Origin of the sequence: Helicobacter sp. MIT 21-1697 (assembly GCF_026241255.1) — a bacterium.
Classification (GTDB): Bacteria; Campylobacterota; Campylobacteria; order Campylobacterales; family Helicobacteraceae; genus Helicobacter_C.
Map to the genome: position 1 here is coordinate 1 of NZ_JAPHNC010000007.1, position 57,671 is coordinate 57,671.

Genomic DNA, 57,671 nt, shown 5'->3' on the forward strand with positions numbered 1-57,671 from the left:
TCTTGAGAAAAAAGGTGGTAAATACTTCTTTATTTCAAATAATTTTAGAATAAATTGTATATTTTAATAATAAAGAATTTGTGTTAGAATCTAAACAAGTCATAAGATAAAGGAATGTTATGGATTCGCATTTTGGCACTCAAAATACATCTAAAATCAAAGCTCCTCGTTTAAATGCGGGATTGTTAAAAAAGATTTTTATTGCTGCAAGTATTCGTCGCTGGAATGACCAAGCTACACCCGTAGAATTTGTGGAGCTTGATAAGCAAGCACATAAAATCGTCATTGCTTATATTTTGGCAAAATATGAGGAAAATTGCGGTAAAAGCGTGGATTGGGAATCTTTGATATTGCAGTTTTGTTTTGAGTTTTTTGAGCGCATTGTTTTGACAGATATTAAACCACCTGTGTTTCATAAACTAAGAGAGACACATAATAAAGAACTCGTTACATTTGTGTGTGAATGTTTAGAATCTGATTTACAAGAATATGAGTTTTTTTCTTCTATGAGGGAATATTTGCTTGGCTCAAAAGACAGCTTGGAGCGGCAGATTCTAAAAGCGTCTCATTATTATGCGTCTAAATGGGAGTTTGATATTATTTATCATTTTAATCCTTTGATGTATGATGTTCAAAATATCCGAAATATCATTAATAAGCAAGTTGAGGAGCATTATCACTTAGCAGGTATGCAGCAGATTATGCTGTATGAAAATGTGCGTGAGCTTGTTGCGATGTTTGGACAGCTTAGATTCCAAAAACGTTGGAGTCAAACGCCGAGAATCCCAGCTACTTCAGTGTTAGGACATACGCTCATTGTGGCTTTAAGCGCATATTTGGTGAGTTTTGATATAGGTTGTTGTAAGAAAATGCGAATTAATCATTTTTTATGTGGGCTTTTTCACGATTTGCCTGAAATTTTAACAAGAGATATTATTTCGCCTATCAAGCGCAGTGTCAAAGGGCTTGATAGATTGATTAAGGAGATTGAAGAAGAGGCTGTAAAAAAGAAGATTCTAGCGATTGTGCCACCTAATATTGCAGAAGATATTATTTATTTCACACACAATGAATTTGCTAATCGCTATATGATTGAGCATTTCCCTCATAATGCTGCAAGTGGCGAAGAGCTAATGGATAAGTTCAATCAAAATGAATACAATGGTGTATATGGCGAGTTTTTAAAAATCTTTGACAATTTAAGTGCTTATTTGGAAGCAAAAATTTCTATAAGCCACGGCATCTCAAGTGATGATTTGATAAATGGAGCGCAAGGTATTTATGAAAAATGCGCCCAAAAAGTAATAAGAGGTGTAGATGTAGGCAAACTATTTAGGGATTTTGCTTAAGGCAAATGAGTAGGGATTGATAGCTTGTAAGAATTTAAGTTTAAATAGTACTTATTTAATGGTGCGAGAAAAATCAAGGAGACACAATGTTATTTTACTCTATACAAATGTGGAGAGAAAATAAATAACTTGAATGCAAATCTTGCGAATTGCGGTTTTAGGAGCTTTAATTTTTCGCAACACTATATTCAAAGTATAGAAAGTAATGAACATTTTTTTATCTTAATCAATGATAGGTTTATAAAAGGAGAACTTACAAGAGGAGCAGTACAATGACCTTAAAACTTAGATTTAAGTTTAAGTCAAGCTCTATTATAATAGCATTTTGTTTTATATATTGATTTAAGGTCGTAAATATAATGAATTTTTGGCTTTCCTCTATTATTTCGCCCCCCCCCCCATATAATATTAATATATCTTATTTGCTTTGCGCAAATATTGTGTTGGAATAAGATTGTAGGATTGAGATATAAACAAGGGGAGAAACAATGATTCTCGCTCTTGTGATACCTTGCTATAATGAAAAGGACATACTCCCTCAAAGTTATGAGGCTCTTTGTTTGAAACTCAAAGCCTTGATTAGCTCTCAACAGATTTCGCCAAAAAGTTTTTTATGTTTTATAGATGATGGAAGCAAGGATAGCACTTGGGAGATTCTTAATAGTTTTACACAATCTCCTACTTACCCATTAACAACTGCTATTAAACTCTCAAGGAATTGCGGACATCAAAATGCACTTTTGGCAGGTTTAGAATATGTATCAGATAAATGTGATTGTGCTATGAGCATAGATTGTGATTTGCAAGATGATATTTCAGTGATTGATGAGTTTATACTCAAAGCAAAAACAGGTGCAGAAGTTATTTATGGTGTGCGTAAATCTCGTCATAAAGATAGCTTTTTTAAAAAATATAGTGCGCTTGGTTTTTATAAACTTATGGAGTTTATGGGTGTAAAGATAGTTTATAATCACGCTGATTATCGGCTGCTCTCTGCAAGGGCTATCAAATCACTTCTTAACTTTAGTGAAGTGAATCTATTTTTGCGTGGCATTGTGCCATTGCTTGGATTTAAAAGTGATGTGGTGGAATATGATAGGCTGGAGCGATTGGCGGGGGAGAGCAAATATCCTTTAAAGAAAATGCTCTCCTTTGCGTGGAATGGTATTACAAGCTTTAGTGTTGTTCCACTGCGGATTGTGAGTATGCTGGGCATATTGTTTTTTATCTTTTCATTTTTGCTTATTGGCTATGTATTATTTGTCAAAATTTTTACAGATGATGTTGTGCAAGGTTGGGCTTCGGTTATTATACCCCTTTGCTTTTTTAGTGGAATCCAACTTTTAAGTCTTGGTGTTGTTGGGGAATATATAGGTAAAATCTATGCTGAAACAAAGGCTCGTCCGCGATATTTTATAGAAGACATTGCAAATCCACGCAAAAATTTATAGCCAAACAAAATTCTAAGAATCTTTACATTATACTCACGCTTTCACATTTTGCAAAGACATTTTCATAAGGAGTAGTGATGAGTGTGTTGAAAATCAGTATCGGGGGGGGGCAACTTATTAGCTAAAGCCCCTTTATGGTGGCATATAGGCTTTTTTCTTTTTGTATGTTTGTATGCGTTTTTGATAATGTATCACTCGGCTTTTAGTGTCATAGATGACCACACACTTACACAAACACTTCTTATAGGGCAAAATATAGATTTTTTTATTCAGCCAAATATTGGCAGATTCTATCCGCTTGATGGGCAGGATTTGAATCTACTATCAGCAGCTTTTGGTGTAAAGGCAGCAGTATTTTATACTTTTAATGCCTTATGTGTGTTTGTGGTGATTTTTGCTTTGCGTTATGTAATGAGAGTTTTTATCGCACACATTTTAGAATCTACCTCACATTCACACAAAGTATATGCTATGCAGAAAATCCCCTATGTAGTGGATATACTTCTTGTACTTTTGCTTCTTTCTCCTAGTTTTATTGGTTCGTGGCTTAGGCTTTTTGTGCCAGAGCGTATGGAGTTTGTATTTTTAAGTCTTTTTCTTATGAGCTATGCTTTTGTATTAGAATCCAAAAATACACGCACTTCTAGCCTTATGCTTTTTGTTGGTTTAGTCTGTGCTAATGTGTCTTTGTATTATAAAGAAACGACTTTTGCAATGATAATAGCCTTTGCATTCGTGCATCTTTTTTGTGTGTATTTTTCGCATACAAAGTGTAAGATTCATATAAAACTTTTTGATATTGGACTTATTCTTAGCGCGATTGTATGGTTTGTTGTATATGTTTTTGTTGTTTTATTACAAAAAGATGATTCAGGATTCTATGGAGATACGCCTTATGGTGCGCTTCTTGTCTTTACTAAATCTCTTTTTACATATCTATGCAATGAACCTTTTTTGTGTGGGATAATCTTTAGTGCATTAATATATAGAATCTATGTAGTGCTTATAAAAAAGCAACCCTTTATTCCTTTGCTTGATGCGAGTATTTGGGGTAGTGCGATTTTGCTTTGTGAGTATGCAGTACTCAAACTTGCCTCTCATCATTATCTTTTACCCGCGTATGTATTTGCTCTTATCGTCATTGGCGCAAGTTTTCTTTTATGGTGGCAGCATAAATGGTATAAAGTGATTTTTACATTCTGCGCTTTTATGTTTGTGGGAAATACACTTTTTGTGTCTGCGTATGTATGGGCGCATTATAAATTTGTCCCACCAAATTTTCAAGCCACACTTAGCTTTGTGAGTGATTATACGCATATTCACCCGCACACTAGAATCTTCCTTGAGGGTGTGGATAGGGTAAGCAATGTAGAGGTTTATCATAGCTTTGGTAGGTGGCTTACATATTATGGGGCGCAAGATTTTGATTTGTATTCAAGCGATGCTGTCGATTCGCGCTTTGTGGATAGTTTCAATAGTAATGCGCATTGGAGTGTGTTTAAAAATAATGAGGCTATTGCTAAGCAAAGCGGAGATTTGGTGATTATAACCCCTTATAGTGCATATAATTTTGATTTAGAATCTTTAAGTGAAAAATATGAGTTGCTTTTTAGTGCAGAGCAGGGCTATAATGTGCCATTACTCGGTCTCAAAACCTTTTTGAAAGCTACATTGCAATTTTTAGGACTAGCACAAGGTGATATGATACTTTCACAAAATGTATATGGTTTGCCTCTGCATTTTTATGTATTGCGAGTGCGTTGATAATGTGTTATAATGCGCCTTATTTTGTCTAAAGGAAAAAGAGTGGCAAAGCTTTCTCTTATCGTGCCTTGCTATAATGAGGCAGATAACTTACTTTCATTTTGTAAGAATATTTTTGCAGTCTTTGAAGATATTTTAAAAACCTATCCTCAAAGTGTGTTTGAGCTCATTTTTGTAAATGACGGAAGTAGTGATAACACATTGCAAATACTTCACTCTTTACAAAATGCGCAAGAGGGCAGTTGCGATTCTGTCTTTTATTCTTTTGTTTCTATCCCCCCCCCCCGCTGAATGCAAAATAAAAATTATTGATTTTTCACGCAATTTTGGTAAAGAAAGTGCCATATATGCTGGATTACAAGCAAGTAAGGGTGATTGTGTAGCACTCATTGATGCAGATTTGCAAGACCCACCGACAATGTTGCTTAAAATGTATAAAAAATGGCAGGATAAAGAAGCAGATATTATATACGCAAGGCGAATCTCTCGTGCGGGAGAGAGCTTTATACGCGCAAAGCTAAGTGAGGGATTCTATGTATTGAGTAATCTCATCTCACAAGTGCATTTAGAATCTGGTGTGAGGGATTTTCGCCTTATGGATAGGCAAGTTGTTAATGCCCTTTTAAGTATGAGTGAATACCATCGTTTTTCAAAGGCAATGTTTGAATGGGTGGGCTTTAAAAAAATTGGTTTAGAATATGAGTATATCCCACGCACACAAGGCAGCAGTGGCTGGAGCTTTTGGAAGCTTTTTAAATATGCTATTGAGGGTTTTATTAGCTTTAGCACTATGCCTTTACGTGTCGCTTTTATTTTGGGATTTGTGATGAGTGTGCTAAGTTTGGGCTATGGGCTGTATGCAGTGGTAAGCACACTTATTTTTCACAATGCTGTGGCTGGTTGGACTTCACTTGTAGCTTGGATAGCCTTTTTGGGTGGGGTTCAGCTTGTTATACTTGGTGTTATTGGCGAGTATATTGCAAGAATCTATGAGCAAGTCAAAAACCGCCCTATTTATATACAAAGAGTGCAAGATAAGGAAAAAGATGCTTAAAAATCGCGCTATTGTTTTGGGTTCATTATTTATCTTACTTGTTGCGTGTGGATTGAGAATATATTATATGCAATTTAAAAGTGAAGCACATATGGACGAGATTCTCTCCATTGTTTTATCTGAATATAATGAATATGGTTGGACTAAGCCATTTGACACAAATAGAATCTGGAATGCAAAGCAAATGCAAGAAGCTACTTTGTGGAATGACTCTACGCTTCGTGGTGCATTAAGCGATGTGGGTAATTTGTGGCGCAACAATAGAGATGACCCACATACAAATTTATATTATTCGCTTTTTCGTTTATGGCATATTGGTTTTGTGCATACAGATTCGCAATCAACCTTTTATAGAGGTATGAGTTTAAATTTTGTATTTTTATTCTGTGCTTTTTATTTTGCATTTTTAATTGCAAGGCGAATATTTGGACAGAACTACTTTGTTTTATTCTTTTTAAGCCTAGCATTTTTGAATCCTGCAAGCATAAGTAATACTCTTTTTATGAGACCTTATGCGCTTCAAGAAGCTACTTTTTTAGGATTTTGCTATTGTCTGTTAAAAATTTTTGACTTCTTTGTAAAACGCTCTTTTCATAAACCTTTTTTTCTTGTTTCTTCCCATAGCATTAAAAAATACCTTGCTTTGTGGAGCGGATTTGTATTTATGCTTTTTGTAGGTTGTATAGTATTTTCTTTTTTTACCAAAGAAAGTAGAGAGGCGCAGCTTATTGCGCATTCTATTACATTACAAGAGGATAAAACTTATCTACTTGAGGGTAAAATGGTATTTGCCAATCATTTGTTTCGCTCCCACGAGCCCTATGTGATATTACAATCTGATGTAGATTCTTTGCATCTTACTTTCACACCCTTATCCATTGCCCAAGAGGAAAATGCGCGTTATATACGCTTTGTTACGCACGAAGTAATCCAAGTTGGTGAGAATATAGGGTCTCTTCTCTACACTTTGTCGGTATCTTATAAACTTTATTTTGCGCTTGCTATAATATATATTCTAGGCTGTATATGTATTTACTTTTTTGATTTTCTCTCTTACGAAGTACTTTTGCTCTCTGTTCCTACCGCTTTACTTCTTTTAAGTGGATATTTTGCTTCTATATTTGTAGTGATGATTTTTGCTGTGGCTACCCTATGGGCATATAAGATACACAAATCAAAGAGGCACACACTCTTTTTTATTGGCTCTTTAGTGTGGGCATTAATCTTGACTACCCTCTTGTATCCACGATATTTACTTGCTTTCAGAGGATATAGGAGTCAAGAAGTAGGTGATAAATTGAGTGTGGATTATTTGCTCTCACATTGTGTAGAGAATTTTAAAATCTTTTGTCATATACTTATCTCTAATCTTTCGTGGAGTATTATCATTGCAATTTTTATAGGCATTGTTATTACGATTTTTTATGCTTTGAAATATCGCACTCATCTTAAGCATTACCTTATTCAAGTGCCATTTGCATTGATATTTGGTATATGCGCTTCTTTATGGGCTTTTGGAGTGATTTATATTGCACCTTATAAGGATTTGCGCTATATTATGTCTGTTTTCCCCTTGCTTTGTCTTTTACCCACTTATACTGGTGTCATCATTTATAGAATCTTCACCCAATACACACATAAATATGCACCTCAATATGTCATCGGGGGGGGGCTAATTGTGATATACGCATTCGTATGTATATGGAGTGTGATACCTATGGACAATAAGAAAATCACTACATTGCAATATTCCAATCATATCGCCGAAAAATATCATCAGATTCCTCATATTCACACTTTTGCGTTTATGCAAAATGGAGTATTTTTCTCTTCATTGATTGTGCCCTACCTCCCTGATACTTACAATATGCAATTTGTCAATAGTTGTGATGACTTGACAAATTTTGTCGTTACTTATGGGGAGATTGAATGGATTACAGATGAGCAAAGCCATTGTCCTTTGCACTCTTATGAAGTTTCACCATTTTATCATATAGGGACAATACGCAGTATGATAGTGCGACTTAAAGGTAAGCCTTTGGTGGATAATCAGCATCGGATTTTAGAATCTAAAAATAAAAAGGAGTGAAAATGACAAATATTCATCGGGGGGGGGTCGCTACTAAAAGCACATATTGGTTCTTTGGTATTTTAGGAGGATTTTTATTTATTTTAAATTGTTTGTTTCCTACGCAAAGCGATGATTTAGGCGCGGTGGCAGGGGGCATAAATGGAATGTGGAGTAGCTACACAAACTGGAATGGCAGATTCTTTGAATTGCTAAGAACAGCTTTTGTTGGAGCTCTCGCACCGAGCATATATTTTGTTATTATCAATACCCTTGTGGGTGTTGGTTTTATTCTTAGCTTTTTTGTATTTATATTTGGACGATTACCTAAGTCGTTTGATGATGTAGTTATCTTAAGTCTATTAATGTTTATACTAATGTTTCAAAGTGCTTTTGGTTCAATTTTCTTATGGGCTGCTGGAAGTTTGAATTATCTTTGGGCTTATCTTGCACTTGTTTGTAGTTTTATCCCTTATCGTTTATTTTGGCGGAGATATTTTAGTCAAGATTCTAAAGATGTGCGCAAATCAAATATGTTAAAAGAGCTATGCAAAGCCTTTATCTTTATGATTTTATGCTTTATTGCTGGTATGAGCAGTGAGATGATAGGTATTGTGGCAATTATTGTGCATATAGGATTTTTTATATATGCTCTCTATAAAAGAGTGCATTTGCCTCTATGGTATTATGCTGGGATTGTGGCTTTTACCATTGGGTGGTTTGCACTTTATCTAAGTCCCGGACACGCTAAAAGAGTAGCAGTGTATTGGGAACTTTTTGGACAAGATTCTTTTTATACTTTATCTCAATTATGGGCTATGAGTTTTAGTGAGAAAATACAACATTTAAACCTTACTTATGCAAAGTTTGTTGGTTATTTACCTGTGATAATCATAGTGCCAGCACTCTTTGTATGCTATAAAGAAAAAGCTAACAAATTCATATCTTTGCTTATTATTTTTGTTGTGATTATATTTTTTGTAATGGCAAAGAATCATAAGCATTTTTTACCATTTGCAAGCAGTTTTATTGCCATCATTGCTTTTGTTAATGCTGGTTGTTTTTTAATGGGCTTTGCTTATTTTTATTACAAGAAGAATGACGAAGCAATGTGTAGGCTTTTTGTCAAATTACTCATTGCATTCTTGCTCTTTTGTCTGCTTGTGGGCACTACGATTCAGGTTAGTATTCCTTCACGAGCAAAGCTTGGCTATGTGCTTATTGAATTTGTAATGATTATTTTTGTCTATCGGCAGTTTATGCAATCCCTAAGTAGTGAGCGTATAGCAAAAATTATTAAAATATCAATTATTGCTTTGTGTTGTGCTTATGGGGGTTTTGTGCTAAGCGCATATATTGATGGGCGTGTAAAGTGGAACAATATGGCAGATTCTATTGAGGCACAAAAAGTTCAAGGCATAGAAGATGTGAGAGTGAGTGCCTCTACATTTCGTTCATTTTATAAAAATTATGGCGATTGGGGCAATCCCGGAGATAATCCTAACGAGTGGCCTAATACAACTTATGCTCATTATTTTGGAGTTAAACGCTTTGTGGTAGAATAGTCCTTTAAGATTTGTAGCTATTGGAGAGCCAAATGTCAAAGCCCTCGTGGCAAAAAGCAAGCATAATGTATCTTGGTATAGGCATAATAAACACCTGTGTGGGATATGGGGTAATTTTTGCACTTATATTCTATGGTATTATGCCTGAAGTGGCAAATGTTATTGGTTATGGAGTGGGCTTTGTATTATCTTATTTTTTGAATAAGACTTTTACCTTTGCTTCACCTTCTTCGCATAAACGCGACCTACCACGATTCGCATTTGCTATGGGTGTGGCATATTTAGGGCAATTTTTAGTAATGAGTTTTGCCTATCGTTTCTTAGCGCTTAATCCTTATTTTGCACAAATCATTGGTGGGGCAGTATATGTGTGCATAGGCTTTGTAATAAGCAAATGTTGGGTATTTAAGCAATAGATTTATAAAAATCCATAGAGGAGAGGCAATGATTATTATCCCTGCGCGTTTAGAATCTACGCGATTTCCACAAAAAGTATTATGTGATATAGGTGGATTACCTATGGTTGTGCGCACAGCACTGAATGCACAGCAAGTAGATTCTGTTGTGGTGGCGTGTGATGATGAAAAAATAGAATCTGTATGCAAGGCACATAAAATTCCTTGCGTGATGACGGCTAAAAGCCATAGTAGTGGCACAGATAGATGTGCAGAGGCAAGTAAAAAACTAGGCTTAAGTGATGATGAGATTGTTTTGAATATACAAGCTGATGAGCCATTTTTGGAAACCTCTGTGATACGCGCTTTGCAGGATTTGATGAAAAAAAATATGCCATTTATGGGAAGTTTAGCTAAAGTCATTGATGAGGCGCATATAATAGATTCTAATCTTGTAAAAGTCGTGCTTAATGCGCACAATGAAGCGATTTATTTTTCGCGCTCACCCATTCCATTTTGCAGAGATGGGCAGAGCGAGGAATTAAAAACTTATCCATATTTGGGGCATTTGGGGCTTTATGGATTTAGTGCAAAAAGTTTGCAAGCATTTTGCTCATTGCCAAAAAGCCCACTAGAGGAGATAGAAAAGCTTGAGCAGCTTCGCGCACTCTATCACAATAAAACTATTGCAATGGTAGTAGTGCAAACCAAAAGTGTAGGTATTGACACACCACAGGACTATCAGAGGGCAATAGAGCATTTCAACATTAATAAATAGGGTAAAAATGAGTGCAGTGAGTGTAAATGATAAAGTAGATATGAGAAAAGATTCTATCTACAAACTCTTTTTTTATTTTTTTATTCCTAATTTATGCGCAATGCTTGCACTCTCAACTTATTCAACGATTGATGGCATTTTTGTAGGAAAAAAGCTTGGCGAAAATGCACTTGCTGCTATTGGATTATGTTGGCCTGTGTTTCCCGCTCTTATTGCTTTTGAGTTGCTTTTTGGCTTAGGAGCTGCCTCTATTGCTTCATATTTTTTGGGTAAAGGGCAAGATAATCGTGCAAGATTAATGTTTAGCTCGGTATTTTATTTTGCAACGCTTACCTCTCTCATCATTGGCACAATCCTTTTTTTCTGTGTAGAAAAAGTTGCCCTCGCACTTGGGGCAAATGAATTGGTGCTACCTTATGTGGTGGAATATCTGCAAGTGATTTTCTTAAGTGCAGTGATTATGGTGCTCCACCCTTTGCTTGATATTTTTGTGATTAATGATAAACGCCCGATTTTGGCAATGATGGCGATGATTATTGGCTCTGCATCAAATATTGTGCTTAATTATATTTTTTTATTTGAGCTAGAACTTGGTATGTTTGGCTCTGCACTTGCTACGGCTATGGGGCACGGATTGGGTATGATGATACTTTTAAGCCATTTTGTGTGTAAAAGAGGACGTATTTATTTTGTATGGCGATTCTCCATAAATGCTGTGTTTGCTTCTGCGAAAAATGGTGTGCCCCAAAGCATTTCTGAACTAAGCGTAGCATTTGTAATGATTATGTTTAATCACACACTCAAGGCTTTGGCTGAAAGTGAAGAGATGAAAGTCAGCTATCTTGCTATTTATAGCATTGTGATGTATGTGGGTGTAGTGTGCTTTACGATTTTGCTCTCTTGTGCTCAAGGTGTGCAGCCCATAGCAAGTTATAATTATGGAGCGGGAGAGCAAAAGCGCGTGAGGAGAATCTATGCTTTTGGGATAGGCTTTGCTACTTTGATTGGCATTGTAGTATATGCAGTATTTATATCCATAGATTCTATGCTTGTCAAATTATTTTTAAAAAGTGGGCAAGAGATGATTTTACAACCGACACTTGAAGCAATGAGAGTGTATTTTATCGGTTATATATTTTTGGGATTTAATATTGTGAGTGCGATATTTTTCCAATCAATCCAACGTCCCAAAAGCTCTTTTATCATTACACTCTCTTATAATCTTATTTTTGTAAGTATTTTGCTTCTTGCGCTCTCATATTATTATGGCATTTTTGGCGTATGGCTTTCTTATCCGCTTTCTCTTGTGTGTTCAAGTGTGGTTGTCATAGGTGTAATTGCATATGAGTATCGCTATGGTGTACTCGGTAAAGAAAATAAACCATTAAGCTAAAGCTTTATAGCAATGTGATTTTGCCTTTATGGGTGGTTACGATACCTTTGTTTTTGAGTATTTTGAGGGTGCGAGAGAGCGATTCTGGAGAAACATTGAGACTTTGGGCGATTTGTTTTTGACTTTGTGTGCGGAGTGAATCTTTATGTGCCTTGAGATAGTTTAAAAGTCGCGTTTGGAGATTCTGATTATGCGCATTGATATGAGATTCTAAGATGTGTATCTTGTGGCATAAAGAAGTAATAAAAAGTGAGCACATTTGCGTATCTTGCAAAATATGTGTGTAAAAAGTATCAAAATGAATGCTTATTATTTCGCAAGGTTGCATACATTGTGCATTTGATGGATAGTTTAATCTCATAAAAAAGGGCATTTCAGCAATGAGAGAGGGTGCAGTGATGATATGCAGGGTGCATTCACTATCATCAATATCTGTTTTACTCTTATAAAGTCGCACTTTGCCTTGAGTAAGCAAAAGCAAAGAGGATACACACTCTCCTTCAAAAAAGAGTATCTCATTTGTATTATGATGCGATTTTCTGCCAATGCGCGAGAGTGTATCAAAGAGTGCTTGCATTTTTATCCTTTTAATAAATGTTGTATTCTATGTTAAAATCTTAACATACATCAATGTTTTTTATTCTTTTTTACTTTAATATTCATCACATTAATATAAAAATGATAACAATAAGCAGGAGGTAAAATGGAGATACTTTATCCATATTTTCTCACACTACATTTGCTGTGTGCGATAATATTTTTAGGCTATATTTTTACCGATGTGGTGCTACTCACTCCCTTAAGGAAGATTCTAGGTGATGAGATTGCTGATAAGGTATTTGGTGCAATAAGTAAAAGAGGTGTGAAGATAATGCCTTTATGCGTGGCTCTTTTAGTGATTACAGGTGGAGCGATGATAAGTCGTTATATCGGTAGTGTGCAGGGATATGTTCAAACACCATTGCAGATTCTTTTAGTCATAAAAATGTGCCTTGCATTGTGTATCGTAGTAATGGTAACTATCTCGCTAAGTTGTAAGTTTTTGAAACTTAAGAATCCTTTGGCAAAAGTGATTCACCCCATTGCCTTATTTCTTGGCTTATTGATTGTGCTATTAGCCAAGGCGGCATTTTATATATAAAAGGAGGGAATGATGAGTATTGAAGCAGTCAATATAGCGTTGTTGGTAGGTTTGGTGGTTTTTATTTTTGTAAAACTTGCATTTTTATTGAGGTAATTAAAATATCAGGAGGAGCAAATGGCTTTTGAGGAAATTAATGTGGATTCTATCCATCAGCTTATGGATATTTTTTATGCTAAGGTGCGTGCAGATAAGAATGGGCTTGGTGAAATTTTTAATACCAAAGTTGGCACGAGTGATGAGGTGTGGGAAGTGCATAAGGCAAAGATTGCAAATTTTTGGCAAGGAATGCTTTTAAATAGTGGCGATTATAATGGGCAACCGCTCAAAGCTCATCTTGATTTGCCACCTTTTCCACGCGAGCTTTTTAATGTGTGGCTTACTCTCTTTGAGGAGAGCTTAAGGGCAGTATATGCAAAAGAGGAGCATATCTCCCTTATTTTGCAACGCGCTCAAATGATAGCCCAAAGATTCCAATATATGATATATGAGAGTGGGATACAGCATTAATAGAGTGCTTAGAATGTGTAAAGAATAATATTAAGCGCACATATGTATAAAATTTTGCTCATAATATTTTTAGATTTTATCACGCAAAAAAATTCAACCATTTACCCATAAGCCATTTGGTATGCCTCATAAAGAGCTACTTTTTGGACATTCTTTTGGTGGGCTTTTTGTGCTATATACACTTTTGCATAAACCGCGAAGTTTTAACCATTATGTTTGTGCTTCACCTTCACTTTGGTGGGGCGAGGGGAAATTTATAGCCTTACCTCTTAAGATAATGCATTATCCGGATTCTATTATTTTTACAAGTGGCAGCTTAGAGGCAAATTTTCAAAGACAGGCAAAATCCAAGATTGAAGAGATTGTGCAAGATTTGCAAAAGAGCGCGCCTAATCCCAAAAGTATTGTATTTGTTGAGCTAATGGGGCAAAATTACGGCAGTTCTATTCCTTATGCTTTAAATTTAGGCTTAGATACCTTAATGCAATAGTGCTATTTTTTGCGTTTTTTACTCATAAGATGTGCCACAGAGCCAGAGTAAGCAATATTTTCGGCAGGAATATTATCATTATTAAGAAATTCACTAATGCTCCCATCTATGTTTTTAAGCTGTGCATTGATTTCGTCTTCTTGGTAAGTGTAATGCATATTTGCACTCATTACACCCGCAATAGATTCTATATGCTTGTTAATAGCCACTTCTTCCTCTGTGCTAGGGGCTTCTACTACTACAATAAGCTGATGTGTAGCCTCATCTTCAAGATAGATTTCACAGCCTTGTATCTGCATAATAGTATTTTTGACACAATTAAAAGAATCTTGCGTAGTTTTCACAACGATACTTGAGATATTCATTATTGCTCCTTAGATTTTGGCAGTTTCCAAATGATAAATGTTTTATCATCATTACCTGAAATAAGTGTATTTTCATCATAAAAAATAAGGCTATTAATAAGCGATGTAGAGCCTTTGAGTGTAAAATACTCTTTTTGTGTGGCAAGATGAATAATGCCAATATCATTTTGTTCATTTTTGCTAAAAGCTGCCCATATAGCATTAGGCGAGATACCAACCGCATAGATAAGAAATGCACTCTTAATGCTTGTAGCATTTGTAAGGGTAAATTTTGCTTTAGAGTTTGATGTAAAGGTGTAGATTCCCATTTGTCTATCTACACTTGCGGTAAGAATCTTATCACGTGCAGAGGTGATTTGGTAGTTATTGTCCTTATTAATTATATCAAGCTTTGAAAGCACTTTGCCATTTGAGCTATCAATCACACTTACACTACCAGATTCATCAGTGCTAAAGATAAAAGGTGCATTCACACATAAATCAGAGAATCCAGCAAGACTCGGGTGCGTCATATACACGAATTGAGCATTCTTCATATCAAAAAGCCCAATCTCATTGCTCAAAAATCCTATGACAAGCTTATTATCTCCAAAGGCAATAATGCGTTTTGGCGCGGCGGTAGTGTTAAAAATGACTTGAGGTGATTGCGTAGCAGAAAGCTTAAGGATTTGCTTTGTGCCACGAGAAGCTTCGCTAAGAACAAAAAGTGTTTTGCCATCAAAAGTAGTAATATCAAACACGCGTGGTGCGTGAGTGTTTCCAAAATAATCTTCAATGGGTGGCAAAGTTAAGCTATATATTTTGTGTGCTTTTTGCGTATTATCAAGTTTAAACACATCAATTTGACCTATTGCATTGCCCACAAAAATATGTTCCCCAAAGGTGCTAATATGTGTGATAATGCCATTTGTATGGATAACCTGTGCATTTTTGCTTTCAATCACAAGAGCTTTTGCACACAGGGGTAAGCATAAGACGAGAGAATACAAAAGCCAGTGCAATAGTTTTTGCGCACTAAGCTTTTGTATGTGTCTTTGTAGAGAATCCACTTTGTTTAACCTTAATTTACACCCTCATTGAGAACATCAAGAAGGTTTGATGATTTTTTGCCCTCTTGAGTGCGAAAATCTGGTGAGAAAGTGTTTGCAATAGCAGGTGCTACATTTGCTTGTGGAGTGTGGCATAGCACACAATTAAAACGCGCGTGAGAGACTTCACTTAAATTTTTATTTGTGCGCAAGTCATAAGTATGTGAAGCAGGAACAGCCACAGCGCCTACATCAGCTGCAACAGCAGGATCGTGGCAAGCCAAACATTGATTGTCATCTTTTGTGATAGGGAGCATACCCTCTGTGCTATGAGGAATCATAGGTGGAGCATTTTCAAATGAACGTTCAATAGGCGTGCTTTCACCCGCAGAAGCATTAGGATATGCGTATTGAAGCAATTTAACATCTTTTTCATCTTGCAAATCCACCTTTCTCAACCCAATCTCACTATCTTTAAGCATTTCACCGCTTTGCATCTCCACATTATCTCCTTTAGATTCTGTAGAATCTGAACACGCGAAAAATGCCAATCCAAGTAACCCAATTATTAAACTTTGAGCGTATTTTTTCATCTTTTCTCCTTATGTGTAAAATTTACAATACTAAAATTCAGTGCGTTATCATCGCACACCTCAATACATCTCCCACAGCGCAAACAAGTCATTGTTTTTAATGTGCCTTCTTGTTTGCCAATAGGCTTTAGGACTTCAGGTTCGGGGCAAATTTGCACACATTTCATACATTTTGTGCAATGTGAAAGCGTATGATAAACGCGCAAAAGTGCAAATTTCCCAATGAGTGAATACATCGCCCCAAGCGGACAAATATGCCCACAAAAGCCATTTTTAAGCACAAATAAATCAAAGCAAAACACAGCCACTATGGCAAAAATGCCAAATCCCATACCAAAAACTACGCCACGATGCACCATAGAGATAGGACTAATAAGCTCAAAAGCAGCTACACCAAATATTGCGCTTAAGCTTAATCCTAATCCTAAGATTACAAATCGTGTAGAACGCGGGAGAGAGAGTTTGCGTTGGGCATAATTGAATCCTAACTTTGCGCGCAAAAAGTTTGCAAAATCTGTTATAAGATTAATGGGACAAACAAAAGCGCAATAGGCTCTCCCTAAAAATATGCCATAAATTAGCACTACAAGCACAGCTCCAAGCAAAACATCAAATGCTAATCCACCACCTGCAAGAAAGATTTGCAAGACACTCAAAGGGTCAGTAAGGTTAAAAGCACCATCAAACCAGCGTGAATGACTTAGGTTTCCTTGTACAACAGAGCTTAATGCACTTGGTTGTTTTGCTACCACAGAGCTAGAATCTCCTATGAGAGATTCTATATTGCCACCAAAGACCACCAATTCTTCTTTGCTTTGCACATTTTTAAGTGTTGCAATAGAATAATTCCCCATTACAAAAAGCGTGAGAATCACACATTGAGACAAACGTCTAAGAAGCAGATATTTTATTTTTACAAACTTCATTCTACCTCTCCAAGCGAATTGTTGAGATACTCTAAACTATTGCTATGGCTAGGTTTTTTAGACTTGATGTTTTTTTGCTCTTTGAGTTCAAAAAGTCTATTTTCATCAGTCTTATCCCAGCCCTTGATATAGTTTGTCCCCATTTTGCCTAATGCAACACTACGAGGCAAGACAATGATTGTAGGAAGTTCTGTTACACACGCTTTTTCGCACATACCACAACCTGTGCAATAATCACTATCTACCACAGGCAATAAGAATCCGTGCTTTCCTGTGCGCTCATTGCGTTTATATTCAAGTTTGATAGCTTTATCAATAAGCGGACACGCGCGATAGCACGCATCGCATTGAATACCCGCATAAGCCACACAATGTTTAGAATCTACAATAGCTACTCCCATTGTAGCATTGTTAATGTTTGCTTGAGTATAGCTATGTTCACCTTCTTCGTGTTTTTTAGGTTGATACAAACGTTTTAAATCAAGCGCATCAGTAGGGCATATCGCCGCACAAGGAATATCCTTACACATATAGCAAGGCACTTTGCGCGCTTCAAAAAAAGGTGTGCCAAGCGTGGCATTATCATTTGGTGTAGCAAGCTTGAGCGTATAAAATGGACAAGATTCTACACAAAGCCCGCATTTAATGCAGCTTGCAACAAAATCAGCATCATTTTTGCTCGCACCCGGTGGGCGCAAAATATTGCTATTTCCAGCTTTAGCGACATTCACATACGCACCCCATACAAGCGCTCCAAATAAAGCAAAACCTGCATTTTGCCCTATTTTAAGTAGCGCTTCGCGTCTTTGGGGATTTGATGGCTTTGTTTTGTCTGACACATTTTATCCTTATGCTTTATACACTTTCACAGCGCATTTTTTAAAGTCTGTTTGCTTTGAAATTGGACAAGTTGCATCAAGACAAACCTTATTGATAAATACATTTTCATCAAACCAAGGCACATAAATAAGTCCTTTTGGTGGGCGGTTTCGTCCGCGCAAATCAAGTTTTGCCTTGACTTTGCCCCTTCTGGATTCTACCCATACGACTTGATTTTGCTCTAAATTTTGTGCGTTTGCATCATCAGGGTGCATATAGCAGAGTGCTTCAGGCACAGCACGATAAAGTTCAGGCACACGCATAGTCATTGTGCCAGAATGCCAATGTTCTAACACGCGCCCGGTGCAGAGCCACATAGGATATTCTTTATCAGGCATTTCGCAGGGGTCCATATAAGGGCGAAGGAAGATTTTTGCCTTATTATCAATACTGACTTTTTCTTCACTTGGCGCGTTAAGCGAACCAGCAGGCATATCTTTGCCTTTGTTTCCATAGAATGCAAATGCCTTGCCATTGCCAAGTTTTTGTGCATAGAAGTCATATTTGCTATTAAATCTCCATTGTGTTTCTTTGCCATTGACAACAGGCCAACGCAAGCCTCTTACACGATGATAAGTATCAAAATCAGCCAAATCGTGTGCGTGTCCTAGTCCAAACTGACGATATTCCTCCCAAAGATATTTTTGGATAAAAAATCCATATCCTTTAAATGCTTCTCCACTGCCATCTTGCACATTCCGTGAATCGCCCAAGACTTCTGTATTAAACTCATTTTTAAGCAGAGCATCTTGCGCACTAAAGTTTTTTGCATTTTTGTTCGCAAAAAGCACATCAAAGAGCGTATCATCTTCTTTGTAGCCCATAGCTTTAGCAGATTCTAAAACCGGCTTAATATCAAGGGCTTCATATCCTTTATTCCATACTTCACTGAGTTTAAAACGTTTAGCAAATTCAGCCATTTGCCAAATATCAGGCATAGCTTCACCGGGTGCTACGACTTGTTGTTTCCAATGTTGAGTGCGTCTTTCAGCATTGCCATATGCACCCCATTTTTCGTAAATCATTGCTGTTGGCAAAATTAAATCTGCTACTTTAGCACTTACGCCCGGATAACATTCACTTACAACGATGAAGTTATCTTGCTCCCTTGCTGCAGCAATCCAGTGATTAGCATTAGCTGTATTTTGCCACGGATTATTTACTTGCACCCACGCCCATTTGATATTGCCATCTTCTAAATCACGCATAATCTTTAAATAAGGCGCACCGATTTTGCTATTGAGTGTACCAGAGGGAAGATTCCATATTTTTTCTGTAATCTCACGATGCTTTGGATTTGCTACTACCATATCCGCAGGAAGTCTATGTGAAAATGTCCCTACTTCACGCGCAGTGCCACACGCACTAGGTTGTCCTGTGAGTGAAAACGCACCACTGCCGGGTTTAGCCTGTTTGCCAAGAAGCATATGCACCATATAGCTTTGTTCATTTACCCAAGTGCCTCTTTGGTGTTGATTCATACCCATAGTCCAAAAGCTTACAATTTTGCGATTTTTATCAATATAATAATCTGCTAGGCTTTGAAGCTTTTGTTTGAAAGATTCTATGCTTTCATCAGGATTGCCTTTAGCAAGATTGGCTACAAAATCAAGCGTGTAAGGCTCTAGTCCTTTTTTGAAATCTTCAAAACTAATGCCCCAGTGATTTCCTGCTGCACCAGCTTTGTCCATTTTCATTTCTTCCCCTGCTTTGATGCCTAGATATTGCAATGTGATGCCCTCATCATTGCTTACTATTTTTGATACTTCTTTGGCAACTATATCTCTTTCTTCAGGCTTGAATTTGGGGTGTTGAGGATTATTTCTCATACCATAACCAATATTAACAAAACCTGTGCTAAAAACGCAGTTTTCTTTCACAAATGCTTCATCTACGGCGTTGCGATTGATAATCTCGCGTGCAAGAAAATTCCAGATTGCCAAATCAGTATGTGGCTTAAAGATAATTTCAATATCTGCCAAATCCGAAGTGCGGTTAGTATAGGTAGAGAGATTAATCACTTTTACATTGCTGCTGCTTAATTTTCTATCGGTTACACGACTCCAAAGCACAGGGTGCATTTCAGCCATATTTGCGCCCCAAGTGATAATGGTGTCTGTAAGCTCAATGTCATCATAACACCCAGCAGGCTCATCAATACCAAAAGTTTCCATAAAGCCGACAACTGCACTTGCCATACAATGTCGCGCATTAGGGTCAATATTATTACTTCGGAATCCACCCTTAACAAGTTTTACGGCTGCATAACCCTCTTGAATTGTGTATTGTCCAGAGCCAAATACAGCTATACCTGTTGGTCCAAGCTCATTATAAGCTTTTTTGAATTGTTTTTCCATCTCATCAAAGGCTCTTTTCCAGCTCACAGGTGCAAATTTACCTTTTTTATCAAATTCTCCATTACTATTTACACGTAAAAGAGGTTTTGTAAGTCTATCTGCTCCATACATAATCTTGGCACAAAAATATCCTTTGATACAATTTAAGCCGCGATTTACAGGTGCTTCAGGGTCGCCTTTAACGGCTACAATCTTAGCCTGTCCTGAATTATCTTTTTGTGTTGCTACCATAATGCCACAGCCTGTTCCACAGAATCTACATACTGCTTTATCCCACTTCCAAAGCTTTTGAGCATTTTGTGCTTCTGCACTCATCACACTTGGAATGCTTAACCCTACACTTGCTGCTGCCGAAGCTGCTGCCGCACTTTTGATAAAGTCTCGGCGTGAAAGCGTGGGCTTTTTACCTTGTATTTTGCTTGTCATAAAACCTCCTTAAGTTTTGCTTACATTTGGAGAATCCAAATGCTTGAACGAATCTTACCCTTGATTTTTATTTTAACTGCTTGATAAAAATCAATTATATTAAAAAAATATTTTCCTTTTTAAACTTCTATATTTATACTTTAAAATATATTACGAATAGAAAAAAGCCTATTTTATTATTGCACCCTGTATTTTAATATAAGAAAAGATGAGATGGCATTAATCTTGAGCAAGTATAATCTAAGCCTTTATAGAATCGTTATTGTTGCTCAAATGAGTTATTAAATTATATTTATGGAAAAACAAATGCAAGAAATTATCCAAGAAAGCCTTGATTTTGCCGCAGATTTGCAAGAAAAAATCAGAACACTATTACCTATATTTCTATCAAAATGACCATATAAATAAGCCAACCATAGGAGCAATAGTGTTTTATCAGCCTTTTGGAGGAGTGAAAAAGTCTGCCATAGGTTTTGAGAGAAAAGTTGGTGTCTATAATTATATAATGCAACTTTTATTTATGGTACAGCAGATAAACACAATCCCAGTAAGTTTAATGAGCAAAGTGCGTCCCGGGACAAAAGCAGCGTATGAAACTATGCTTAAGAATCTTTAAATATTTTTTGAGGCGGTGTATTTAGCCCTTGTTTATTTTAGTTTAACTATAATTATAAGTTTTATAAAATATTGTGAAATATGGGGAGAAAAATGGCAACAGAACCAATGACAAATTATGGTTATGAAAAGCTTGTCGCAGAGCTTAAGAATCTCAAAGAGGTGGAGCGTCCGCGCATTGTGATTGAAATTGATATTGCGCGTTCTCACGGCGATTTGAAAGAAAATGCAGAATATCACGCTGCGAGGGAAAAACAAGCTTTTATTGAGGCTCGTATTAATGAGCTTGGACTTATGCTTGCAAATGCACAGGTGATTGACCCTGCAAGTTTGCCACATAATAAGGTAAGTTTTGGTTCAAGTGTGAAGATTCTCAATCTTGATACAGATAAAGAATTTGTCTATACACTTGTAGGTTCTATGGAAAGCAATCCTTCCAAAGGGCTTATTTCGGTTTCTTCGCCTATTGCCAAAGCGTTGATGGGTAAATCAAAAGGCGATGAAGTAAGTATCACATTGCCTAATGGAGAGAATGAATTTGAGATACTTGAGGTATTTTATAAAGACATTGTATTTGGGGAATAGCGATGAAGCAAGCACAAATTAAGATTAAAAAACTTCATTCGCACGCTCTCATACCAAGTTATCAAACGCCTCAAGCAGCAGGGTTTGATTTGCACGCAGTGGAAGATTGTTTCATAAAAGCTGGTGATAGAGGACTTATAAGCACAGGTTTGGCTTTTGAGATAGAATCTGGTTTTGAAGTGCAGGTGCGTCCAAGAAGCGGTTTAGCACTTCATAATGGAATAAGTGTGCTTAATACGCCCGGCACGATTGATAGCGATTATCGTGGAGAGATTAAAGTGATTCTCATCAATCATTCAAATGAGGATTTTCATATCCATAGAGGCGATAGAATCGCTCAAGCTGTGGTAAGTGAGGTAACTCAAGCAGTATTTACAGAGGTGCAGGAATTAGGGCAGAGTGTGCGAGGAGAGAGAGGGTTTGGCTCTTCTGGTATTATACACAAAGGGTATTATCAAGGTTAAGGTAAGTCATTGGTTTAAAGGAGATTCTATGAGTTTAAAAACAGATTTAAAAGATATAAAAGAAGAGTTTAATAAAGATGAGAAACTCTTGGAAAGTGCGTTTCGCTTGGAGATTTTGTGGCGTAGATACCGCAAGTATGTCATATTGCTCGTATTATGTGTATTTGGGATTGGCATAGGGTGGATTGTAAATGATTATATGGTATCTAAACGCGCACAGCAAGCGAGTTTAGCGTATGAGAAACTTGTTGAAGACGCGACAGATAAAGAGGCTTTGCAATCACTTAAAGAATCAAGTCCAGCTCTTTATGATTTGTATCGTTATAGCAATGCACACGGCGATATAGCAGTGTATGAAAGTTTAGTGGATTCACAAAATGAGTTTGTGCGTACTCTTGCGCGATATGAAGTTGCTTCTTATAAAGCAAGCGCGCTATTAGAAAAAGCAAATAATGAAGATTCTTACCAAGCTACCCTTGCCCAAAATATAGAATCTTTAGAAAAAACTACGAGTTCAAGTCTTAAGGATTTGGCAATTTTGCAAGAAGCATATCTTCTTTTTCGCGCAAATAAACCCCAAGAAGCACATCAAAAACTAATGCTTATTTCTGAAAATTCACCACTTTATAGAGAAGCTATGATGCTAAAACATTTTGCTTTGAGTGATAAGCCAGCTTCATAGGTAATAAAGCTAGTAAGGAAGGGATATTGTGATAAAGTCAAATTTGATGATAAAGAGATTCATATTTATGGCTTTTTTATGCTTGATGATAGGATTTTTTATTAATGGCTGCAGTTCCAAAAAGCATTTTGAGCCTCAAACCCTCAGCGGTAAAATACATTTTAATGGTAAATTAAGCGCAGCTATACAAAGTGTATCTAGAGAGGGTGCAGTGCTTAAAGACCATACTTTGCTCACTCTTGCACAAGGCATCACCCCTCTTTTGGTAAAAAAAGATTATAAATTCCTCACACAAAATAACAATATATTTGTATTGCAAAAACAATGTCAAGAGATTATGATAATAGAAACAAATGCAGCACAAAATACACCTAATATACATACAATCCCTTTTGATAAGTGCATACTTTCTGCAACATTTAAGGGCAATAAGCTTGCTATGGTGCTCTTAGATAATACTCTTGTGTATTATGATGCGAGTAAGCAAAAAGAGATTTTTTCTCAAAAATATCCCCCTGTGTTGGCGATAAACTCTTATCTTGCTGCGCCTAAGATAACATCTGAATATGTGATTTATCCGGATTTAGAGGGAAAGATTCTTATTTATAGCATTGCACAAAATAAAATTATCAAAGATATTCTTATCATAAGTGATAAGTTTTTTAATAATGTCATTTATTTGTATGCTAAGGATAAATACATTCTTGCTGCTACGGCTAAACGCGTAAGCGCGATTATTGACAATAAGAGCTTTAAATATGATGTGGATTTGCGTGATGTCTTATTTTTTGGTGATAAAGTATATGTTTTAAGCATTGAGGGTGAGATTTTAGAGCTTGATCATACATTGAAATTATTGCGCAAAGTGCGTTTGCCTTTTGCAGTATTAAGTGGCATTATAATCAAAAATAATACGCTTTATACACTTGAATCTGGAGGCTATCTGATAGCTCTTGACCTTAAAGATTTTGCCCCTATGATATACAAAAATAATCTTGCGAAGAAAAAAAGCCTTTTTTATAATCAAGATACCTTTTTTTATGACAAAGTGTATAAAAGGTTTGAGTAATGCTTCTTTGTGATATAGGCAATACTTTTTTACATTTTTATCATAAAGGTAGGATTTGGAAAGAAAAGCCTTATGCGCTGACGAAAAAAAAGGATAATCTTCCCATTTATTATATAAGCGTCAATGAACGCTTTGAGCGTTGTTTGCTCGCCTCTCACCCCTATTGTGTGAATGTAAATCAACATATAGGGCTACAAACGCAATATACAGGTTTGGGTGTGGATAGAAAAGCAGCGTGTAGCGCGATTGACAATGGAGTAATTATTGATGCAGGAAGCGCAATCACTGCAGATGTAATGCAAGAGGGTGTCCATATAGGCGGATATATTATGCCCGGACTTGAAGCATACAGGAGAATGTATGCTGATATTTCGCCTGTGTTAAATAGAGAGATTGAACCAAGTGTGAATCTCTCTATTTTGCCTCAAAATACTGCAGATGCTATTAGTTTTGGTGTGCTTAAAAGTATTATTTTAATGATAAAAAGCACCTCGCGCACTAAAAAGCTTTATTTTACGGGTGGTGATGGTAAGTTTTTTGCGCGTTTTTTTGAGAATGCTATTTATGATAATACCCTTGTGTTTAAAGGTATGCAAAAAGCCTTAGAAAAACAGATTTGAAAGGTATTAAGATTCTATAAACATTGTATAAGGAGGAGAAATGATAAAAGTAGCCTTACCTAAAGGGCGCATAGCACAAGAGAGTTTAGCATTATTTGAGCGATTATATGGGAGCAAGTTTGCTTTTGATGATAGAAAGCTGATTTTAGAGCATCAAGGTTTCACCTTTATGCTTGTCCGAAGCCAAGATGTGCCAACTTATGTTATTCATCAAGCTGCAGATGTGGGGATTGTAGGATTAGATGTGATTGAAGAGCAGGAGGCAGATGTAGTCAAGCTTTTGAATCTTGGCATTGGTAAATGCAAAGTTGTGGTAGGTTCGGAAGTGGGCAAAAGCCTTGATTACCGAAAGCCACAACTTAAAATTGCTACCAAAATGCCCCATATTACACGTAAGTATTTTTCTAACAAAGCCATTTCTATTGAAGCTTTAAAACTTTATGGCTCAATAGAGCTTGCACCGCTTGTGGGGTTAAGCGATGCGATTGTGGATATTGTGGAGACAGGAGCAACAATGGCACAAAACAATCTCAAAATTGATGAGGTTATTATGGAATCAAGTGCTTATTTGGTAGTAAATAAAAATAGTTTTTATGAGAAAAAAGAGCTGATTTTGGCACTCTATGAGCGACTGAAATCTACTTTAGAATCCTAAATAATAAAGGAGTCAAAATGAAAGTAGCGGTGATAACCTTGTGTCTTTGTGTAATGAGTGTGTGTGCGGGAGAATGGGTGATGTTTTCTGATGGGAAAGATACTTATATTTATTCAACTAACACGGGCGAAGTGTATGTGCGCCATAGTGTAGGGAAAAAGAATTATGAAGATATTTTTGTAAAAATGCCACGCGGTATGCAGCCTAATGAATTGCGTGATTCTAAAACACGTAGTGGTGCGTCAAGTTTGCCCTCTTTACCCACGCAAAATAACATTGAGAACGAGCGATTAAAAGATATACAATTCAATGCGCTTAAAAAATCCCAAGATATGCTTAATAGTGCCATTGATTAGCTAAGCACTAGAAGCTAAACTGCCCACCCACTCTCACACTCATATAATTTGAGAGATTTATATCATATAAAGTGATATTTTGCCCTAGCCCATATTGCACTGCTACATCAAGGAATCCTAAGAGATTTGCTCCTCCTGTAAGGATAAGCCCCTCTCCTGCATTGGAGCGAATATCTTGCATAGCTCCTAGCCTTAAATCTATGAATTTAAAATTTGCCATTACCCCACCGCCGAGAAATTGACTTTGCGGACTTTTAAGCGAGAGGGTATCGTTAGGTAAAATATCAGCATCAAAAGCAAATGTTAAAAAATTCAGCATTTCATAGCTCACTCCTGCACGCACTTGACGATGAAGCGTGAAATCTTGCACTTGATGAGTTTTATCAGTCATTTTTAGTGAGGGATTATTGATATTTTTTGCCACAAGCCCGATATGAAAGTTTTTCATTAATCGCGGTGTGTAAAGCACACCGACATCAAGCCCAAACCCATAGCCTGTAAGAATATTGTCTTTATTTATATCAAAATCTGGCACATTCCCTACGCTAAAGTTAAACTTATGAGAATAGTTCATTCCTTGGATAAATTTAGCAGCTGCGCCTATATTTATATCTCCCATAGGCGTAAAAAGTGTATGTCCATAGCCAAGTGGGACTTCTATAAGGGCTAGAGCTTGCGCATTGAGGGTATGCTTTGCAGTATCATTCATAATTGAGCCATTGAGGTCAGTTCTATTTTGGTCAAATGTAAGTGTAATATTATCGCCACTCACATTTGCCTCATAATACTTTCCTCCAAGGTCAAAAATAAGTTTGTTATTGCTAGGGTCAAGGCTCAAAGACGCATTAGAAAACGCAGAAGCAAACACGCCAAAGCCCACTGCACCGCGCCCAGAATCTACTTCTTGTATCTCAATGTTTCCTACCTTATCGCTTTCTATGCGTCTTTGCTTTTTATCCCCTGCGATTTGGAAGACAAAGCCATTTTGCGAGGATACATTCACATCATTATTCTTTAATGCCCTATCAATAACTTCAAAATCATTTAGAAGTTTATCAATTTTGGAATCTGCACCCTTTGAGAGAGTGAGCCCACCTGCTGATTCTAAAATATCTGAAGCGACATTATCAACACCTGCACCTTGAGAAATTTTCTCTAATACATCGCCAAGATTGCTCGCATCAATCCCAGCGATAATACTTCCCACTAAAGGACTGCCACCTTCAGTTGCTGCAGCTGCGAGTTTGTCTTTAAATTTATTGGCTAAATCAGTGTTGTTTTTGAGCGTTGTGGCACAATCAGCAAAAGAGTTGCAAGTTGTAGCTGTGGCATCAAGGTGTGTGAGCACTTTTGATAAATCAGCTGCCTCAATAGTGCCCGGTTTAGTAGGAGATGGAATGAGTGCATTGAGCGCACCGCCAAGCGCACCATCTATTTTTGTACCTCCAATGCTTACACTAGCCCCCCCCCCACTTAAAAGTTGCCCATTGAGTGTTTGGGGGAGATTATTGAGATTATCCACATCAATAGTTGCAACCTCTGCGAGATTTTGCTCTTTGATTTGCGCACCAAAGCTAAAGCCTACTTTGGAGCGTCTATCTGCGCCCAGCAATGCGGGATTATAATACAAGCCCCACGCAGAATCTTTAAGCGCAACTCCCGCTCCCCCCATACTCGCAGAGACTTGCCCCATAGAGCCAAACTCTAGCCCAAAGCTACTTGTGGCAATACAGAGCATTCCTAGCATAATTTTTTTCATACACACCTCATTACAAGTGATTCTCTAAAATTGCAAAATTGCATTTTTGAAAGAAAAAATCGTGCCATTTTTACACATTTTTCCTTTTTAAAGTTTAATTTTTTGCTTTTTATGTAGAATCTTGCTAAAAAAGGAACGCTTTTAGCATAGAGTTTCAAAAATGATTTAAGACTATTAAAGGCAAATGCGATGAGAGGTAAGAAAGCGCAAATAACACAAATAACGAGGATAACTTTGATTTTAAGTCTGCTTTGTGCAAATGTAGGCTTAGGAGAATCAAAAAATTACACTCCGCTGCAAAAAGCATATCAAGCGTGGTTTGAGGGAGATTTTAAGAGGGCGGTGCGTTTGTATGAAAATGCTTGTGCTAGTGATAATATGGGAGCGTGCCACGCACTTGGAACTTTGTATTTTCAAGGGAGCGGGGTAAATCAAAATTATTCTGTGAGTGCAAGTTATTATTTTAAAGCGTGTAATGGTGGCTTTGCACAATCGTGTAGCTCTTTGGGTGTACTTTATCATTATGGCTTGGGCGTGAGGCAAGATTATGAGATTGCCCTTAATTTATATCACCGCTCTTGTGAATCAGGCTATGCGCGAGGTTGTAATAATTTAGGTGTGATGTTTGAAGAGGGCTTGGGCGTGAGGAGAGATTTTAAACAAGCAGGATTGTATTATGCAGATTCTTGTTTGGCAAATGATGATAAAGCGTGCTTTAATCTTGCGGAAATGTTTATGGAAGGTAGAGGTGTTAAAAAAGATAGACAAAAAGCAATGGAGTATTATGGTTTATCGTGTGATTTTGGATTCCAAGAGGGCTGCGATGAATACAAAGCTCTAAAATTAAAGGAAAAATAATGAGAATCTTGCTTACCTTTGCCATAAGTGTAAGCTTTGCTTTTGGTGCGTGGCTTGCTGATGAGAATATGGAATATCCCGAAAGTGCAGATATGCACAAGAGAATCGCAACATATTTGCAAAATTGTGAGAATGGCTCGGCGGGAGATTGTTATTTTGTCGCACACGAATATATGAAAGGCGAAGATGGTTTGCAATGGTATGCAGAAGCTGCATATTATTATCAACTCGCTTGTAATGGCGGTGTATTAAAGGGCTGCAGCAATCTTGGAATCTTATTTGAAAATGGACTTGGCGTAAAACAAGATTATGCCACAAGTGCGCGGCTGTATAGCTATGCGTGTTCTTATGCTGAAGCTGATGGGTGCAATAATTTGGGTAAGCTCTCTGAAAAAGGGAAATTTGTCGTTAAAAACTATGCCGATGCAATGAAGCTTTATCAACGCGCGTGTGCAGGTGGAAGTAGTGCAGGGTGTATGAATCTAGGCGATATGTATGCTAAAGGCATAGGTATGATAAAAAATAGAAAGAAAGCACTTCGCTTTTATGGACAAGCGTGTGATTTTGGATTCCAAGAGGGCTGTGAGCTGTATAATCAACATACTCAATAAAGTATAAAGTTTAATGGTCGGAGTAGCGGGATTCAAACCCACGACCTCACCCACCCCAAGGGTGCGCGCTAATCAGGCTGCGCTATACTCCGATTGAGATTAATATAAATAAGGGCGACATTATAGCGAAATTTTTTAATGTGTCTAGTTTATTATTTTGGGGAATGTAATTTGCTTATCTTTTTATAGAATCTTTATAAATGAGGCAAGGAAGCACATTATGAGAAAAAATAGCAATAAAATATGGATATGGATTGCAGCCCTTATCCTCTCTTTCTCTACGCTTTATGGGCAAAAGATTAACCAAATTGCCCAAATTGTTGGCATTAGAGATAATAGCCTTGTAGGATATGGTTTAGTCATCGGGCTAAATGGGACAGGGGATAAGAGCGGTTCTAAATTTACTATGCAAAGCATTGCTAATATGCTTGAGAGCGTGAATGTCAAGCTTTCTGCAAATGATATTAAATCAAAAAATGTTGCTGCAGTAATGGTAACAGCCTCTTTACCACCTTTTGCAAGACAAGGCGATAAACTTGATATTCTTGTTTCTTCTATTGGTGATGCGAAATCTATTAATGGTGGGACACTTGTAATGACGCCTCTTACAGGCGTTGATGGCAATATTTATGCTTTAGCACAGGGAAATATCACTTTGGGCGAAAGTGGAGGCACTCTTTCTGGCAAAATTTTAGGAGGGGCAAGTGTGGAGCGCGAAATAACCTACAATCTCTACAATCAAGAAAGTGCAACTTTAAGCTTGAAATCTTCAGACTTGCAAAATGCGATTAAGATTCAACAATCTCTCAATGATGTATTTCGTGATGCGATTGCAGTAGCAGTTGATGCGCGGACGATTAAACTTAAAAAACCTGAAAATTTGAGTATGGTAGAGTTTTTGGCTTTGGTAGAAGAGGTGGAAATTGATTATTCGCGCAAAGAACGCATTGTGATTGATGAGAAATCTGGCACGATTGTGGCAGGAGTGGGGATTACTATTGACCCTGTGGTAGTAACACATGGGGATATTACAATTAAAATTTCTGATGAAATGCCTGATGACCCTGAAGCAATCAAACTTGAAGATGGCACAATGATGAGCAGAGCGCAAGGCACAATCAGTAGCACCAATGGCACAAAACCAACGGTTTCAAGTGTTGTCAAAGCATTGCAAAGAATGGGCGCAACACCACGCAATGTCATCTCAATCCTTGAGAGTATGAAAAAATCAGGTGCATTAAATGCTGATATTGAAGTAATGTAGGAGGTAAAAATGAAACTTGATACGACTATGGCAATGACAAATTATCACACAGCGCAATTTGAACAAGGTAGCATAATAAGGAAAAAACAATTTGATGAAAATACAGAAGATGCAAAACTGAGAGAACAAACAGATAATTTTGAAGCGCTATTGCTTAAAATTATGCTCCAAGATGCAATCAAAAATGATGATACGCTCTATCCCAAACAAGCAGGAAGCGATATTTATCACTCTATGTATATTGACCAATTAAGCCAAGAACTAAGCGGGAATTTTGGGTATAGCGAATTATTGTTTAATTTTTTAAAAGAGCAACAAAGCACAACTAAAATTAATGTCTCAAAGAATCTTGCACAAAGAGGACAGCAAAGTTTTTATGGAAAGTCAAAATAGCCTCATTAATCCAGAGATTCTTGCACATTTAAGTAGTGATGATAAAAGTATTTTGCTTGAATCTTTGGCTACTTTAATACAAAGTACTTATGGCACGGAGTATGAATTTAAAAAATTACAAAATGATTTTAATAGCCTCAAAGCCTTGTATGAATGGGTACTTGAGCTGCTTCCACAAGCTATTTGGGTAATAGAATCTGATGGGAGTGTATTTTATCAAAATGCAGAGGCAAGCAAACTTAATGATATGCTAGAGAGCCTTACTCATCTTGGTGAGGGAGAGCACGAAGTGGAACATCAAGGGCAATTTTATCTTTTGCAATCTAGCACAAAAGATGACAAACAGGTGATGAGTGTAACAAATATTACCAATCAAAGGCGACAAGAGCGTTTGGCTTCTATGGGACAGGTTTCTGCCCATCTTGCTCACGAGATTCGTAATCCCATAGGTTCTATATCACTCCTTACCTCTAGTCTTCTAAAACGTGGTGATACTCAACTTAAACCGCTTGTATTTGAAATAAAAAAGGCTTTGTGGCGCGTGGAACGCCTTATCAATGCAACTTTGCTTTTTACAAAAGGTGTTAATCCAAATCGTCAGCTTCATCGTATTGTGGAATTTGAAGATGCTCTTTATGAGAGTGTGGGTTATTATACTTATTCTAAAAATATTGATTTTAGGTTTGATTTGGGTGTGGATAAACAAACGCAGATTCTCGTAGATTTTGATTTAATCAGCATAGTACTACAAAATTTTCTCTCCAATGCCATTGATGCGATTGAAGAGGGGGAATGTGAAGAAGGGCTCGTGAGTGTGAGGTTTATTGATGAGGAAGCATTTTGGTGTTTTAGTTTTAGCGATAATGGACGCCCAATAGAAGATAAAAATATTCTTTATGAACCCTTTAAAACGACAAAATTAAAGGGTAATGGGCTAGGATTAGCATTGTGCCAACAAATTGTTGCAGCACATAGTGGCACGATTTATCTTGATGATTCTTTTGAGAGCAAAACCTTTTTTGTAAAACTTGCCAAAAACTAAATCTATGTTGTTATAATACTTTAAAGAGTACATAAGAGCATTTAGAGAATCCCACAAGTAAGGAAAACTATGCGCATTACAAAAATTGCTCCAGCACAACGCTTTGAGTGTGAATTTGAGAGTATTGCCACGGATAAGTCAATTTCACATCGTGCAGCTATATTTGCACTTCTATCTTCTGCACCTTGTGAAGTAGAGGGCTATCTTATGGGCGAAGATACGATTCATACTCTTGGTATTGCGCGCGAACTTGGGTTAGGAGTAGAACAAAAAGGCAGCGTATTGCGCCTTATTCCCCCGCGTAATGGTATATGTGAGCCACATAAAGTTCTTGATTGTGGTAATGCTGGAACAGGAATGCGTTTATTTGCTGGATTGCTTAGTGGGGCGAAAGGGCATTTTATCCTGACAGGCGATGAATACCTGAATGCTCGTCCTATGAAGCGCATTATTGAGCCCTTAAGTGCTATTGGCGCGTGTATCAAAGGGAGGGAAAATAATGCTTATGCACCTTTAAGCATTACAGGAGCATCACTTCAGGCTTTTGATTATAAAAGTGCTATTGCATCTGCGCAGGTAAAAAGCGCAATGATTCTTGCAGGTTTGCAAACAGCTGGGCAATCAAGATTTTACGAACCACTTTTAAGCCGTAATCACACTGAAAATATGTTAAGAGGTATGGGAGTGCATATAGAGGGAAAAGAATATGAAGATGGAAGCTATGAAGTCGTATTTAATGGATTGGGAGTATCGGATAAAAGATTAGAATCTTTTAAACTTCAAGTGCCAGCTGACCCTTCAAGTGCATTTTATTTTGCAGTAGCAGCGTGTGTGCTTGGTGCAAAAGTGAAGCTCAAAAATGTATTGCTTAATAAAACGCGCATTGAAGCTTTTAGAATATTAGAATCTATGGGGGCAAAAGTGGTTTATCATCATCTTTCCTCACTCTATGAGGAAGTAGGCGATATTGAGGTGCAAGGTGGAAGTTTAAAAGGTGTGAGGGTAGATTCTCGCATTGCGTGGCTTATTGATGAGATTCCGGCATTAAGTATATGTTTTGCTGTGGCAAAGGGAAAAAGTGAAGTGCGCAATGCCAAAGAGCTGCGCGTAAAAGAAAGCGATAGGATTCGCGCTATTGTTACAAATTTGCAGGCTATGGGCATTGAGTGTGAAGAGTTTGAAGATGGTTTTAGTGTGTATGGAGGTGAGTTAAAAAGGGCGAGAGTAGATTCTTTTGGCGATCATCGTATTGCTATGAGTTTTGCTATTGCTCAACTTACTTGTGGGGGTGAGATTAAAGATAGTGAATGTATTGATGTCTCTTTTCCACACTTTTTAGATCTTTTGTCGCAAATTACAGCTGTGGAGAATTATAATGAAGGTTAAGTTTGCAAAAAAGTATGGATTTTGTTTTGGTGTAAAAAGAGCTATTCGTATTGCCGAACGCAATCAACACGCAACAACTTTTGGTCCCTTAATACATAATAGTCGTGAAATTGAACGCTTACAAAAAGACTTTGATGTGTGCTTAAGTAGCAATTTGGAAGAAGCACAAAGTTTTAAAAATGTTATCGTGCGTACGCACGGGATTACAAAAGATGATTTACAAGCACTTAAGGAACAACATATACATATTGTTGATGCAACTTGTCCTTTTGTAACAAAACCGCAACAAATTGTTGAACACATGTCCAAAGAAGGGTATCGGATTATTATTTTTGGGGATAAGAATCACCCAGAAGTTAAAGGTGTGGCAAGTTATGGCGATGATGTAACGGTTATTGCGAATATAGATGAGCTTAAACATCTTACTTTCAAAAAAAAAGTAGCACTTGTTTCCCAAACAACAAAACAGCCGGAGGAATTTGGTAAAATTGCAGCATTTTTAACTGCGAGAGTAGATGAGTGTCGCATATTTAATACGATTTGTAGTGCTACATTTGAAAATCAATTTGCTGTTGATGAATTAAGCCGCGAGGTGGATATTATGATTATTGTTGGAGGGAAGAATTCTTCTAACACAAAACAGCTTTTTAAAATTGCTCAAAAATACTGCACAGATAGCTATTTGATAGAAGATGAAAACGAGATAGATAATACTTGGTTTATAGGAAAAAAGCTTTGTGGTATTACCGCTGGAGCTTCTACGCCTGATTGGATTATTTCACGTGTGCAGGCAAAAATAGAACAAATTTAAGAATCTTTTGTGCCTATGCGGTATTCTTAAGTTATAACAAGGTTTGTTTTGTGTAGAATTGTTTAAACTTTGATTTTTAAGTAAAGGGTATTAATGTTGGTTAATTTGGAGAATGATGATTTTATTACCGAAGAAGAGGATTTTGCAGCGTTATTTGAGGCAAGCGAAAAGAAAGCGGCAGCTGGAGCAATACAAATTGGTGAGATAGTTGCTATAACTGATGAATATGCGATGGTGGCACTTGCGAATGAAAAATCAGAAGCAATGTTGCGACTTAGTGAGATTCAAGATGATAGCGGTAATTTGCTTTTTAATAAAAATGATAAAATTGAAGTATTTGTAACACCCGGACGAGGTGGGAGACCAAATGCATCATATAAAAAAGCATTAAAATCAAAAAAAATTGTTGAAAAAATTGCACAAATCGCAGATGATTATCAAGATAAAATCATTGAAGCAAAGGTGATTAAGAAAAACAAGGGTGGTTTTATTTTAGAGTATGATGGGGTAGATGTATTTATGCCGCGCCGAGATTCTGCGATACGCGAAGATGATAAGGCAATAGGTAAAATTTACAAGGTTGCTATTGTAAATATTAATAAAGAGAGTAATTCTATTATCGTGTCGCGCAAAAGATTTTTTGAAATTGATGATAAAAATCGCCAAAATATAAGTGCTAAATTGCTTGACAATGATGGCGTGCAAAAGGGTATTGTAAAAAAAATCGCTCCTTTTGGTATTTTTGTTGATGTATGTGGGGTAGAGGGACTCGTGCATTATACAGAGCTTAGTCATAAAGGACCTATTAATCCAGCTAAAAATTTCAAAGAAGGTGATGAGATTGTTGTTAAGGTACTCGGATATGATGAAAAAAAACGCAGACTTTCGCTTTCAATGAAAGCACTTGGTGATGACCCTTGGAAAGAAATTGAAAAAGAACTTGAGGTGGGTTATGCTATCAAAGTGAGCGTGAGCAATATTGAACCTTATGGAGCATTCGTGGATTTAGGTAATGACATTGAAGGTTTTTTACATATTTCGGAAATTTCGTGGGATAAAAATATCAAGCACCCATCAAATTATCTCAGTGTAGGACAAGAAATTGATGTAGAAATTATTGAAATTGATACCCAGACTAAAAGATTGCGCGTTTCGCTCAAAAAACTCCTTGATAAACCTTTTGTGCATTTTGCAAAAACGCATCAAGTGGGAGAAATTATTAAAGGCAAGATAGCGACTTTAACTGATTTTGGAGCATTTGTGAATCTTGGCGGTGTTGATGGATTGCTTCATAATGAAGATGCCTATTGGGATAAGAAATCTAAATGTAAAGATGAACTTAAAGTAGGCGAGGAGATTGAAGTTAAAATTATTAAAATTGATAAAGAGCACGAGAGGGTTTCTCTCTCCAAAAAACTCCTTGAGCATTCTCCCGCAAAAGAATTTGGGAAAACGCATAAGGTTGATGATGTTGTGCGTGCCAGTGTGATTGATATAAAAGATTTTGGTATTTTTATCAAAATTGATGAAATGGAGGCACTTATCCGCAACGAAGATATTCAGCCACTTAAGAAAGATGAACTTAAAGTAGGCGAGGAGATAGAATGTGTGATTGCCCACATTGATGAAGAAAATAATAAAGTAAGGGCTTCTATTAAAAGGTTAGAGCGACAAAAAGAAAAAGAAACGCTCAAAACCTTTAATTCAGAAGAGAAAATGACACTTGGTGATAAACTTAAAAATCGCTTATAGGAGATTTTAAGAAAGAATGAAGAAGTTAGCATTCTTTATAGGGCTTTTAATAGTTTTGGGCGGCGCAATTTATGGTGTTTTGTATTTAGACAAAATATCTATAAGTCCAGCATTTCAAGCTCAACCCATAGAGTTTCCAAAAGTTGGAGAAGCCCAAGTGCTACAAGAAGAGAATTGGATTCATTCATTTTCAGAAGATAATGAGCTGCCTTATGCGTATCCAGCAACAGAATTGAGTGTGCGTTTTGATTTTTTGGATAAAGATGCTAAGCAAAGTATCCCTTCAGCTATCAGTATTAGCGAGCTTGATGAATATAAATTTGCCTGTGTAAAACAAGTGTTACGGCAAAATAATATAGAATCTGCATATTATAAATCTGGCAACACGCTTAAGCTTGTGGTGCTTTTGACTGATGAGGCAATGTATAAAAGGCTTTTAGCAGATTTGCAATACTATCGTCTCAATTATAGTGTGCAATAAACTAATGATAAGGAGAGTGTTATGAAGTATAAAATCATTGTGTGCGATCATATCCATCAAAAAGGACTTGATTTGCTTATGGCACAAAATGATGTGCAAATGGAGAATCTTGCTAGTTTGCCAAAAAATGAGTTACTTACTAAGATTAAAGAGGCTGATGTTGTCATTACACGAAGCTCTACTGATGTTGATGAGACTTTTTTAGCGTCTTCAGGGCAAATACGCGCAGTAGTGCGTGCAGGTGTTGGTGTAGATAATGTTGATATTGAAGGTTGTTCTCGTAAGGGTATTGTTGTGATGAATGTGCCCACAGCAAATACAATTGCAGCTGTTGAGCTTACAATGGCTCATCTTATTAATGCTGTGCGAAATTTTCCCGGAGCAAATACACAGCTTAAACACGAGCGCAAATGGAAACGTGAGGATTGGTATGGTATTGAGCTTAAGGGTAAAAAGCTTGGCATTATTGGATTTGGTAATATCGGTAGTCGCGTAGGGATAAGGGCAAAGGCATTTGAAATGGAAGTTTTAGCCTATGACCCTTATATTTTGCCCTCAAAAGCTACTGATTTGGGTGTGGCTTATACAAGCAATTTTGAAGAGATTCTCTCTTGTGATATTATTACCATTCACACGCCCAAAAATGCAGAAACAAAAAATATGATTACTGCCAAACAAATTGCACAGATGAAAGATGGAGTGATACTTATTAATTGCGCTCGCGGCGGCTTATATAATGAAAAAGATTTATATGATGCCTTAAGTGTTGGTAAGATTAAGTGGGCGGGGATTGATGTATTTGATAAAGAGCCAGCAATTAATAATGCACTCCTTGATTTGCCAAATGTATATGTAACACCACATATCGGAGCAAATACTTTAGAATCTCAAGAGCAAATTGCCCTGCAGGCTGCTCAAGCTGCAATAGAAGCAGCAAGAGGTTCAAGCTATCCTAATGCTCTTAATCTTCCGGTTAAAGAATCTGAACTTCCCTCTATGGTGAAACCTTATCTTGAGCTAATACAAAAACTTGCTTTTTTAGCAGTGCAGGCGAATAAAGGCGTGATTACTTCAATACACATACAGGCTCAAGGTGAGATTAGTGCTTATGGAGATTCGTTGCAGACTTTTGCTCTTGTGGGCGCACTTAATGCAAGTTTGGGCGATAAGATTAATTATGTCAATGCTCCTTTTATAGCCAAAGAGCGAGGTATTGATGTGAAAATGACACTTCAACAAGAGAGTGAAACTTATAAGAATCATATTTACATCACTCTAAGCACACAAAATGAGAGCATTACTCTTAGTGGTGCTGTATTTGAAGATAGGCATTTGCGTCTTACATCAATTAATCATTTTCAATTTGATATTGAGCCAAAGGGCAAGATGATATTTTTCAAAAACACTGATGTGCCGGGTGTAATTGGGCTTGTAGGGAGCATTTTGGGGAATCATCAAGTCAATATTGCTGATTTTCGCCTTGCGCGCCAAAATAAAGAGGCAATGGCTGTTATTCTTGTGGATTCTGAAGTCTCAAGTGAAGTTATTAAGCAGCTTGAGGATATTCCGGCGTGTTTGGGTGTAAAGATTGTGAATTTATAGTTTATATTTCACTTAAAGGTGGGATATGCAACAAGATGTAAAACCTTTTAGGGCATATATCGTGCTCTATACGACTTCAAGTGCTTTTGCAGCCCAAAGATGCCTAAGCACCCCCTTACTTGCCTCATTTGAATTTTCTTTAAGCCTTGTGCCTACGCCCAAAGAATATAGTAGTGATTGTGGTTTGGCTTTATTCTTAGAGGGTGGAAATACGCTTCAAGGCAAATCTTTGGAGGATTTTTTAGAATCTGTAAATCACATTTTGACACAAAGACATATGAAGTATGAGGTGAAACTTATCTAAATACGCTATAATACGCGTTAGAGCTTAAAACCGCGAGGATACTTATGAAAGATTATAATCATATCCATATTACAGGTGCGCGTGAGAATAATTTAAAAAATATCAACCTTAGCATACCTAAAAATCAGCTTATTGTTTTTACAGGTTTATCTGGCTCTGGAAAATCAACACTTGCTTTTGATACGCTTTATGCAGAAGGGCAACGTAGATATATAGAATCTCTTTCAAGCTATGCGCGGCAATTTTTGGATAAAGTGGGCAAACCCGATGTTGATAAGATTGAGGGGCTTACTCCTGCTATTGCGATTGACCAAAAAACTACGAGCAAAAATCCACGTTCCACCGTGGGCACAATCACTGAAATTTATGATTATTTTCGTTTGCTTTATGCACGTGTAGGGAAGCAACATTGTCATCTTTGTGGAGATGAAATTTCACAAATGAGTCAGACTGATATTATTGAGCAGATTCTCAAACTTCCTGCAAATGCAAAAATGATACTTCTTGCGCCTATTGTCAAAGAAAAAAAGGGGAGTTTTGCTGACAAAATAGAATCTCTGCGTCAAAAAGGCTATGTAAGAGCAATAATTGATGGCGTGATGGTGCGCCTTGATGAGGACATTGAGCTTGCCAAACACAAAAAGCATAGTATTAAGATTGTTATTGATAGGGTAGTAAATTCGCTAGAAAATCATACACGCATAGCCCAAGGAGTGGAAAAAGCTTTGCGTGAATCTTATGGTGAAATTGAAGTAGAGATGATACACAATGATGAAAAAAAGTTCTTACATTATTCTGAACATTTTGCGTGTTTTAAGTGCAAGATAAGCTTTGAGGAGCTTGAACCGCTTGGATTCTCTTTTAATTCTCCAAAGGGTGCGTGTGAAGATTGTTTGGGGCTTGGCGCAAAATATGCTATTGATTTAAAAAAGATACTTGATAAATCTCAACCGCTCAACAAAGGTGGTATTAAAATTATTTTTGGATTCAATCGTAATTATTATGCCGAGCTTTTTTACGCGTTTTGTAAAAGTGCCAAAATTGACCCAAAGCTTAGTTTTGAAGAGCTTTCAAAATCTCAACAAAGCATTTTGCTGTATGGACGCGAAGAGGAGGTGGAGATTACTTGGAAATCAAATAAGCTCAAGCGTCCTTGGAAGGGCATTATCCAAATTGCGTATGATATGTTTAAAGATGATAAAGATTTAGGCGAATATACTACTGAACGAGTATGCCCTACCTGCAAAGGACATCGTCTTAAGCCCTCTTCATTGAGCGTTAAAGTAGGGAGCTTAGGCATTGGTGAGCTTATTGATATGCCCATTGAGAAGGTGTATGAGTTTTTTAACAATAAAGAACATTTTTCATATCTTAATGAGCAAGAGCAATTTATTGCACAGCCTATTTTAAAGGAGATTCGCGAAAGGTTATTTTTTCTTTATGATGTCGGGCTTGGTTATCTCACGCTTGGACGCGATGCGCGTAGTATTAGTGGTGGAGAATCTCAACGCATACGCATTGCAAGTCAAATTGGAAGCGGACTGACGGGCGTTATGTATGTGCTTGATGAGCCAAGCATTGGCTTGCACGAGCGTGATACACTGCGATTAATCAAAACCTTGAGAAGTTTGCAAGAAAAAGGTAATAGTGTGATTGTCGTAGAGCACGACAAAGAAACGATTTTAAATGCTGATTTTGTTGTGGATATTGGTCCAGAGGCAGGATTGCGCGGAGGAGAAGTAGTTTTTAGTGGTAATGTAAAGAATCTTTTGGATTCTAAAACACTCACTGCGGCATATCTTAAGGGTGCAAAAATCATTTCTTATCCGCATAAGCGCACGATTAAGCAATGGCTTGAAATCAAAAATGTCAATATTAATAATATTCATAATCTTTGTGCGAAGATTCCCCTTTCGCAATTTGTGTGTGTAACGGGTGTGAGTGGCAGCGGCAAAAGCTCTCTTATTTTGCAAACGCTTTTGCCTGTGGCTCAAGAGCTTTTAAATAATGCCAAAAAGGTGCAAAAGTGTGATGGTGTGGAGATTGTAGGATTAGACTATTTAGACAAAGTGATTTACTTAGATCAAAGTCCTATTGGACGCACACCGCGTAGCAATCCTGCAACTTATACAGGCGCAATGGACGATATACGAGCACTTTTTGCAGAAATTAAAGAATCTAAATTGCGTGGATATAGTGTTGGACGCTTTAGTTTTAATGTCAAAGGTGGGCGATGTGAGAAATGTCAGGGTGAGGGCGAGATAAAGATTGAAATGCACTTTTTACCTGATGTGATGGTAAAATGTGATGCGTGTAAAGGCGCAAAATACAATCCACAAACACTTGAGATTGTTTATAAGGGCAAAAATATAGCAGATATTTTGGCAATGAGTGTTGATGAAGCTTTGGAGTTTTTTGCCAAAGTGCCAAAAATTGCTACAAGGTTGCAAACACTGCAAGATGTGGGCTTAGGTTATATTACGCTTGGACAAAATGCAGTTACTTTAAGCGGTGGTGAGGCGCAGAGAATCAAGCTTGCAAAAGAGCTTAGTCGTAAAGATACAGGAAAAACTCTCTATATACTTGATGAACCCACAACAGGATTGCATTTTGCCGATGTGGATAGATTGACAAAAGTGCTTCATCATTTGGTAGATTTAGGCAATTCGGTTATTGTCATTGAACATAATTTAGATATGATTAAAAATGCTGATTATATTATTGATATTGGTCCAGAAGGTGGTAGCGGTGGAGGCAAAATCATAGATAGTGGTTCTGTGGAGCAAGTGAGTAAAAATCATACAAAAAGTGGGAGTTATACAGGTAAGTTTCTTGCTTTAGAATTAAAACGTGATAAGCAATTTCAAAAGGAGCGAAAATGAAATTTGATGTGTTATTTGGCGGCGTGAGCTTTGAGCACGAAATTAGTATTGTGAGTGCTGTTGCGCTTAAGAAGGTTTTAGGGGAGAATGTTGGCAATTTTATTTTTTTAGACAGCTCACATCGTTTTTATCTTATTCCTTCAGATTCTATGAAGTCAAAACTTTTTAGCTCGGGAGATTATAAAAAATGCACAGAGATTTTTTTGCAAAGAGGTGCATTTGTGAAAAAAACATTTTTTGGTTTTAAACCTATTATGCCACATATGATAATTAGTCTTATACACGGCGCAGATGGGGAAGATGGGAGTGTGAGCGCATTGCTTGATTTTTATCATTTACCCTTTATTGGTCCGCGCATAGAATCAAGCGTGATGAGTTTCAATAAAGCTTTTACGAAGATTTTTGCAGCCCAAAGAGGTGTAAAAATGCTTGATTATGAGATTCTTACACGCGCAAACCCGCATTTGAAACATCTCACCTATCCGATAATCCTTAAACCTGCACGACTTGGGAGTTCCATAGGAGTGAGTGTTGTCAATGAAGAAAAAGAGCTTGATTATGGTAGAGATTTAGCCTTTGAATATGATGATATTATTGTGGCAGAGAGTTTTAAAAGTGGCGTAAAAGAATATAATCTTGCAGGGTGCAAGGTCAAAAATGGTTCGCAAAATGAATATAGATTCTCAATTATTGAAGAACCTAGTAAAAAAGAGCTACTTGATTTTGAGCGCAAATATTTGGATTTTTCACGCACAGCACAAGTTGTGCAAGCAGATATAAGTTTAACACTAGCGGCAAAATTGCAAGAAAATTTTATCAAACTCTATGAAAATGCTTTTGAAGGGGCATTGATACGATGTGATTTTTTTGTTATTGATGATGAGGTGTATCTCAATGAGATTAATCCTATTCCGGGTTCTATGGCAAATTACCTATTTGAGGATTTTGTGAGTGTGCTTACAGAATTAGCTTGTAATTTGCCAAAAAAACATTCTATCAAGGTAAGCTATAAGTATATAGAACAAATTCATTACGCAAAAGGGAAATAGTTTATTATGGCACAAAAGCGCATAGTATATCAAGGGGAGTATTTTGAGCTAAGTTATGAGAAGGTTAAACCTCAAATTGCGGATTCTTTAGGCATTTTAGAAACTCCTATAATGCTTTTTTTGCACGGCTGGGGCAGTAATAAAGAGTTAATGAAGAGCACTTTTGCTCAATATTTTAATGAATATGAGCATATTTATTTAGATATGCCCGGCTTTGGTAATAGCCCAAATGAGAATCCTCTCACAACGCTGGATTATGCGCATATTGTAGAGATATTCATAAAAGAAGTGAGCGGTGTGGAGGCAAAAAATTGCATTATTGTAGGGCATAGTTTTGGAGGCAAGGTAGCTGTGTTATGTCAGCCCAAAGAAGTTATACTTCTCTCATCTGCTGGTATTAGAGTGCCCAAAAGCCTGAAAGTTCGCTTGAAAATTATTTTTGCAAAGATTATAGGAAAATGCGGACTTGGCAGGTTTGGTAAAATATTTCGCTCAAGCGATGTAAAGGCAATGAATGAGGGTATGTATCAAACATTTAAAAATGTTGTTGATGAAGATTTTTCATCAACCTTTAGTGCATATAAGGGTAAAGCAAGTATTTTTTGGGGCAAAAATGATAGTGCTACACCGCTTTTTTGTGGTCAAACTATTGCTGCACTTATCTCCAAGAGTAGATTCTTTCCTATGGAGGGCAATCATTATTTTTTTCTTCATCAAGGCGGAAATATTGAAAAACTTTATAGGAGTGGAGTATGAAAAAAAGATATGAATTTTTAATTTTTGGCAAAGTGCAAGGTGTGGGATTTAGACGCTTTGTAAAATATAGAGTTGATAAACTCAATGAAGCAGGTGAAATTTTAAGCGGGAATGTTTGTAATTTAAGTGATGGTAGTGTGCGCGTAATAGCACAAGGCGAAGAGGGAACACTTGAAAAATTATATCAAATACTTGAAAGCGGACCCATTAAAAGTGAGGTTGAAAGAATACAATCTCATCAATTAGATATTGATGAGAGCTTAAAAGATTTTGAGATTTTAAAATAAAGGAGTGATATGGAAGAAATGTTTATCATTGACACGATTGCACAATGGGTAGTTGTTTTGTGTCTTGGGTATTATGGAATGACAAACTTACAATGGTATAATTATAGCTTTAAGCGCGCACTTTTAATGCATCATAAATGGCAATGGCACATCTATTATTTTATATTGCCACTTGCTGTGTATGTCGGGAGTATTTTTATCCAAGAGCCATTAAGTAATTATGTGCTTATAGGATTGAGTATAATATATTTTATTGCAATAGCTATATGGACGATTCAACTTGATAAACGATTAAATTTCACCCAAAGAGTATTGAAGTTTTTTATTATTTTCTTTATTTTTATGACTTTTAATGAAGCTTTATGTTACATATTAGATGTCAATAGTAGATTATTTGATTTGATGCCGCTTGTGTTTGCAAGTATTATTTCAAAAATATATGAAAATATTTTACTTAATCGCTACATTATTCTTGCTAAAGAGAAGCTTGATATTATGTCAAGATTAATCATTATTGGCGTAACAGGCAGTTATGGCAAAACAAGTATGAAGAACTTTTTGGCGCAGATTCTTAAAGAAAAGTATCGCGTATATGCGACACCTAGAAGTGTCAATACGCATACAGGGATTGTGGCGGATATTAATCAAAATTTAGATTATATTACAGAGATTTACATTGTTGAGGCAGGAGCGCGTCTAAAAGGTGATATTGCACTTATTGCTCAATTTTTGAATCCGCATTATGCCGTTATTGGCGAAGTCGGTGAGCAGCATTTAGAATATTTTAAAAAACTTGAAAACATTGTAGAAACAAAATTTGAGTTATTGCAAAGCTCAAGGCTTAAAAAAGCCTTTGTGTTTAAAGATAATCCTAAACCCTCTCATATAGAACCAAATATCAATAAAAAGATTGAGTATTTCCCTGAAAATGTGCGCAATATTGAAGCAAATCTTGATAGCACAAGCTTTGAACTCTTTATCAAAGGTGAGTGGCATTACTTTGAAACAATGGTTTTGGGCGCTTTTAATGTTGTAAATTTGAGTGCAGCAATTTATATGGGCGTGGAGCTTGGGTTGCAAGTAGAAGATATACAAAAGGCAGTAAAAAGAATAGAACCCGTGCCTCATCGTCTCAATAAGATACAGACACATCAAAAGCTTATTATTGACGATGGATTTAATGGGAATCTTAAGGGAATGAAAGAATCTATTCGCCTTTGTTCGCTTTATCAAGGGCGAAAAATTATCGTTACACCCGGTATAGTAGAGAGCACAAAAGAGGCGAATATTGAACTTGCCCAAGCTATTGATAAGGTATTTGATATTGTCATCATTACAGGCGAACTTAATAGCAAGATTCTCTCTCAACATATTTGTAATACACAAAAGATTATTCTTAAAGATAAATCTATGCTTGAAGATATGCTCAAATCTTGCTCTCAAGCCCACGATTTAGTGCTCTTTAGCAATGATGCTCCAAATTATATTTAAAGGAAAGTAATAATGGATAGAATCTACGCACCTTGGCGAAGTAAATATTTTGGTTCTTGCTCTGAAGGCTGCGTGTTTTGTGCGATAGCAAATAATCCCCAAGATGATGAGAGTAATCGCGTGATTTATCGTGATGATATTGCTTTTGGTGTAATGAATCTCTATCCTTATACGCCCGCTCATTTTATGATACTGCCTTTAATACACTGCGATTCGCCCGAAAAATTGCCCCTAGAGACTTGGTTGCATTTGCATATACTTTCGCATAAGGCAATGAATGTACTTTATGAATATGGCGCACAAGGGGTGAATATGGGCTTAAATATCAAAAAAGCTGGTGGAGCAGGCATACCCGAGCATTTGCACATACATTTTGTGCCACGTTATATGGGTGATACAAATTTTATAACAAGTATTGCAGAGGCACGCACTTATGGAATGGATTTTGATAGTATATATCAAAAAATAAAGCACTTAAGCCTAAAACATTTTGCAAAGGAGCAGGTATGAAGTATTTATTTCAAGGTGCAAGAGGGGTTTTATGTCTATGGTTTGCCTTAACGGCATTATGTTATGGAGCAAATGAGAGATATAATCATTTGCTTTTTAGCAATAACTATACAGAGGTGCGCAAGGGCATTAATCTTGGTGCTGATATTGAAGCGCGACTGCGCGGAAGCACACCACTTTATGATGCAGCACGCAAGGGAAATATGGAGATTCTATATTTACTCATTGAACGCGGTGCTGATGTAAATGCAGTATGCCACGGCGAGACACCTTTGCTCAAAGTGGTCGCTCTTAATAATCTTAAATTTGCTCAAGCACTTATAAATAAGGGCGCAAAGGTAAGGGTAGCTGATGAGCATTTGGGCAATACGCCGCTTCATTATGCAGTGATGAGGAAAAATTCGGAAATGATAAAGCTTCTTTTATCAAATGGGGCAGATATGTATGCAGAGAACTTCAAAGGTGATACGCCAGCGCGTTATATTTTGGCTAATCGTTCCTTACCTGCGGTGAGTATTAAAAATGATGATATTACACTTAAAGCCTCTGGGTTTAATTTAGGGCAGGGAAGTGTAAATATTACTATCAGCAATGAGAGCGAGAAATTTGCCACGATTACCTATCTAGCGCTTTATATCAATGGTGATTTGATAAGCGAGAGCGAAGTAAATAGGAAGATTCCTCCGCGTTCAAGTGCAGCAGTTGGGAGTTTGAGTATTCCTACCGATACTTATGAGGCGATTCGTATTAAAAAATCAGGTGCAAGTAATATCAAATATGGTTTTGCGGTAGAATATGACCTTGAGGGCAAAAACAAAAATCTTTACAAGAAAACAAGCACAGAACTCCAACTTTGGTAGTATTTCTTGCAAGATTTGGAATCTAAAAATATAGAATCTAAGCCAGCAGCGCCTAAGGCGATAAGAAAGCTAAGATTTAAAAAAATAGTGCTTTTGGTGGTAACTTTTTTTATTGGCATTGGTTTATATCGTGTCGTGCTTGGGGGTATGCTGATTGAAAGTGTAGAATTGAGTTATAAGTATGACACAAAGTATAATCCACAAAAGGTTACTCTACTCTTATGGCTTGGGGCAATGAAAGGTTTTGAAGGAAGTGAAGAAGACTACGCTGCGAAAAATTATAGATATGAAGATTTGCATTATCTTGTAGCACGAAATGATATAGAAAATGTGCGTTTATATCTGCGACTTGGTGGAGATGTGAATCTAGGAGGGGGAGGAAGAATAAATCCGCTTTATATCGCTTTAGAGAATGGATATAATGAGATGGCAAAGCTTCTTTTAGATTCTGGAGCAAGAGTTATATTTGATGATAGCTTTCTTTTGCTTAATCTCTTGGATAGAAACATTACTGATGAAGTGGCAGAGCTTGTTGTAGATAGGGCTTTAGCAGAACCCAATATGTCGCGTCAGTATTTATGTTGGGCAAGTAGAGATTTTAGCTATAATGGATTTAGTTCTAGGGCATTTCATTTGATGTTAGAGCGCATTAATGAGCCTTTAGAGGATATAACTTGTAATAATTGGGGATTGCTATACGCTATGATTTCTAGTTCTAGGGATTTTGCTGGAGATGAAATAAAGGCAGTTTTCTTAAAGGCAAAAGAGCAAGGTTGCAAAGAGTGTATGACTTATGTTGTGGGACTTGACTACAGGGAATCTGAATTTGGTTGGGCTCAGAGAGTAAATGTAATGGCTGAAATAATATATAGTTATAGCATAAGTGTTAGTCTTCCTTATAGAGCTAACACAAAAAGAGAACAAGAAATGCTAGAGTTGCTTGAATTTTTTATACATAATGGTGGAGATGTAAATTCTTTCGATCCACCAGATAAATCTGTAACTTTGCTTGAAACGACCAAGGATCGCGATCATAAAAAATATCATCACTTAAAATCTGTTATTACTTTGCTTATCAAATATGGAGCAAAGTAAGATTGACATAGCTATGCAAATCCCCTATAATACGAGGCTGCATATTATATAAGGAAACACATTGGCAAATGCTCTGCTCGTGGCTGCGTATAAGCCGCCATTTCTAAGCTCAAATGCTTATCTTTCACATTTAAAAAAACGTTTTGGTATATCAAAAGCGGGGTATCTTGGCACACTTGACCCTTTTGCAAAAGGCACTCTTGTGGTGGGATTTGGGGCTTATACGCGTCTTTTTCCACATTTGCAAAAAGTGCCAAAAACTTATCGTGCAACACTTTGGCTTGGTGCAAAATCCGCAAGTTTAGATATTGAGCGTATAGAATCTATTGAGATTATCCCTGAATATAAGCATAGCGATATAGAGCAGATTCTATTTTCCTTAAAGGGTGATATGTGTTATACACCACCTGTCTTTAGTGCGAAGCATATCAATGGACAAAGGGCATATAAACTTGCAAGAGAGGGCAAAACTTTTAGCTTACCACAGATTCAAATGAGTATTTATGATATTACTTTACTTTCGTATCGCCACCCTTTTGTGCATTTTGAAGTGAGTGTGAGTGAGGGTGCGTATGTGCGAAGTATCGGCGAAATTATAGCGCATAAACTCGGCGTAAATGGCACACTTTCAAGCTTAGAGCGCTTAAGTGAGGGAGCTATGAGCGTATCTGCCGCAGAGCAAATAAGAATCCTCAATCCGCTTGATTATCTTCCCTATCCTCAACTTCACAATATGCACAGATTCTCTAAGCAAATGTATGATGGTAAAAAAATTACATTAAAAAATGTACAAAAAGGAAAATATATAGTTTGTTTTGAGGATTTTTTTTCTATAATTGAAATATTTTCAGATGGCGGCATACAATACATTTTGAATAGGATAGAATATGTTGATACTCTCAAGAAAACAAGATGACAGCGTAATGATTGGCGATGATATTGAGATAAAGATTATCTCCATTGACAAAGGTAGCGTGAGGCTTGGATTTTGCGCACCAGAGGATTGTATAATTTTGCGCGGAGAGCTTAAAGAAATGATTACATCGCAAAATAAACGCGCTTCACAAAGTGATGATTTAAAGGCAGTATCGGAGATGCAGTCTTTACTTAAAACACATAAGAAATGATAAAAAATGAGCAAACTCATCAGAATCTATCCAAAACTCAATATTTTTCTTAAAATTGTAGGACATAAAGATGGCTTTCATCAACTCAACTCTCGCTTTGTCTTGGCAAAGGGCGAACTCTATGATGAGATGAATATTACACATAATCCTTATTTTGCATTGCAGGGGGATTTTGGTTGTGAGGATACAGATAACCTTATCTTTAAGGCAAAAAATGCTTTGCAGGATTTTTTAGATTCTCAAGGAAAAAAAGCTATTGCAAAAGCCATTGAATGCGTAAAGATAGAAGTCCAAAAGTCCATACCTAAAGGCGCAGGATTAGGTGGAGGGAGTGGGAATGCGGGAGCGTTTCTTGTTGGAGTAAATACATTTTTTGAGATTGGTTTAAGTCAAAAGCAGCTTATGGTGGTGGGCGAGCGTGTGGGTGCAGATGTAGCATTTTTTATAAGTGGGGAAGAAAGCGCAAATGTGAGTGGAAAGGGAGAATATATAGAATCTTTTAACGAAAAGCCTTTGTCTTATAGCATTTATACACCGCCTATAATGTGTGATAGTGCAAAAGTTTATCAATGCTATGCAGATTCTATCAAAGCACATAAGCGCATATATAACGCACCTGTAAAAGAATGGTTTGCAAAAACAAGCTTTGAACTTCTCTCTTGCAATTTCTCTCAAGCCACGCTCAACGATTTATATGAGAGTGCGTGTGAAGTGTATCCACAGCTTAAAGATATTGCACAAGAGCTTGGTGAGGGTTGGTATTTTAGTGGTAGTGGCAGTAGCTTTTTTAAGCAGGAGCAAGTTTAATATGTCCATACGAGTGATTGCGAAAAATAAAAAAGCATATTTTGATTATGAGATTCTCCAAAGTTTAGAAAGTGGTATCGTGCTGCAAGGAAGTGAAGTCAAAAGTATTCGTGCAGGAAGAGTGAATCTCAAAGATAGTTTTATAAAAATCATACGAGGAGAAGCATTTTTGTTTAATGCACATATTTCATTTTTGGAAACGACTTATGCGCATTTTAAGCCTAATGAGCGCAGAGAAAGAAAGCTTTTGCTCCATAGAAAAGAGATTGATAAATTATTTGGCAGTGTGAGCAAAGAATCTTTAAGTATTGTTCCATTAAACATTTATTTTAATCAAAAAAATAAAATTAAACTTTGTATTGCACTTGTGCGAGGGAAAAAATTGCACGATAAGCGAGAGAGCATTAAGAAAAAAATGCTTGAACGCGAGGCAAGGGCGCATATGAAAAGCTATGGCAAAAAGTTATAGTCTAAAGGAGCTAGATGTGAAAGAAATAGTTGATTATGGAGTGCTTGGATTCTTACTTTTTTTAAGCATAGTGGTGCTTGGTTTGGTATTAGAGCGCTGGTGGGTGTATCGCAAGATAAATCTTGATGTTTTTAGCGATAAGCGAATCTTAGAATTAGAGCTACACAAACGATTAACGCTTATTGCTACGATTGGCTCAAATGCTCCATATATTGGACTTTTAGGGACGGTATTTGGCATTATGGTAACTTTTGTAGAAATTGGCTCTACTTCGCTTACAGATACGCAAAATATTATGTCTGGGTTGGCTCTAGCACTCAAAGCCACTGCCGCAGGACTTATAGTAGCTATACCTTCAATCGTATTTTATAACCTTTTGCTTCGCAAAGCTGAAGTATTACTTTCTCTTTGGGATATTGCGCATAATCCTCCACCTAAGTCAAAAACCCCAACAAGGTATGATGTATGAAAAAAATAGATTCTCTTAATCTCATACCTTTTATTGATATTATGCTCGTTTTGCTTGTCATAGTGCTTACAAGTGCTTCATTTGTGGTGCAATCAAGAATCCAAGTTGATATACCCCAAATTGAGGAGATACAAGGGCAAAACACAGATAAAAGAGAAACACACAGCATTACAATTAATAAAGAAGGAGCATTTTTTCTTGATGATAAACCTCTTTCGCTCCAAGAAATAAGCGCACAGCTTGAACAATTTGATAAAAATATACAAGTCATCATTCGTGGTGATAGGCAAAGTGATTTGGAGTTTTTCCTTGAAATTACAACAATGTTACGCGATAAGGGCATTAATGATGTATATGTTATCGCAGAACAAAAATAGATTCCAACTATCAAAGGAGAGCGTATGCAAGAGCTAAACTGGCTAATTAATATTTGCTTTACTATTTTAATGGTGGGGCTATTTGTATGGGATTTTAAGACTTTTGGTGAGCCTACACATAAAGACTTTAAGGCAATTATTATGAGCACAGGGGTGCTTGGGACATTTGTGGGAATTTTTGTGGGGCTTATGGGGTTTGATACTCTTGCTTTGCAAGATTCTGTGCCATTATTGCTTGATGGGTTAAAGACAGCGTTTTATACTTCTATTGTGGGTATGGGCTTGGCTATTGCGCTCTCTATCATACAAAGGGCAAAGGGTGTTAAAAGCACACAGGATATGAATTTAGATTATTTACTTCATCAAGCTGGGAATTTAAACTATCTTAAATCCCTTGAAGAGATTAATCATAAAGCTCTTGAATTACCCACAAAAGAGGATATATTACAGATAAATGCTACTACAAATGAGATTTTTGCCTCTGCTCTCAATAAAATAGATATTTCTTTGCAAGAAGCTATTAAACAACTCGCTTCAGGTGCTTCTAAGGAGCTCATTAGTGCCTTAGAACTTGTCATCAGAGATTTTAATCATAATTTACAGAATCAATTTGGCGATAATTTTAAAGAACTCAATAGTGCAGTGGGGAAACTGCTTTCGTGGCAAGAAAACTATAAAGAGCATATTGAGCAAACTCAAGCTCTGCTTCTTCAAACTCAAAGTGCAATGCAAGAGAGTGTGAGTGCAATGAGCACTACACAGGCTACTTTAGCTTCTATTGGTGCGCAAAATGAGCAAACTATGGCATTTTATGGTAAGACTTTAAATATGATTGATGAAATGAAAGCAAAGGGAGATATGCTCCACGCACAGCTTAGCGAAGTTGCTACACTTGGTGAGAATGCAAGAGCTTGTTTGGGGATTATAGATACATTTTTTAAAAGTGCTACTCAAGGCTTTGGTAAGCTTGAAGAAGTTGCTGCGCAAAATGTTGATGGGCTCAAAAAGAGCATTGATACTTACTTTTTACAGCTTAATGAATACGCTAGTGCAAATATGGAGACTTTGAGAATCCATATAGAGGATAGCTCAAATAAAGCACAGGATAATATCGCGCAAGCACTTGAAAGTCATAGCACGCTTTTCCGCACACAATGCAGCAATCTTGCACAGGAGAGTGAAGAGATATTGAAAACTATTTCAAGCAATGCACATACACACATTGAGCATTTAAGCCGCGAATTAGAGAAAAATATCCAACAAAACATAGAATCAAGCACGCATAATTCAGCAGAGTTTGCGCGTTTGCGAGAGCATATTGCTAAAAATCACACAGCAATAGTAGAAAGTATGCAATCAAATCTCTCACAGCTTAATACACATAATGAAGTCATAATGCGAGATATGGCAAAGGGTATGCAGGGTATGCAAGAGACTTACCTTTCTACTTTGAGTGCAAGTATGGATTCTGTATTAAATAAAGAGCAAGAAATTATCCAATCACGATTAGAAGGTTTAAATGATTTCGCACTTCGCACTGATACAGCATTGAATACACAATATGAAAATGTGAGCAATTTTTTAAAGAAAATGGCGAGCGAATATCTCAAAATTATGCAAAAGCTTACTAAAGATTCTGTGGCAATTCCTAAAGATATGGGTGTGCAGGTGGTAAAGGATTTTGGTGATTTGCAGCATAATCTCCTCTCTCATCTTGGTAATCTCAATGCGCAGATTCATCACAATAGCGTTCAGCTTATTGAACTCTATCGTAATGTGCAAAATATTTTAAGCGAAAACATTGAGGGCAATAAGTCTTTGCAACAAGAAATTAAAACTACATTTAGCTCACTTGATGAATCAATGAGCGCAAGTTTTGAAAATTTCAAAGAGAATTATGAGTGGTTTTTACGCCGTGTGCGTGAAATTATCGGTTCTAGGTAGGGCAAAATGAAGCATAATCAGTGGATTAGTATTTCTGATATGATGGCGGGCATTATGATGATTTTTTTGCTCATTATGGTGTCTTTTATGCTTATTACGCAAAAAACACAAGAGGACTTAAAGATACACAATCAAAAATTATTAGAGCTCAATCAAGCTATGAGCGAGATTGCAAAAAACTATTCTAATCTCCAACAAGAGCTGTATGAGGCATTATTAAAAGAATTTAGTAAAGATTTGAAACGATGGGACGCGCAAATTGATGAGGACAATACGATTCGTTTTAATGAACCAGAAGTGCTTTTTGATACAGGAGCAACACAAGTTAAAAAGCGATTCCAAGATATTTTGAATGATTTTTTTCCACGATATGTGAAGATTCTTTCCTTACCAAAATTCCAAGACAACATTGAGGAAGTCCGTATTGAAGGGCATACATCGCAAAGTTGGTATGTGGCTCATACTCTTGAAGAACGTTATCTTGGTAATGCTGAACTTTCACAAGCAAGGGCATTAGAAGTATTAAAGTATTGTTTTAATCTTAAAAGTATCAACAATTATAAAGAGTGGCTTGTTAAGGTGTTTCGTGCTAATGGTTTATCCTTTGCTAAACCGCTTGAAGATGATGATAAATCAAGACGCGTGGAGTTTCGGGTTATTACCAAAGCAAATAAAGATTTGCTTAGAATCCTTGAGATTAGCAAAGATTTTGAGATAAAATAACTTCTTTTTAAGCAAAAAATTGGCATAATCGCCCGTTTAATTTATTTGAAGGTTAAGAAAATGAAAAGAACTTACCAGCCACACAATACACCTAGAAAACGCACACACGGCTTTCGTGCAAGAATGAAAACAAAAAATGGTCGGCGTGTTATTAACGCAAGAAGAGCAAAAGGTCGCAAAAGGCTTGCAGTATAGTTTTTTGCAATAGGTAAATATATTTGGTAAGGTTGGATACCCTCAAAAATAAAGCAGAATTTGATTTTGTTTATAGAAATGCTCAACGATTTTTTCATAAAGATTTTGTGCTTTATGTGCTTAAATTTTCATCTACACAAGAGATTTATTCGCTTCGCGAACAAAAAGTATTTCAATCTATTCAGTCGCGTGATGCAAGATTGTATCTTGGGTTAAGCATTTCACGAAAGATTGGTAAAGCTTATGTGCGTAATCTTATCAAACGCCGCATAAAAGCTATTGTGTATGAAAATTGCACAGACTTTAAGGATGTAATTTTTGTTCTTGTCGCAAAGGAGGGCATAGGGGAAGTGGATTTCATAACGCTTAAAAACAATTTACTTGCAAGTTTTGCAAAGATATATAATACGCAAAGGTTTCGTAATACTCGTGTTTTGCATAAAACAAATCATTATGCAGGATAAAATATGTGGATAGTGCGTTATGGATTGATACAGGCTGTCAGATTCTATCAAAAGTGTCTTTCGCCCTTAAGTATTGGAGCTTGTCGGTATTATCCAAGTTGTTCTGAATATACATTGTGGCTTTTGCACTTTGATAATCCATTAAAAGCAAGTATTAAATCAATGCGCAGAATCTTAAGCTGTAATCAGTTCTTTGAGGGTGGCATTGCTTATCCTCAAGCATATTTGGAGTTGAAAGATATTGCATTTGTGCCAAAAGATGTGAAATATTGGTTTGTTCCTAACACAAATACAAGATTTTTAGATATAATATGCGTTTTGAAAAAAACTTATAAAATGCGAGTTTATATTATTAAAACACTCTCTTATAAAGAAAGAGGTTAAATTATGTATCGTCCAAACGAACAAGATAATGGTATGTCCCTTACGCGTGTGCTCATAGCAATAGGTCTTTCTATTGCCTTTTTTGCAGTATATGCGTATTTTTTTCCACAAAAGCCACATCAAAATACTAATCAAACACATAAAACTCAAAATGCACAAGAATCTACTCAAACAATCGCTAATGCAGAGATAAATACACAGACTGCTCCTCATCAAAATATTCAAGATATCACACACAACACGCAAAATGAAATTTCTTCTGAAATGCCGCATTCGCTGAAGCAAACAATTATTGCTCGTGTAGATTCTGATGAATTTGAGCTTGAAATTGACGCGCTTGGTAGGATTAAGCAAGTCTATCTTAAAGATGAAAAATTTATACGACACGAGCAAGCTAGTCTTTTTACGATGATAGGAGAGGTGTTTGGCATTAAACCTACCCACAAAGAAGAACGAGATAAATTGCCGCTTTTTGGAGATTCTCAACTTCATACAATGGAAATGCGTTTTAGTGATACGACTATCAATCAGCAAGCTTTTGATACACCTTATACGGCAAATCTTTCATATATTAAGTTAGAAAATGCGCCTGTGGAAATTGTTCTCACGCAAAATCTTGGTAATCTTGTGATTAAAAAATATCTTACTATTCATCCTAATCTGGCTTATGATGTGCGCTTAGAGCTAAGCAAACCTCATATAGAATATTTTATTAGTAATGGTATGCGCCCGACAGCTGATACTGATACCTACGCATTTCGTGGAGTTATAACGCGTAATAGTATAGATGGTGTTTTGACAAAGTTTGAAGATGGTGATGCAAGCAGTGATTATTTAGCCAAAAATGCAACTGATATTCGCTCCTCTAGTTTTGTAGCAAGTGTGGATAGATATTATACAAGTTTATTTTTTAGTAATGCCCCAAAAGGTTTGTATGTCGTGATGAGCGGCGATAATGCGCATAATCCTATGCCTTATGTGCGATTTGAGGGGAATGCGGAGTTTGCAGGATATATAGGACCAAAGGAATATCACGAATTGCAAGGCATTGATGAAACGCTCACTGATGTGGTAGAGTATGGGCGTATTACATTTTTTGCCAAACCACTTTTTTTATTGCTTGAATATTTGTATGATTTGTGTGGAAATTGGGGTTGGGCGATTGTTTTATTAACATTAATTGTGCGTATAGTGCTTTATCCTTTGACTTATAAGGGTATGGTATCAATGCAAAAGCTTAAAGATTTAGCACCTAAAATGAAAGATTTACAAGCGCGTTATAAAGATGATCCACAAAAGCTACAAATACATATGATGGATTTGTATAAAAAGCACGGAGCAAATCCACTTGGTGGGTGTTTGCCATTGATTTTGCAGATTCCTGTATTTTTTGCTATTTATCGTGTGTTGCATAATGCTGTTGAGCTCAAAAGTTCAGCGTGGATTCTGTGGATTATTGATTTATCAGCAATAGACCCTTATTTTGTGTTGCCTGTATTGATGGGTGTGAGTATGTATATTTCTCAAAAACTTACTCCTTCAAATTTTACAGATCCTATGCAAGAAAAAATTTTTAAAATGCTTCCTTGGGTATTTACCATTTTCTTTATTATTTTTCCATTTCCTGCTGGGCTTGTGTTGTATTGGACAATCAATAATGTGTTTTCTATTATTCAACAAATAAGTATAAATAAAATTATGGAGGGTAAAAAAGCAAAAGAAATCGCGGCTCATCACGAGGAGAAAACAAACAAAAGGGGATAATATGAAAAAAATTGTAGAAAAGAGTTTGGAAGCAGCTCTTATTAAAGCATCAACAGAGTTAAGTTGTTCGGTAGCAGACTTGGAATATGAAATCGTGCAGAATCCTTCAAGTGGGTTTTTAGGTTTGGGAAAAAAAGAAGCAATTATTATTGTAGAATCAAAACATAAAGATTCGCCAAAGCCTATTAATGAAAAATATGTAAAACAAGAAGTGCAAGAGCGATTTAAACCCGCGCAAGCTCCCAAAAGAGATTATGGAAACTCAACTGCGTATGTAGCAGATAAGGAATCTTTATATAAAGAAGATATTGGCTCACAGCAGCTTTGGGGAGAGCAAGCACAATGGGATTTGCCATCTCAAGATGATGATGCGAATGCACAAGAGATTTGTAAGGAAATAAAGGAGCTTTTTGCGCTACTTCCCTTTGAAATTGATCGCTTTGAGGTAAGAATGGAGGAGAATAATACACTTTTTGTATATATTGATGGACGTGATTGTGCATTGCTGATTGGAGAGAGAGGCTATCGTTACAAAGCACTTTCATACTTGCTTTTTAATTGGATTAATCCTAAATATGGTTATTCGCTTCGTCTTGAAATCGCAGAGTTTTTTAAGAATCAAGAAGAAATGATTGATATATATCTCAAAGAGATAGTTCATTCTGTTAAGATTAATGGCAAAGCTCAAACTAAGATACTTGATGGGATTTTGGTATATATTGCTTTAAATAAATTACGCGAAATATTCCCTGATAAGTATGTATCTGTGCGTCAAAATGACGCAAATGAAAAATACGTTATCGTCAATGATTTTAGACGATAGCACTATTGTTGCTATTGCCACTCCTATAGGTGTGGGGGCGATAAGCATTGTGCGCCTAAGCGGAGAGAGGGCTTATCATATAGCTCTTACCCTTACTCATAAAAAATCTCTAAAGCCTAGATACGCTCACTTATGCCATATTTATGATACACAACAAACACCTATTGATGAAGCTTTGGTGCTTTATTTTCCCAAACCATATAGTTATACAACTCAAGATGTATGTGAAGTGCAGTGTCACGGCGGCATTGTAAGTGCAAGAGCAATAGTGCAACTTTGTTTGCGCTTAGGCGCTAGAATGGCTCAAGCAGGTGAATTTGCCAAACGCGCCTTTTTGGGCGGACGATTAGATTTGGCACAAGTTCAAGCTGTTGCTGGACTGATTCACTCTCAAAGTCTTGAGGCAAACAAGATTCTTATGCGCCAACTCAAGGGTGATTTAGGAGTGTTTGTAAATCGCACACGCGAGAATCTCCTTGAGATTCTTGCCTTTAGCGAAGTGCATATTGATTATAGTGAAGAGGTAGAAGAAGGCTATATGCGAGATATTGAGCAAAAATTAGCACATATTGAAAATGAATTATCGCATATTTATCATATTTCTCTTACGCGACAATGTATGATTGAGGGTTATACATTGAGCATTATTGGTAAGCCAAATGTAGGCAAAAGTTCTTTGCTTAATGCGCTTTTAAGATATGAGCGTGCGATTGTGAGTGAGATAGAGGGGACAACACGAGATACTATTGAAGAGACACTTACTATTCAAGGCAGCTTGTTGCGCATAGTTGATACAGCAGGTATTCGTCAAAGCGATGATAAAATTGAACAAATTGGTATTTCAAAAACAAAACAAGCCCTTATGCAAAGCAATATTATTCTTGCTCTTTTTGATGGCTCTCGTCCATTTGATGAGGAAGATGAGGCAATTATGGAGATTCTTAAAACTCAATGTCAAGATAAATATATTCTTGTGATTATCAATAAGAGTGATTTGCCACTTCGCTGCGAAGACGAGCTACTTCACAATTTGCTTCACTCACATAATAAAGCCTTGCTTCCTGCACCTTTGCACTTAAGTGCAAAATATGAGGGTGTGCAAAAAGTATTAGAATGTTTAGAAGAAGTGATAAGTACACATAATGGAGATGAAAGTATGATTCTTACATCAAGTTACCAACTTGATTGCATTAAAAGGGCGTTAGAGTGTATTACAAAAGCTTATGAAGTGCTTGATATGGGGCAATTAGAGTTATTTTCATATCAGATACAAGATTGTATAGAATCTCTTTGTAATATCACTCGTCCTTACGAAAATGCAGAGTTGCTAGATAAGCTTTTTGGCACATTTTGT

General features: G+C 36.7%; 62 protein-coding genes and 1 tRNA gene (1 of these 63 running past the window's edge). 54 read left to right on the plus strand and 9 right to left on the minus strand.

Features of this window, described 5'->3' with window-relative positions:
- Window positions 1-119 precede the first annotated feature (119 nt).
- From OQH61_RS07265 to OQH61_RS07310, 10 genes are all read left to right on the plus strand, one after another.
- Window positions 120-1,349 (plus strand): HD domain-containing protein, encoded by a 1,230-nt coding sequence (locus OQH61_RS07265; protein WP_266026722.1) that lies wholly within the window; start codon window positions 120-122, stop codon window positions 1,347-1,349.
- Window positions 1,350-1,837: 488 nt separating this feature from the next.
- A complete protein-coding gene (locus OQH61_RS07270) occupies window positions 1,838-2,800 on the plus strand; it encodes a glycosyltransferase family 2 protein (RefSeq protein WP_266026723.1) in 963 nt (320 codons plus the stop codon).
- Window positions 2,801-2,986: 186 nt separating this feature from the next.
- Window positions 2,987-4,564, plus strand: a complete 1,578-nt coding sequence (locus tag OQH61_RS07275) for a hypothetical protein (RefSeq protein WP_266026725.1) — start codon at window positions 2,987-2,989, stop codon at window positions 4,562-4,564.
- A 42-nt stretch (window positions 4,565-4,606) separates the two neighbouring features.
- Window positions 4,607-4,855: a glycosyltransferase gene (locus tag OQH61_RS07280; RefSeq protein WP_266026727.1), complete on the plus strand. Its 249-nt coding sequence runs from the start codon at window positions 4,607-4,609 to the stop codon at window positions 4,853-4,855.
- Window positions 4,755-5,618, plus strand: coding sequence for a glycosyltransferase (locus tag OQH61_RS07285; RefSeq protein WP_266026728.1), 864 nt, complete (start codon window positions 4,755-4,757; stop codon window positions 5,616-5,618). The genes OQH61_RS07280 and OQH61_RS07285 overlap by 101 nt, the downstream gene beginning before the upstream one ends.
- The gene (locus OQH61_RS07290) at window positions 5,611-7,707 is read left to right on the plus strand and encodes a hypothetical protein (RefSeq protein ID WP_266026729.1); all 2,097 of its coding nucleotides are present in this window, start codon (window positions 5,611-5,613) and stop codon (window positions 7,705-7,707) included. Before OQH61_RS07285 ends, OQH61_RS07290 begins: the two co-directional genes overlap by 8 nt.
- A 2-nt stretch (window positions 7,708-7,709) precedes the next feature.
- Entirely contained in the window at window positions 7,710-9,251 is a 1,542-nt protein-coding gene (locus OQH61_RS07295; RefSeq protein ID WP_266026730.1) for a DUF6056 family protein, read from the plus strand.
- Between the two features lie 32 nt (window positions 9,252-9,283).
- Complete coding sequence (locus OQH61_RS07300; RefSeq protein ID WP_266026731.1) at window positions 9,284-9,667, plus strand: GtrA family protein; 384 nt, start codon at window positions 9,284-9,286, stop codon at window positions 9,665-9,667.
- A 28-nt stretch (window positions 9,668-9,695) separates the two neighbouring features.
- The gene (gene kdsB, locus OQH61_RS07305) at window positions 9,696-10,424 is read left to right on the plus strand and encodes a 3-deoxy-manno-octulosonate cytidylyltransferase (protein WP_266026733.1); all 729 of its coding nucleotides are present in this window, start codon (window positions 9,696-9,698) and stop codon (window positions 10,422-10,424) included.
- Between the two features lie 7 nt (window positions 10,425-10,431).
- Window positions 10,432-11,817, plus strand: coding sequence for an MATE family efflux transporter (locus tag OQH61_RS07310; protein WP_266026734.1), 1,386 nt, complete (start codon window positions 10,432-10,434; stop codon window positions 11,815-11,817).
- Between the two features lie 4 nt (window positions 11,818-11,821).
- Here OQH61_RS07310 and OQH61_RS07315 read toward each other — a convergent pair whose 3' ends face one another.
- Window positions 11,822-12,394 (minus strand): Crp/Fnr family transcriptional regulator, encoded by a 573-nt coding sequence (locus tag OQH61_RS07315; protein ID WP_266026735.1) that lies wholly within the window; start codon window positions 12,392-12,394, stop codon window positions 11,822-11,824.
- A gap of 126 nt (window positions 12,395-12,520) precedes the next feature.
- Between OQH61_RS07315 and OQH61_RS07320 the strand changes: the two genes are divergently transcribed.
- From OQH61_RS07320 to OQH61_RS07330, 3 genes are all read left to right on the plus strand, one after another.
- A complete protein-coding gene (locus OQH61_RS07320; protein WP_266026736.1) occupies window positions 12,521-12,958 on the plus strand; it encodes a copper resistance protein CopD in 438 nt (145 codons plus the stop codon).
- Window positions 12,959-13,075: 117 nt separating this feature from the next.
- Entirely contained in the window at window positions 13,076-13,468 is a 393-nt protein-coding gene (locus OQH61_RS07325) for a group III truncated hemoglobin (RefSeq protein WP_266026737.1), read from the plus strand.
- Between the two features lie 91 nt (window positions 13,469-13,559).
- Window positions 13,560-13,958 carry an alpha/beta hydrolase-fold protein gene (locus tag OQH61_RS07330; RefSeq protein WP_266026814.1) on the plus strand — a complete coding sequence of 133 codons (399 nt, stop codon included), beginning with the start codon at window positions 13,560-13,562 and terminating at the stop codon, window positions 13,956-13,958.
- 2 nt (window positions 13,959-13,960) lie between these two features.
- Here the strand turns inward: OQH61_RS07330 and OQH61_RS07335 are convergent, their stop codons facing one another.
- From OQH61_RS07335 to napA, 6 genes are read right to left on the minus strand one after another with little or no spacing between them, the layout of a single operon-like run.
- Entirely contained in the window at window positions 13,961-14,323 is a 363-nt protein-coding gene (locus tag OQH61_RS07335; RefSeq protein ID WP_266026738.1) for a chaperone NapD, read from the minus strand.
- Window positions 14,323-15,372, minus strand: a complete 1,050-nt coding sequence (locus OQH61_RS07340; protein WP_266026739.1) for a WD40 repeat domain-containing protein — start codon at window positions 15,370-15,372, stop codon at window positions 14,323-14,325. Before OQH61_RS07340 ends, OQH61_RS07335 begins: the two co-directional genes overlap by 1 nt.
- A gap of 11 nt (window positions 15,373-15,383) precedes the next feature.
- The gene (locus tag OQH61_RS07345; RefSeq protein WP_266026740.1) at window positions 15,384-15,944 is read right to left on the minus strand and encodes a nitrate reductase cytochrome c-type subunit; all 561 of its coding nucleotides are present in this window, start codon (window positions 15,942-15,944) and stop codon (window positions 15,384-15,386) included.
- Complete coding sequence (gene napH, locus OQH61_RS07350) at window positions 15,941-16,870, minus strand: quinol dehydrogenase ferredoxin subunit NapH (protein ID WP_266026741.1); 930 nt, start codon at window positions 16,868-16,870, stop codon at window positions 15,941-15,943. Before napH ends, OQH61_RS07345 begins: the two co-directional genes overlap by 4 nt.
- The gene (gene napG, locus OQH61_RS07355) at window positions 16,867-17,709 is read right to left on the minus strand and encodes a ferredoxin-type protein NapG (protein ID WP_266026742.1); all 843 of its coding nucleotides are present in this window, start codon (window positions 17,707-17,709) and stop codon (window positions 16,867-16,869) included. Before napG ends, napH begins: the two co-directional genes overlap by 4 nt.
- 9 nt (window positions 17,710-17,718) lie before the next feature.
- Window positions 17,719-20,532 (minus strand): nitrate reductase catalytic subunit NapA, encoded by a 2,814-nt coding sequence (napA, locus tag OQH61_RS07360; protein ID WP_266026743.1) that lies wholly within the window; start codon window positions 20,530-20,532, stop codon window positions 17,719-17,721.
- Between the two features lie 427 nt (window positions 20,533-20,959).
- On the opposite strand from napA, the gene OQH61_RS07365 reads away from it, so the two are divergent.
- The 8 genes from OQH61_RS07365 (at window position 20,960) to OQH61_RS07400 (ending at window position 25,578) form a co-directional block, all read left to right on the plus strand.
- Window positions 20,960-21,148: a hypothetical protein gene (locus OQH61_RS07365; RefSeq protein ID WP_266026744.1), complete on the plus strand. Its 189-nt coding sequence runs from the start codon at window positions 20,960-20,962 to the stop codon at window positions 21,146-21,148.
- A gap of 92 nt (window positions 21,149-21,240) precedes the next feature.
- On the plus strand, window positions 21,241-21,732 hold the full coding sequence (gene greA / locus OQH61_RS07370; RefSeq protein ID WP_266026746.1) for a transcription elongation factor GreA: 492 nt from the start codon (window positions 21,241-21,243) through the stop codon (window positions 21,730-21,732).
- Between the two features lie 2 nt (window positions 21,733-21,734).
- Window positions 21,735-22,196 (plus strand): dUTP diphosphatase, encoded by a 462-nt coding sequence (dut, locus tag OQH61_RS07375; protein WP_266026747.1) that lies wholly within the window; start codon window positions 21,735-21,737, stop codon window positions 22,194-22,196.
- Between the two features lie 28 nt (window positions 22,197-22,224).
- Window positions 22,225-22,878, plus strand: a complete 654-nt coding sequence (locus tag OQH61_RS07380; RefSeq protein ID WP_266026748.1) for a tetratricopeptide repeat protein — start codon at window positions 22,225-22,227, stop codon at window positions 22,876-22,878.
- A gap of 28 nt (window positions 22,879-22,906) precedes the next feature.
- Window positions 22,907-23,947 carry a plasminogen-binding protein gene (locus OQH61_RS07385; protein ID WP_266026749.1) on the plus strand — a complete coding sequence of 347 codons (1,041 nt, stop codon included), beginning with the start codon at window positions 22,907-22,909 and terminating at the stop codon, window positions 23,945-23,947.
- Window positions 23,947-24,567 carry a type III pantothenate kinase gene (locus OQH61_RS07390; protein ID WP_266026750.1) on the plus strand — a complete coding sequence of 207 codons (621 nt, stop codon included), beginning with the start codon at window positions 23,947-23,949 and terminating at the stop codon, window positions 24,565-24,567. Before OQH61_RS07385 ends, OQH61_RS07390 begins: the two co-directional genes overlap by 1 nt.
- A gap of 40 nt (window positions 24,568-24,607) precedes the next feature.
- A complete protein-coding gene (gene hisG, locus OQH61_RS07395; RefSeq protein WP_266026751.1) occupies window positions 24,608-25,222 on the plus strand; it encodes an ATP phosphoribosyltransferase in 615 nt (204 codons plus the stop codon).
- Between the two features lie 17 nt (window positions 25,223-25,239).
- Window positions 25,240-25,578 (plus strand): hypothetical protein, encoded by a 339-nt coding sequence (locus OQH61_RS07400; RefSeq protein ID WP_266026752.1) that lies wholly within the window; start codon window positions 25,240-25,242, stop codon window positions 25,576-25,578.
- A gap of 7 nt (window positions 25,579-25,585) precedes the next feature.
- Here OQH61_RS07400 and traF read toward each other — a convergent pair whose 3' ends face one another.
- Window positions 25,586-27,337 carry a conjugal transfer protein TraF gene (gene traF, locus OQH61_RS07405; RefSeq protein ID WP_266026753.1) on the minus strand — a complete coding sequence of 584 codons (1,752 nt, stop codon included), beginning with the start codon at window positions 27,335-27,337 and terminating at the stop codon, window positions 25,586-25,588.
- 189 nt (window positions 27,338-27,526) lie between these two features.
- Between traF and OQH61_RS07410 the strand changes: the two genes are divergently transcribed.
- Window positions 27,527-28,195 (plus strand): tetratricopeptide repeat protein, encoded by a 669-nt coding sequence (locus OQH61_RS07410; RefSeq protein WP_266026754.1) that lies wholly within the window; start codon window positions 27,527-27,529, stop codon window positions 28,193-28,195.
- Entirely contained in the window at window positions 28,195-28,806 is a 612-nt protein-coding gene (locus OQH61_RS07415) for a tetratricopeptide repeat protein (protein WP_266026755.1), read from the plus strand. The genes OQH61_RS07410 and OQH61_RS07415 overlap by 1 nt, the downstream gene beginning before the upstream one ends.
- 14 nt (window positions 28,807-28,820) lie before the next feature.
- On the opposite strand, the gene OQH61_RS07420 is transcribed toward OQH61_RS07415, so the two are convergent.
- A tRNA-Pro gene (locus OQH61_RS07420) sits at window positions 28,821-28,898 on the minus strand.
- Between the two features lie 128 nt (window positions 28,899-29,026).
- Here OQH61_RS07420 and OQH61_RS07425 point away from each other — a divergent pair.
- The 31 genes from OQH61_RS07425 to mnmE form a co-directional block, all read left to right on the plus strand.
- Complete coding sequence (locus tag OQH61_RS07425) at window positions 29,027-30,070, plus strand: flagellar basal body P-ring protein FlgI (protein ID WP_266026756.1); 1,044 nt, start codon at window positions 29,027-29,029, stop codon at window positions 30,068-30,070.
- A 33-nt stretch (window positions 30,071-30,103) separates the two neighbouring features.
- Window positions 30,104-30,463: a rod-binding protein gene (locus OQH61_RS07430; RefSeq protein WP_266026817.1), complete on the plus strand. Its 360-nt coding sequence runs from the start codon at window positions 30,104-30,106 to the stop codon at window positions 30,461-30,463.
- Window positions 30,447-31,505: a sensor histidine kinase gene (locus tag OQH61_RS07435; protein ID WP_266026758.1), complete on the plus strand. Its 1,059-nt coding sequence runs from the start codon at window positions 30,447-30,449 to the stop codon at window positions 31,503-31,505. Before OQH61_RS07430 ends, OQH61_RS07435 begins: the two co-directional genes overlap by 17 nt.
- Before the next feature lie 69 nt (window positions 31,506-31,574).
- Complete coding sequence (gene aroA / locus OQH61_RS07440; RefSeq protein ID WP_266026759.1) at window positions 31,575-32,891, plus strand: 3-phosphoshikimate 1-carboxyvinyltransferase; 1,317 nt, start codon at window positions 31,575-31,577, stop codon at window positions 32,889-32,891.
- Window positions 32,881-33,702, plus strand: a complete 822-nt coding sequence (locus OQH61_RS07445; protein ID WP_266026760.1) for a 4-hydroxy-3-methylbut-2-enyl diphosphate reductase — start codon at window positions 32,881-32,883, stop codon at window positions 33,700-33,702. The genes aroA and OQH61_RS07445 overlap by 11 nt, the downstream gene beginning before the upstream one ends.
- A gap of 93 nt (window positions 33,703-33,795) precedes the next feature.
- Window positions 33,796-35,454 (plus strand): 30S ribosomal protein S1, encoded by a 1,659-nt coding sequence (locus OQH61_RS07450; protein ID WP_266026761.1) that lies wholly within the window; start codon window positions 33,796-33,798, stop codon window positions 35,452-35,454.
- 16 nt (window positions 35,455-35,470) lie between these two features.
- Complete coding sequence (locus OQH61_RS07455; protein ID WP_266026762.1) at window positions 35,471-35,935, plus strand: hypothetical protein; 465 nt, start codon at window positions 35,471-35,473, stop codon at window positions 35,933-35,935.
- A 21-nt stretch (window positions 35,936-35,956) separates the two neighbouring features.
- Complete coding sequence (serA, locus tag OQH61_RS07460; protein WP_266026763.1) at window positions 35,957-37,537, plus strand: phosphoglycerate dehydrogenase; 1,581 nt, start codon at window positions 35,957-35,959, stop codon at window positions 37,535-37,537.
- 25 nt (window positions 37,538-37,562) lie between these two features.
- Window positions 37,563-37,841, plus strand: a complete 279-nt coding sequence (locus OQH61_RS07465) for a putative Se/S carrier-like protein (RefSeq protein WP_266026764.1) — start codon at window positions 37,563-37,565, stop codon at window positions 37,839-37,841.
- A gap of 44 nt (window positions 37,842-37,885) precedes the next feature.
- Window positions 37,886-40,723: an excinuclease ABC subunit UvrA gene (gene uvrA / locus OQH61_RS07470; RefSeq protein WP_266026765.1), complete on the plus strand. Its 2,838-nt coding sequence runs from the start codon at window positions 37,886-37,888 to the stop codon at window positions 40,721-40,723.
- The gene (locus OQH61_RS07475; protein ID WP_266026766.1) at window positions 40,720-41,772 is read left to right on the plus strand and encodes a D-alanine--D-alanine ligase; all 1,053 of its coding nucleotides are present in this window, start codon (window positions 40,720-40,722) and stop codon (window positions 41,770-41,772) included. The genes uvrA and OQH61_RS07475 overlap by 4 nt, the downstream gene beginning before the upstream one ends.
- Window positions 41,773-41,778: 6 nt before the next feature.
- A complete protein-coding gene (locus OQH61_RS07480; protein WP_266026768.1) occupies window positions 41,779-42,528 on the plus strand; it encodes an alpha/beta fold hydrolase in 750 nt (249 codons plus the stop codon).
- Window positions 42,525-42,815: an acylphosphatase gene (locus OQH61_RS07485; protein WP_266026769.1), complete on the plus strand. Its 291-nt coding sequence runs from the start codon at window positions 42,525-42,527 to the stop codon at window positions 42,813-42,815. The genes OQH61_RS07480 and OQH61_RS07485 overlap by 4 nt, the downstream gene beginning before the upstream one ends.
- A gap of 9 nt (window positions 42,816-42,824) precedes the next feature.
- On the plus strand, window positions 42,825-44,306 hold the full coding sequence (locus tag OQH61_RS07490) for a Mur ligase family protein (protein ID WP_266026771.1): 1,482 nt from the start codon (window positions 42,825-42,827) through the stop codon (window positions 44,304-44,306).
- Between the two features lie 12 nt (window positions 44,307-44,318).
- Window positions 44,319-44,816: an HIT family protein gene (locus OQH61_RS07495; protein WP_266026773.1), complete on the plus strand. Its 498-nt coding sequence runs from the start codon at window positions 44,319-44,321 to the stop codon at window positions 44,814-44,816.
- On the plus strand, window positions 44,813-45,676 hold the full coding sequence (locus OQH61_RS07500) for an ankyrin repeat domain-containing protein (RefSeq protein ID WP_266026774.1): 864 nt from the start codon (window positions 44,813-44,815) through the stop codon (window positions 45,674-45,676). The genes OQH61_RS07495 and OQH61_RS07500 overlap by 4 nt, the downstream gene beginning before the upstream one ends.
- Before the next feature lie 6 nt (window positions 45,677-45,682).
- Window positions 45,683-46,771 (plus strand): hypothetical protein, encoded by a 1,089-nt coding sequence (locus OQH61_RS07505; RefSeq protein ID WP_266026775.1) that lies wholly within the window; start codon window positions 45,683-45,685, stop codon window positions 46,769-46,771.
- A gap of 61 nt (window positions 46,772-46,832) precedes the next feature.
- On the plus strand, window positions 46,833-47,687 hold the full coding sequence (gene truB / locus OQH61_RS07510; protein WP_266026776.1) for a tRNA pseudouridine(55) synthase TruB: 855 nt from the start codon (window positions 46,833-46,835) through the stop codon (window positions 47,685-47,687).
- A complete protein-coding gene (locus tag OQH61_RS07515; RefSeq protein ID WP_266026777.1) occupies window positions 47,659-47,898 on the plus strand; it encodes a carbon storage regulator in 240 nt (79 codons plus the stop codon). The genes truB and OQH61_RS07515 overlap by 29 nt, the downstream gene beginning before the upstream one ends.
- A 6-nt stretch (window positions 47,899-47,904) precedes the next feature.
- Window positions 47,905-48,705 carry a 4-(cytidine 5'-diphospho)-2-C-methyl-D-erythritol kinase gene (locus OQH61_RS07520; protein ID WP_266026779.1) on the plus strand — a complete coding sequence of 267 codons (801 nt, stop codon included), beginning with the start codon at window positions 47,905-47,907 and terminating at the stop codon, window positions 48,703-48,705.
- Window positions 48,706-48,712: 7 nt separating this feature from the next.
- Window positions 48,713-49,174 carry an SsrA-binding protein SmpB gene (gene smpB, locus OQH61_RS07525; RefSeq protein WP_266026819.1) on the plus strand — a complete coding sequence of 154 codons (462 nt, stop codon included), beginning with the start codon at window positions 48,713-48,715 and terminating at the stop codon, window positions 49,172-49,174.
- A 16-nt stretch (window positions 49,175-49,190) separates the two neighbouring features.
- Window positions 49,191-49,643, plus strand: a complete 453-nt coding sequence (gene exbB, locus OQH61_RS07530; protein ID WP_266026780.1) for a TonB-system energizer ExbB — start codon at window positions 49,191-49,193, stop codon at window positions 49,641-49,643.
- Window positions 49,640-50,020 carry a biopolymer transporter ExbD gene (locus OQH61_RS07535; protein ID WP_266026781.1) on the plus strand — a complete coding sequence of 127 codons (381 nt, stop codon included), beginning with the start codon at window positions 49,640-49,642 and terminating at the stop codon, window positions 50,018-50,020. The genes exbB and OQH61_RS07535 overlap by 4 nt, the downstream gene beginning before the upstream one ends.
- A 24-nt stretch (window positions 50,021-50,044) precedes the next feature.
- The gene (locus OQH61_RS07540; protein ID WP_266026782.1) at window positions 50,045-51,964 is read left to right on the plus strand and encodes a hypothetical protein; all 1,920 of its coding nucleotides are present in this window, start codon (window positions 50,045-50,047) and stop codon (window positions 51,962-51,964) included.
- Window positions 51,965-51,970: 6 nt separating this feature from the next.
- On the plus strand, window positions 51,971-52,687 hold the full coding sequence (locus OQH61_RS07545) for an OmpA/MotB family protein (protein ID WP_266026783.1): 717 nt from the start codon (window positions 51,971-51,973) through the stop codon (window positions 52,685-52,687).
- 60 nt (window positions 52,688-52,747) lie between these two features.
- Complete coding sequence (rpmH, locus tag OQH61_RS07550) at window positions 52,748-52,882, plus strand: 50S ribosomal protein L34 (RefSeq protein ID WP_266026784.1); 135 nt, start codon at window positions 52,748-52,750, stop codon at window positions 52,880-52,882.
- A gap of 23 nt (window positions 52,883-52,905) precedes the next feature.
- The gene (gene rnpA / locus OQH61_RS07555; RefSeq protein WP_266026785.1) at window positions 52,906-53,346 is read left to right on the plus strand and encodes a ribonuclease P protein component; all 441 of its coding nucleotides are present in this window, start codon (window positions 52,906-52,908) and stop codon (window positions 53,344-53,346) included.
- Between the two features lie 3 nt (window positions 53,347-53,349).
- A complete protein-coding gene (gene yidD / locus OQH61_RS07560; protein ID WP_266026786.1) occupies window positions 53,350-53,730 on the plus strand; it encodes a membrane protein insertion efficiency factor YidD in 381 nt (126 codons plus the stop codon).
- A 3-nt stretch (window positions 53,731-53,733) separates the two neighbouring features.
- Window positions 53,734-55,494 carry a membrane protein insertase YidC gene (gene yidC, locus OQH61_RS07565; protein ID WP_266026787.1) on the plus strand — a complete coding sequence of 587 codons (1,761 nt, stop codon included), beginning with the start codon at window positions 53,734-53,736 and terminating at the stop codon, window positions 55,492-55,494.
- A gap of 1 nt (window position 55,495) precedes the next feature.
- Window positions 55,496-56,317, plus strand: a complete 822-nt coding sequence (locus tag OQH61_RS07570) for a Jag N-terminal domain-containing protein (protein WP_266026788.1) — start codon at window positions 55,496-55,498, stop codon at window positions 56,315-56,317.
- Window positions 56,280-57,671 carry the 5' portion of a tRNA uridine-5-carboxymethylaminomethyl(34) synthesis GTPase MnmE gene (gene mnmE / locus OQH61_RS07575; RefSeq protein ID WP_266026789.1) on the plus strand. It continues 12 nt past the right edge of the window, so 1,392 of the gene's 1,404 nt are visible here — the first part of the coding sequence; the start codon lies at window positions 56,280-56,282; its stop codon lies beyond the right edge, outside the window. Before OQH61_RS07570 ends, mnmE begins: the two co-directional genes overlap by 38 nt.

Bases quoted from the DNA above. Each gene is read 5' to 3' on its own strand.
- OQH61_RS07265 (WP_266026722.1), top strand. From the start codon at position 120: ATGGATTCGCATTTTGGCACTCAAAATACATCTAAAATCAAAGCTCCT.
- OQH61_RS07270 (WP_266026723.1), top strand. From the start codon at position 1,838: ATGATTCTCGCTCTTGTGATACCTTGCTATAATGAAAAGGACATACTC.
- OQH61_RS07275 (WP_266026725.1), top strand. From the start codon at position 2,987: ATGTATCACTCGGCTTTTAGTGTCATAGATGACCACACACTTACACAA.
- OQH61_RS07290 (WP_266026729.1), top strand. From the start codon at position 5,611: ATGCTTAAAAATCGCGCTATTGTTTTGGGTTCATTATTTATCTTACTT.
- OQH61_RS07295 (WP_266026730.1), top strand. From the start codon at position 7,710: ATGACAAATATTCATCGGGGGGGGGTCGCTACTAAAAGCACATATTGG.
- OQH61_RS07300 (WP_266026731.1), top strand. From the start codon at position 9,284: ATGTCAAAGCCCTCGTGGCAAAAAGCAAGCATAATGTATCTTGGTATA.
- kdsB (WP_266026733.1), top strand. From the start codon at position 9,696: ATGATTATTATCCCTGCGCGTTTAGAATCTACGCGATTTCCACAAAAA.
- OQH61_RS07310 (WP_266026734.1), top strand. From the start codon at position 10,432: ATGAGTGCAGTGAGTGTAAATGATAAAGTAGATATGAGAAAAGATTCT.
- OQH61_RS07315 (WP_266026735.1), bottom strand. From the start codon at position 12,394: ATGCAAGCACTCTTTGATACACTCTCGCGCATTGGCAGAAAATCGCAT.
- OQH61_RS07320 (WP_266026736.1), top strand. From the start codon at position 12,521: ATGGAGATACTTTATCCATATTTTCTCACACTACATTTGCTGTGTGCG.
- OQH61_RS07325 (WP_266026737.1), top strand. From the start codon at position 13,076: ATGGCTTTTGAGGAAATTAATGTGGATTCTATCCATCAGCTTATGGAT.
- OQH61_RS07335 (WP_266026738.1), bottom strand. From the start codon at position 14,323: ATGAATATCTCAAGTATCGTTGTGAAAACTACGCAAGATTCTTTTAAT.
- OQH61_RS07345 (WP_266026740.1), bottom strand. From the start codon at position 15,944: ATGAAAAAATACGCTCAAAGTTTAATAATTGGGTTACTTGGATTGGCA.
- napH (WP_266026741.1), bottom strand. From the start codon at position 16,870: ATGAAGTTTGTAAAAATAAAATATCTGCTTCTTAGACGTTTGTCTCAA.
- napA (WP_266026743.1), bottom strand. From the start codon at position 20,532: ATGACAAGCAAAATACAAGGTAAAAAGCCCACGCTTTCACGCCGAGAC.
- greA (WP_266026746.1), top strand. From the start codon at position 21,241: ATGGCAACAGAACCAATGACAAATTATGGTTATGAAAAGCTTGTCGCA.
- dut (WP_266026747.1), top strand. From the start codon at position 21,735: ATGAAGCAAGCACAAATTAAGATTAAAAAACTTCATTCGCACGCTCTC.
- OQH61_RS07380 (WP_266026748.1), top strand. From the start codon at position 22,225: ATGAGTTTAAAAACAGATTTAAAAGATATAAAAGAAGAGTTTAATAAA.
- OQH61_RS07390 (WP_266026750.1), top strand. From the start codon at position 23,947: ATGCTTCTTTGTGATATAGGCAATACTTTTTTACATTTTTATCATAAA.
- hisG (WP_266026751.1), top strand. From the start codon at position 24,608: ATGATAAAAGTAGCCTTACCTAAAGGGCGCATAGCACAAGAGAGTTTA.
- OQH61_RS07400 (WP_266026752.1), top strand. From the start codon at position 25,240: ATGAAAGTAGCGGTGATAACCTTGTGTCTTTGTGTAATGAGTGTGTGT.
- traF (WP_266026753.1), bottom strand. From the start codon at position 27,337: ATGAAAAAAATTATGCTAGGAATGCTCTGTATTGCCACAAGTAGCTTT.
- OQH61_RS07410 (WP_266026754.1), top strand. From the start codon at position 27,527: ATGAGAGGTAAGAAAGCGCAAATAACACAAATAACGAGGATAACTTTG.
- OQH61_RS07415 (WP_266026755.1), top strand. From the start codon at position 28,195: ATGAGAATCTTGCTTACCTTTGCCATAAGTGTAAGCTTTGCTTTTGGT.
- OQH61_RS07425 (WP_266026756.1), top strand. From the start codon at position 29,027: ATGAGAAAAAATAGCAATAAAATATGGATATGGATTGCAGCCCTTATC.
- OQH61_RS07430 (WP_266026817.1), top strand. From the start codon at position 30,104: ATGACAAATTATCACACAGCGCAATTTGAACAAGGTAGCATAATAAGG.
- OQH61_RS07435 (WP_266026758.1), top strand. From the start codon at position 30,447: ATGGAAAGTCAAAATAGCCTCATTAATCCAGAGATTCTTGCACATTTA.
- aroA (WP_266026759.1), top strand. From the start codon at position 31,575: ATGCGCATTACAAAAATTGCTCCAGCACAACGCTTTGAGTGTGAATTT.
- OQH61_RS07445 (WP_266026760.1), top strand. From the start codon at position 32,881: ATGAAGGTTAAGTTTGCAAAAAAGTATGGATTTTGTTTTGGTGTAAAA.
- OQH61_RS07450 (WP_266026761.1), top strand. From the start codon at position 33,796: ATGTTGGTTAATTTGGAGAATGATGATTTTATTACCGAAGAAGAGGAT.
- OQH61_RS07455 (WP_266026762.1), top strand. From the start codon at position 35,471: ATGAAGAAGTTAGCATTCTTTATAGGGCTTTTAATAGTTTTGGGCGGC.
- serA (WP_266026763.1), top strand. From the start codon at position 35,957: ATGAAGTATAAAATCATTGTGTGCGATCATATCCATCAAAAAGGACTT.
- OQH61_RS07465 (WP_266026764.1), top strand. From the start codon at position 37,563: ATGCAACAAGATGTAAAACCTTTTAGGGCATATATCGTGCTCTATACG.
- uvrA (WP_266026765.1), top strand. From the start codon at position 37,886: ATGAAAGATTATAATCATATCCATATTACAGGTGCGCGTGAGAATAAT.
- OQH61_RS07475 (WP_266026766.1), top strand. From the start codon at position 40,720: ATGAAATTTGATGTGTTATTTGGCGGCGTGAGCTTTGAGCACGAAATT.
- OQH61_RS07480 (WP_266026768.1), top strand. From the start codon at position 41,779: ATGGCACAAAAGCGCATAGTATATCAAGGGGAGTATTTTGAGCTAAGT.
- OQH61_RS07485 (WP_266026769.1), top strand. From the start codon at position 42,525: ATGAAAAAAAGATATGAATTTTTAATTTTTGGCAAAGTGCAAGGTGTG.
- OQH61_RS07490 (WP_266026771.1), top strand. From the start codon at position 42,825: ATGGAAGAAATGTTTATCATTGACACGATTGCACAATGGGTAGTTGTT.
- OQH61_RS07495 (WP_266026773.1), top strand. From the start codon at position 44,319: ATGGATAGAATCTACGCACCTTGGCGAAGTAAATATTTTGGTTCTTGC.
- OQH61_RS07500 (WP_266026774.1), top strand. From the start codon at position 44,813: ATGAAGTATTTATTTCAAGGTGCAAGAGGGGTTTTATGTCTATGGTTT.
- OQH61_RS07515 (WP_266026777.1), top strand. From the start codon at position 47,659: ATGTTGATACTCTCAAGAAAACAAGATGACAGCGTAATGATTGGCGAT.
- OQH61_RS07520 (WP_266026779.1), top strand. From the start codon at position 47,905: ATGAGCAAACTCATCAGAATCTATCCAAAACTCAATATTTTTCTTAAA.
- OQH61_RS07535 (WP_266026781.1), top strand. From the start codon at position 49,640: ATGAAAAAAATAGATTCTCTTAATCTCATACCTTTTATTGATATTATG.
- OQH61_RS07540 (WP_266026782.1), top strand. From the start codon at position 50,045: ATGCAAGAGCTAAACTGGCTAATTAATATTTGCTTTACTATTTTAATG.
- OQH61_RS07545 (WP_266026783.1), top strand. From the start codon at position 51,971: ATGAAGCATAATCAGTGGATTAGTATTTCTGATATGATGGCGGGCATT.
- rpmH (WP_266026784.1), top strand. From the start codon at position 52,748: ATGAAAAGAACTTACCAGCCACACAATACACCTAGAAAACGCACACAC.
- yidD (WP_266026786.1), top strand. From the start codon at position 53,350: ATGTGGATAGTGCGTTATGGATTGATACAGGCTGTCAGATTCTATCAA.
- yidC (WP_266026787.1), top strand. From the start codon at position 53,734: ATGTATCGTCCAAACGAACAAGATAATGGTATGTCCCTTACGCGTGTG.
- OQH61_RS07570 (WP_266026788.1), top strand. From the start codon at position 55,496: ATGAAAAAAATTGTAGAAAAGAGTTTGGAAGCAGCTCTTATTAAAGCA.